The sequence below is a fragment of the Celeribacter indicus genome (assembly GCF_000819565.1).
Taxonomy (GTDB): Bacteria; Pseudomonadota; Alphaproteobacteria; order Rhodobacterales; family Rhodobacteraceae; genus Celeribacter; species Celeribacter indicus.
In genome coordinates this window covers 3,951,209-4,006,405 of record NZ_CP004393.1, presented here as the reverse complement: position 1 = coordinate 4,006,405, position 55,197 = coordinate 3,951,209, and the positions used below count along the sequence as shown (strand labels likewise).

The following is a 55,197-nucleotide window of genomic DNA, read 5'->3' as shown; positions in this document are numbered from 1 at the left end:
CGTCACCGCCGCGACCTCCCGCCCCGCGCGCGTGGTGCCGAAGCGTGTCCTCACGCGGACATCCTCTCGCGCGCGGCGCGGAACCCGGCCAGCAGCATCTCGTCGCGATCGGCCTCGTTCAGCGGCACGAATTGCGCCTCAAGGGCTGCCGCATAGGGCGCGCGGGCGGCTTGCGTGCCGATCAGCGCGACCGGCTGGCCCAGCCAGTAGGCTCGCGTGGCGGCCAGTTCGAGCCCGGTGAGCCAGGCCGTCGCAAGACCTGTCGCCTCGTCCTGCGACATCCGCCGGAGCGCCACCGCCGTGGCGAGCGAGGCAAGCCGCTGGGAGGTGAATTCGGGACGGGACATGCCGTCGCTCACCGCCTCGACGAACCGCTCCGCCTCGCCGGTGCAGCCCTCGGCTCCCGGCAGGACCGCGCAGAGCAGCGCGCCGGTCATCTGCGCGCGGACGGACACGACCTCCCCCGCACTCACATGCGCCCAGAGCGTGCGCATCGGGCCGGGCAGGCAGATCACGCCGTCGAACTTCGGGGACCGGGCGAGAAAGCCGGCGAGGATCACCTCCGCCCCGTCGGTGGTGGTCAGCGGATCCGCCTGCAACAGGCAGGGGATCTGCCGTCCGACCCTCTCCGGCAGGGGCGCGCAGGGCAGGGCGCGCGCGGTGGCGGCATCGACCGTGCCGGCGACCAGATCGGCAAGGCTGTCGTCCAGCCCAACGCTGTGAAGCTCCGCGCCCGTGTCGAGCGACCAGAGCCGGATCCCCGCCCCGTCCCTGTATGCCGCGACGCAATCCTTTGCCACGCCGGCCTCCATCGCTGTCCCTGTCCCCTCCCGGCGGATCGTCAGCTTTTCAATGTCGCCGGATAGCCGGCATCCGCCAGCGCCTTGAGGATCGCCTCGTCTCCGGCCTCGGAGAAGACGTCGATCTCGCGCGAGGCCATGTCGACCTCGATCTCGACCGTGTCGTCCACGGCTTCGAGCGCCTCGGTGATGGCGGTGCGGCAATGGCCGCAGGTCATGTTTGGAACGGCAAATACGGACATGTGTCTGACCTCGTGCAGAATTCGAACCTGGGGCGAGGCATCATGTCACGGAGACACGGCTTGCCAGCGCTTCCTGTGCTTTCTAGGTAAACACAAATTTCCCGATGACCAGAGTGACAAAGATGCACAGCGCCAGATTATCCGTCGAAGGCATGACCTGTGCCTCCTGCGTGGGGCGCGTGGAACGCGCACTCGGCGCCGTGCCCGGCGTGCGCGAGGCGCGGGTCAATCTCGCGACCGAGACTGCTGAGATCCGCTTCGGCGGAGAGACGGGCCTCGGCGATCTCGCCCGTGTCCTGACGGAGGCGGGCTATCCCGCGCGGACGGAGGAACTGGTTTTCGACGTTCAGGGCATGACCTGCGCCTCCTGCGTCGGACGCCTCGAACGGGCGCTTTCGGCGGCGGAGGGCGTGACCGGGGCGGCGGTGAACCTCGCCGGCGAAACGGCGACGGTGCGCTATCTGTCCGGCACGCAGGATGCCGCGAGCCTTGCCAGGGTGATCGCCGCTGCGGGATACGGGGCGCGGGCGCGGCTCGATGCCGATGCCGCGCCCATGGACCGCAAGGCGGACGAGGCGCGGCTCATACGCCGCCGCCTTGTGGTCGCGGCGGCGCTCACCCTGCCGGTCTTCGTCATCGAGATGGGCGGGCATCTGGTCCCGGCGCTGCATCACTGGTGGATGACGCATGTTTCCGCGGACCTCTGGCGCATCGCGCAATGCCTGCTGACGACCCTCGTCCTCGCGGGGCCGGGGCGGCTGTTCTTCGCCAGGGGCATCCCCTCGCTCCTGCATGGCGCGCCCGACATGAACGCGCTCGTCGCGCTCGGGGCGGGGGCGGCGTGGCTCTATTCCACGATCGTCACCTTTGCCCCCGGCCTCGTGCCGCAGGGGGCGCGGGATGTGTATTTCGAGGCCGCCGCCGTGATCGTCACCCTCATCCTGCTGGGCCGCTGGCTCGAGGCGCGGGCAAAGGGGCGCACGGGGGCCGCGATCCGGAAGCTCGCGGGGATGCGGGCCAGCACCGCGCGGGTCGAATGCGACGGCGCCGTGGTCGAGCGTCCGATCGGGGAGGTCGCGGTGGGCGACATGCTGCACCTGCGCCCCGGCGAGCGGATCGCGGTGGACGGCCGGGTGCGCTCCGGCGAGAGCCATGTCGACGAGGCGATGATCTCCGGCGAACCGATCCCGGTGGCGAAGGCCGCGGGCGATCCGGTGATCGCGGGCACGGTGAACGGGGAGGGCAGCCTCACCTATGTCGCCGAGAAGGTGGGCGCCGACACGATGCTCGCGCAGATCATCCGCATGGTCGAGGAGGCGCAGGGGGCGAAACTGCCGATCCAGTCGCTCGTCGACAGGGTGACGATGTATTTCGTGCCCGTGGTGATGGGACTCGCGGCGCTGACCGTGGCAGTCTGGCTGATCTTCGGTCCCGATCCGGTGCTTGCCCATGCGCTCGTCGCCGGCGTGGCGGTGCTGATCATCGCCTGTCCCTGTGCCATGGGTCTCGCGACGCCGACCTCGATCATGGTCGGCACGGGCCGCGCCGCCGAACTCGGTGTGCTGTTTCGCAAGGGCGACGCACTTCAGGCGCTCCAGAGCGTGTCCGTCGTCGCCTTCGACAAGACGGGGACGCTGACCGAGGGCCGGCCGGACGTGACCGGGCTGACCCTGCTCGAGGGCGACGAGACGACGCTGCTCGCCATGGTCGCGGCGGCCGAGGCGACCTCCGAACATCCGATCGCCCGCGCGATCGAGCGCGCGGCCGCGGAGCGGGGGCTGGCGCTTCCGCCGGTGGGGAAATCCCGTGCCATCGCCGGCCACGGGATGAAGGCGGAGGTTGGCGGCCGAATGCTCCATATCGGCAACCTGCGCCTCATGACGCGGGAGAAGATCGACCCGGCCCCCTTCGGGGCGCCGCTCGATGCGCTGGCCGAAAAGGGGCACACGCCGGTGCTCGTGGCGCTCGACGGACGGCCCGCGATGGTGATCGGCATTTCCGATCCCGTCCGCCCCGCAGCGCGGCGCGCGGTCGAGGCGCTGCATGCGCGCGGGGTCCGGGTCGCGATGGTGTCCGGCGACACGCGCAAGGCGGCGGAGGCCATCGCCCGCGATCTCGGCATCGACCATGTCGAGGCGGAGGTCCTGCCGAAGGGCAAGGCGAAGATCGTCGAGGCCCTGAAGGCACAGGGCTCCGTCGCCTTCGTGGGCGACGGGATCAACGACGCGCCCGCCCTTGCCTCCGCCGATGTAGGCGTCGCGGTGGGGACCGGCACGGATGTCGCCATCGAGGCGGCGGATGTGGTGCTCATGGGCGGCGATCCGGCGGCGGTGGTGACCGCCCTCGACCTGAGCCGCAGGACCATGGCGAACATCCGTCAGAACCTGTTCTGGGCCTTCGCCTACAACGCCGCGCTCATCCCGGTGGCGGCGGGCGTGCTCTACCCGGCCTTCGGCGTCCGGCTGTCTCCCATGCTGGGCGCGGCGGCGATGGCGATGTCCTCGGTCTTCGTCGTCTCCAACGCCCTGCGCCTGCGCGGGATGCGCGCCGCGCATTGAGTGGCGCCGCGCCGCTCGCTAGGATCGCCTGCATGAGCACAGATATTCCGATCCGCGACGCCGCGACCGTCATCCTGCTGCGGGACATGCCCGACGGTCCCCGTGTCCTCATGGGCCAGCGTGGCAGGGGCGCCGTCTTCATGCCCGGAAAGTTCGTCTTTCCCGGCGGTGCCGTCGATCTTTCGGACCATGACCGCGATCCGCCGGGGCACCTGTCGCCGGTCTGCGCACGGCGGCTCGCGCTCGAGGCGGACCCGGCGCTGGTCCGGGCCCTGCCCAATGCCGCGCTGCGTGAGCTGCGCGAGGAGACGGGGCTGGTGCTTCCCGATGCGAGCGGGTTGCGCTTCGTCTTTCGCGCGATCACCCCTCCGGGGCGGTCGCGGCGGTTCGATGCGCGCTTCTTCGTCGTCGATGCCGCCGGGCTCGACGGCGATCCCGACGATTTCGGCGCGGCCGAGGACGAGCTGTCGCATCTCCAGTGGGTCACGCTCGCCGATGCACGAAGCTTCGATCTGCCCTTCGTCACGCGGGTGGTGCTGGGGGAGGTCGAGGCCGCGCTCGGCCGCACGGCCCCGCCCGCCCATGTGCCCTTCTACGACAACCGCGCCGCCTTGGGTCAGATCCGCGCCCTGCGCTGATCAGGCCTCGGTGAGTTGGTTCGCATCGACGAGCAGCCGCTTGTGCCGGCGCATCTCGGCAAGGGCGTCGCCGAAGGTGCGGATCCCCCGCTCCTCCGCCATGCGCAGCATCTTGATGAAGACCTCCGCCGTCGCGATCGTGTCGCCCATGGCGGTATGCCGGGCGTCCGGCGGGATCTTCACCCCCAGCCGCGCGGAGATCGCGTCGAGCGTATGCTCCTGCGACTGGCCAAAGACGATGGCCGAAAGCAGCACGGTGTCGAGCACGGGATTGGTGAATTTCGACCCGATCTCCGCCTCGTGACGGCGCAGGAACTCGAGGTCGAAGGGCGCGTTATGGGCGACGAGGACCGCACCGCGCGCGAAGCTGTGGAGCTGGCGCCCGGCCACGCCGATCCGCGGCGCGTCCTTCACCATCTCGTCGGTGATCTGATGTACGGCCGTGGCCGAGGCCGGGATCGGCCGGCCCGGATGGACCAGCCGGTCGAGCCGCTCGTTCTCCACCACCTTGCCGTTCACGATCCGCAGCGCCGCGATCTGGCAGATCTCGTCGCCCTGGGAGGGCAGCAGCCCCGTGGTCTCCGTGTCGAACACGACATAGGTCAGCTCCGAGAGCGGCGTCTCCATCAGCTCGGGCGAGGGCGTGCGGTTCAGCAGGTCGAAATCATAGGTCGCCGCCCGCCGCCCTTCGCCAAGGACGCGGCGCAGGCGGCGCGCCTCCCGGATCGGCAGCTTCAGCACCGCCCGCGACGCGCGGCCGAATTCCGGCCAGACCTCCGTGCCATGGGCATCGAGAATGTCGCGGCCGGTCATGTCCGCAAGGCCGACGTCGAGCGGATCCGCCAGCCAGCTCTCCAGCCGGTCGACGGACAGCGGTTCGCCGCTCCACCCGAGCGCGAGCATCGCGCCGCCGTCCTCTTCGCGCGAGGCGAGGAAGGACAGCGCGCGGCCCCCGTCCTGCGTCACCCGGCGCGCGAGCTGGGCAAGCAGCGTGGTGATCTGCACCGCGTCGAGCGTGAGGGCGATCGGCTCGGTGACATCCGCCGCGATGACGATCCCGTCCTGCGCGAGCTGGGCGGTCAGCGCATCGCAAAGCTCGCTGCCGCGCACCGGCGCCATCGGCCACCAGTCGGCCTTCGCGGATTCGTAGTCCGCATCGAGCGCGGCGATCTCCGAGGTCAGCACCTCCATTTCGCTCACCAGCGCGGCGTCGAGCCGCGCATCGGCCCGCAGCGCCGCGTCGGCGGCCCGCGCGTCGAGCGTGGTGCGCAGCGAGGCGATGGAGGGGCGCAGCCTGTCGAAAAGCCGCTTGAGAAGCTTTTCGCGTTCGGCATGGATGGCGAGATCGTCGGTGACGTCGTCGAGCGTCAGCACGTAGGGCGGCGCGGTATCGCCCTCGCTCGGGGCGTGCATCAGGCGCATGCGCGCCGACAGGATGCGCCCGCCATGGAGGGTGGCGACGGTCAGCGGCACGACATGCCCGTCGTCGCCCTCGCCCGCGCAAAGGCGCTCATAGGCCGACAGAAGGGGGCGCGCGCGCAGGAAATCGAAGACGGAATGATCGAGCCCCGGCGCATGGTCGGCCCCGAGCAGATCCGCCGCCGCCCCGTTGTAGAAGGCGATCTTGTGCCGTCCCGACAGCAGCACGACGCCATGCGGCATTTCGGCGGCGAGCGCGGTGAGCTTTTCCTTTTCCTCGATGAGCCGGGTGGTCTCCTGTGCGACGGCTTCCGCGAGCTTGTTGCGCGTCCGGGCCAGATGTTCCGTCACCGCCCGCGCGGCGGGGGCGAGATCCCCGAGATAGCGCGCGGTGCGTTCGTCGAGCACGTCGTCGACATCGGCATGGGCGCGGGCCAGAAGGCCGCCGGCGAGCCGCTGGATCGGCCGGGCGACATGTTCGTCGAACAGCAGCCAGATCCAGACGACGATGCCGAGGGTGACGAAGACGGCGATGATGCCCGCGAAGAGAAAGCCATCGAGCGCCGCGGGATCGCGCATCCGCGTGAAGCCGAGATAGAGGCCGGTCAGTTCCCCGGCGATGGCCGCCACGGCGAGGAGGGCGAAGAACAGGAAGACGCGCAGGCGCAGCGACCAGTGTTCGATCTTCATGCGGTCCTCCCCGTGACCAGCCGCGCGACGCGGGCCCTCAGATCCTCCGTCGCGAAGGGTTTGGTGATGAAGTCGTCCGCCCCCATCGCGCGCCCCTTGCGCTGCTCGGCCTGCGAGGCGCGTGCGGACATCATCAGGACGGGCGTGTCCGACAACTCGTCCGAGAGGCGCAGCGACTGGCACACCTCGTAGCCGGACGCGCCGGGGAGGGTGACGTCGAGGATGACGAGATCGGGACGCAGGGCGCGGATGTTCGGCAGGGCCTGGGTGCCGTCGGCGACCCGGTGGATCTCGTAGCCGTCCCGTTGCAGCAGGAGTTCGAGGGCGATCGCGATATTGTCCTCATCCTCCACGAGAAGCACGCGCGGGCTGCCGGTCATCTCCTCTCCCTCTCCTCCTTCTGGCCTCTCCGTCCTATCTCAGCCGGTCGCAGGCGGTGCGCAGGACCGGATCGTCTTCGCCGAGATCGTGCCATCGCGCGCTCTCGAGCCGGGCCTCCGGCGTCCCTCCCTCGGCGCCGATCAGGTCGGCACGCCGGCCGAGGAGGCAGTCGAAGGCCGCCGGGACGATCACGCTGTCCTCCCGCCGGGACACGAGGTACATATCGGCGAAGACCGTCGCATCGTCCTGGTCCGCCCGCGTCCGGTCGAGCGCGATGAAGCGCGTGGTGACGGGCGCGACATAGGTCCAGGGCCGCCAGATCTGGCGCTTGTCGATCGTCGTCGCCACGACCTTCTCCGCGCCGAGGCCCTGCTGCGCGCGGTCGAACCACGAATAGTCGGTCCAGATCGAAAAAGCCAGCATGGCCGCGCCGGCCGCCGCCGGCAGCAGCCATTTCGGCAGGGCGCCGGATGTCAGCCTGCCGATCAGCAGGACGATGCCCGCGGCCCCCGCACCGGCGGAAATCGTTGCGATGAATTCGAGGAGCATGGGGATCTGTCCCTTCTGTCAGCTGCGCGCGGCGGAGGCGCCGAGCGAGGATTGCATGGTGCGCACGATCACGAAGGCGTCGCGCAGATGGGACCGCTCGAAGGCGGGCAGGGCGGAGGGGCTCATGAAATTGTCGGGCTTGCGCCCCTCGCGCACCTGCGCGGCCTGATGTTCGAGCCGCACGGTCGCGATCGTGTCATAAGCCGCCAGAAGATCCTTTCCCCCGCTTTCGGAGATGACCCCGGCCTCGATCGCCGCGTCGATCCGCGCGCGGGTGTTCGCCGCCGGGATCCGGCCCTGAAGCGCATAGACCCGGCCCAGGTCGACCACGGGCACGACGCCGTTGTGCTTCATGTCGATCGCGTTGCGATGTTCGCCCGAGCGGATCGTGGCAAAGCCGCGCAGCAGCCCGAGCGGCGGCGTGTGCTTGAGCGAATTGGCGATCATATGCGCGACGAAGATCGAGTTCCGCGAGGCGGCATGAAGGGCCTTGTCCTGCAACGGCGCGAACAGGCGCTCGTCGCCCGCGATCGGACGCAGGTCGTACATGACGGAGGCGAGCATCTGCGCCTCGGTGTCCGGGGCGGCGATCCATTTCTCGAAATAGCCCTCCCACACCGCCTGACGCTGGCACCAGCGTGGCGTCATCGCCATCATCTCGCCGGGGCAATAGACATAGCCGCAGGCATCGAGCCCGTCGCAGACGAAGCGGGCGAGCCTGCGGAAATACGCCATCTCCTCCTCGGTGGCGGCATTGTCCACGATCAGGCAATTGTCCTGGTCGGAGATGCCCGTCTGTTCGCGCCGGCCTTGCGATCCGCAGGCGGCCCAGAGATAGGGCACGGGCGCGGGACCGAATTCCTCCTCCGCGAGTTTCAGAAGGCGGCGCGTCACGATGTCGGCCACATCCGTGACCTTGCGCGTGACCACGTCATGCGCAAGGTGGCTGCCCACGAGCTGCATCAGGAATTCCGGCAGCCGCGCGGTGACGGCGGCCATGTCCGCGATGCTCCTCGCCGTCGAAAGATCGAAGACCATCTGCGTCTGCGACGAGCCGAAAAAGCGGGTGATGTCGGTCTGGGTCACCATGCCGACGAGCTTGCCGCCCTCGACGATGGGCAGGTGGCCGATACGGTTTTCGAGCATGACGTGGATGACATCGGTGCCGAGCGCGCCAGGGTCGAGCGTGATCGGAGCGCGCGCCATGATGGCCGAGACCGCGCAGGACGGATCGCGCCCGTCCGCAAGCACCTTGTTCGTCATGTCGCGCACGGTCACGAGCCCGACGAGCTCTCCGTCCTCCGTCACCGCGACGGAGGACACCCGGTTGTCCCGCATCAGCTTTGCGCATTCCGCGATGGTGAGTCCCGGCGCACAGGTGACGGGCGCATCGGCCATGAGCTCGGCCACATGCTGCGTCATCAGCCCGGCGGAGGATTGCGCCCGCGCCTGTCCGCGGTTGAAATAGCGCGCGAAGGCCGGGATCGTGGCCACCGCCGTCCTGAAGGCATCGGGCGCCAGCACCAGCAGCACGGCCTCCCCCGCCGCCCTGGCCGTCGTCGCCGCGAGCCCGTCGCGCAGCAGCCCGCGCTCGCCGAAATGGTTCGACCGCTGCAACAGCGAGACCTGCGCCCCGCCCGCATCGGTGATCTCCACCGAACCGGACATGACGAGATAGAGGCCCTCGAGCAGTTCGCCATGGGCATAGACGACCTCGCCCCCGGCATAGCGCCGCCCGGAAAAGGACTGCGACAGCTCCAGAAGCTCCTCGCGGGGTAACACGTCGTAGGGATGTGTCGTCTCGAGAAAAGCGATGATCTCGGCAGGGGTGATCACGGTCGCATCGTCCGGCGTGGTGTTTCAGGAAAGGGCGCGGAAGCCATCCGGCCGCCGCGCCCCCGCAGTATGGAGACGGGCCGGTCGCGAGACCAGCCCGAAACCTCTGCTTCAGTGCTCGACGGCGGCTCCGGCTCCGCGCGGGATGCGGATGCTTTCGACCAGCTCCTGGATCTCCGCCGGCGGCTCCTCCGTGGCATTGGAGACCAGATAGGCGACGGCGAAGTTGATCACCGCGCCGACCGCGCCGAAGGAAGTCGACTTGATCGACAGCAGGAGCGGGTCCGCATCGGTGAAGGAGTTGGTGTCCGGAATGAAGAACCAGCCCTTGTGCAGGAAGATGTAGACCACCGTCACGATCAGGCCCGACAGCATGCCCGCGACCGCACCCTTGTTGTTGATGCGCTTCGAGAAGATGCCCATCATGAGCGCCGGGAAGATCGACGCGGCGGCGAGGCCGAAGGCGAGCGCAACGGTCTGCGCCGCAAAGCCCGGCGGGTTGAGGCCGAGGTAGGTGGCGATCACGATCGCCACGGCCATGGAGGCCCGCGCCCAGGTCAATTCGCCCTTCTCTGAGATCTCGGGCTTGATCTGCGACTTGATGAGGTCGTGGGACACGGCCGAGGAAATCGCCATCAGCAGGCCTGCGGCGGTCGAAAGCGCGGCGGCGAGACCGCCGGCGGCGACCAGCGCGATCACCCAGGCGGGAAGCTGCGCGATCTCCGGGTTGGCGAGGGTGATGATGTCGTTGTTGACGGTGAACTCGTTCGTCGCCCCGTCGCCCACATAGTCGATGAGCCCGTCGCCGTTTTTGTCGTCAAAGGACAAAAGCCCCGTCTGCTCCCAGTTCCGCACCCAGTCGGGACGCTGCTCATAGGCGAGCGGGGCCTCGGTGGTGCCGTTCGGATAGACCGTGTCGATCAGGTTGACGCGCGCCATCGCCGCGACGGCCGGAGCCGTGAGGTAGAGGAGCGCGATGAAGACGAGCGCCCAGCCCGCCGAGGACCGCGCATCCGACACTTTCGGCACGGTGAAGAAGCGCACGATCACATGCGGCAGGCCGGCGGTGCCGATCATGAGCGACATGGTGAACAGGAACATGTTCAGCATGGTGTCGCTCTGCTCGGTATAGCTGCTGAAGCCAAGATCCTCGAGCATGCCGTTCAGCGTCGCGAGGATCGGTTCCCCCGTGCCCGTATGATCGGAGAACAGGCCGAGCGGCGGGATCGGGTTGCCGGTCAGTTGCAGGGAGATGAAGATCGCGGGGATCGTGTAGGCGATGATCAGCACGACATATTGCGCGACCTGCGTATAGGTGATGCCCTTCATCCCGCCGATGACGGCGTAGAAGAACACGATGGCCGCACCGATCAGGAGGCCCGTGGTGTTGTCCACTTCGAGAAAGCGGGAGAAGGCCACGCCGACGCCCGTCATCTGCCCGATCACATAGGTGATGGAGGCGATGATGAGACAGATCACGGCCACGGTCCGCGCCGTCTGGCTGTAGAAGCGGTCACCGATGAACTCGGGCACGGTGAACTTGCCGAATTTGCGCAGGTAGGGGGCGAGGAGCATCGCGAGGAGCACGTAGCCCCCGGTCCAGCCCATCAGATAGGCGGAGGTGTCGTACCCGCCGAAGGAGATGATCCCCGCCATGGAGATGAAGGAGGCCGCGGACATCCAGTCCGCGCCGGTGGCCATGCCGTTCAGCACGGGATGAACGCCGCGCCCGGCGGCATAGAATTCCGACGTGGACCCGGCGCGGGCCCAGATCGCGATCCCGATGTAGATCGCGAAGGTCGCGCCCACCACGAGAAGGTTGAGGGTAAACTGATCCATCTGCGTCGTGCTCCCTTATTCGTCCACGCCGTGTTCTTTGTCGAGTTTGTTCATCCGCGCCGCATAGGCGAAGATGAGCACGAGGAACACGAGGATCGAGCCCTGCTGTGCGAACCAGAAGCCGAGATCCGTGCCGCCGATGCCGATGCCCGAAAGCATCGGGCGCAGCAGGATGCCGAAGCCGAAAGAACAGATGAACCAGATCACGAGTGAGATGCCGATGATCCGTTTGTTTGCCGACCAGTAGGCATTGTTGTCTGAAATGTCCGCCATTGTCGCGGTCCTCCCTGTTTGTCCCCGATCCCCCGGACGCGGTTGCGCCGCGCGCGCGGGATCTTCTGATCGCGGTCCCCGCCTCCTCGCGGGAACCGCGGTTCCTCCCCGTCGGGACCGGGCCGGAGCCGCGGCTTTCGGGGGTCCATCGCCCCTCATGTCGTAGGGGCGATGGTGTAGGCTACCACATCTGCGCGGATGTCATGCAGATTTCCGATACATCGAATTTGCAATGAGTTCGTCGACGACGGCCGGGTCTGCGAGGGTGGATGTGTCTCCGAGGGATGTGGTGTCGTTTTCTGCGATCTTGCGCAGGATGCGGCGCATGATCTTTCCGGAGCGGGTCTTGGGCAGGCCGGGGGCCCATTGGATGAAGTCGGGTTTGGCGATGGGGCCGATCTCGGTGCGGACCCATTTCTCGAGCTCGGCGCGCAGGGCGTCGGAGGGTTCGACATCGTTCATCAGCGTGACATAGGCGTAGATGCCCTGGCCCTTGATGTCGTGGGGCATGCCGACGACCGCGGCCTCGGCGACCTTGGCATGGGCGACGAGGGCGCTCTCGACTTCGGCGGTGCCCATGCGGTGGCCGGAGACGTTGATCACGTCGTCGACCCGGCCGGTGATCCAGTAATAGCCGTCGGCATCGCGGCGGCAGCCGTCGCCGGAGAAGTAATAGCCCTTGTATTGCTGGAAATAGGTCTCCTGGAAGCGTTCGTGGTCGCCCCAGACGGTGCGCATCTGGCCGGGCCAGCTGTCGCGGATCGCGAGCACGCCCTCGGTCTCCGTCTCGGTCAGTTCCTCGCCGGTGGCGGGGTCGAGGATCACGGGCTGCACGCCGAAGAAGGGCAGGGTGGCGGAGCCCGGCTTGGTCGGGATCGCGCCGGGCAGGGGGGTCAGGAGATGGCCGCCGGTCTCGGTCTGCCACCAGGTGTCGACGATGGGGCAATTGCCCTTGCCGACGACCTCGTTGTACCAGTTCCAGGCCTCGGGGTTGATCGGTTCACCGACGGTGCCGAGCAGCTTGAGCGAGGAGAGGTCGTAGGTCTCGACCCAGTCGTTGCCCTGGCCCATGAGCGAGCGCAGGGCGGTGGGGGCGGTGTAGAACTGGTTGACCCTGTGCTTCTCGACCACGGCCCAGAAGCGGCCGGCGTCGGGGTAGGTGGGCACGCCCTCGAACATCACGGTGGTGGCGCCGTTGGCGAGCGGGCCGTAGACGATATAGCTGTGGCCGGTGACCCAGCCGACATCGGCGGTGCACCAGAAGATGTCGCCGTCGTGGTAGTCGAAGACGTATTTATGGGTGAGCGCGGCATAGGCGAGGTAGCCGCCGGAGGAATGCACGACGCCCTTCGGCCGGCCGGTGGAGCCGGAGGTATAGAGGATGAAGAGCGGGTCCTCGGCGTTCATCGGCCGCGGCGGGCAGTCGGGGGAGGCGTGTTCCATCAGGTATTTGACATCGACATCGCGGCCCTGCACCCAGGAGATCTGGTCGCCGGTGTGCTTGACGACGAGGCAGCGGACCTTGTCGGAACAGTGCAGCAGGGCGGCATCGGTATTGGCCTTGAGCGGCGTGCGCTTGCCGCCGCGGGGCGCGGTGTCGGCGGTGATGACGAGCTTGGCGCCGCAATCGTTGATGCGGTTGGCGAGCGCATCGGGGGAGAAGCCGGCGAAGACGATGGAATGGATCGCGCCGATGCGGGCGCAGGCGAGCATGGCATAGGCGGCCTCGGGGATCATCGGCAGGTAGATCACCACCCGGTCGCCGCGCATGATGCCCTGGGACAGGAGCACGTTGGCGAAGCGGTTCACCTTGTCGGAGAGCTCCTTGTAGGTGATGTGCTGCGCCGGGGCGTCGGGATCGTCGGGTTCGAAGATGATCGCGGTTTGCAGCGAGCGCCGGGCGAGATGGCGGTCGATGCAGTTGGCGGCGACGTTGAGCACGCCGTCGGCATACCATTTGATATCGACCCGGCCGAAGTCGAAACAGGTCTTCTTCACCTGCGTATAGGGCTCGATCCAGTCCAGCACCTTGCCCTGCTCCGCCCAGAACCCCACAGGATCCTCCACAGACCGCGCATACAGCTCCTCATACCGCGTCCGGTCGATATGGGCGTTGGCGGAGAAGTCCTCCGAAGGACGGGTCATTTGAATGGTGTCGTTCGACATGTCGCCTCCCAGTTCCTGACATGGTGCGGCCAGCTTCCCTCGCTGGCCTCCTCCTCCCTTTCAGCTTTACATGTTTGCATGTGAAAAATCTTCTAACAGGCTGTGCTTCAAGGATTTGTTTGTAAATATCTTGACGATTTTCCCGTGATTCATGTCAAGAAATTTACGGCGTTCATGGAGCCGCACCAGCGCGGATCAGGCGGGTATGACAGGCGGCCCCGTTGCCGCGCCGCGGCGCGACGGCGGGGGCGGCATGTCCGGCTCAGCGCGGTCCGGAGCCGCGCTGAGCCGGGAGTGCCGCCGCAGGTCGCGGAGCCTGCGCCCTGGCCGCAGGGCGCAGGCCCTTCCGTCCGCCGCTTTCCTCCGGCCTCTCCGGATCAGGACGCCCTCCGCTCCGCTTCCGGATCGTCAAGCCGTGACCGGTCCGTCTTCAGCACCGAACTGTCGCGTTCGAGGGAGAGGGCCTGGGCGCGCAGCGATTGCAGGGCCGCCGTCGTCTCTTCGAACATGGCGGCATTCTGCTGCGTGACCTGATCGAGTTGCGCGACGGCGGTGGTGATCTCCGACAGGCCGACCGATTGCTCCGAGGAGGAGGTCGCGATCGAGTTCACGAGGTCGTCGAGGGTGGTGACGAGGGATTCGATCTCCCCGAGTGCCTCGCCCGAAGCGGTCACGAGATCGACGCCGTCGCCGACCTGCGTCTCCGAGGTCTCGATCAGCTTCGCGATCTCGCTGGCGGCTTCCGAGGAACGCTGCGCCAGCGCGCGCACTTCCGAGGCGACCACCGCAAAGCCGCGACCGGATTCGCCGGCGCGCGCCGCTTCGACCCCGGCGTTCAGGGCGAGCAGGTTCGTCTGGAAGGCGATGTCGTCGATGACACTGGTGATCTTCGAGATCTGGGTCGAACTCTGTGCGATATCGGACATCGCCCGGACCGTCTTTTGCACGACTTCCCGGCCGGCGATCGAGCGTTCCTTCGTGCGCGCCACGGCCGTGGCGGCATCCCTGGCATTGTTTGCCGAGCTTTCCACCGTCGCGGCAAGTTCGGTGATCGCCGCCGCGGTCTCCTCGAGCGACGCCGCCTGTTTCTCCGTCCGCTGGCTCAGATCCATGGCGGCGGCGTTGAGATTGTCGGTCTCTCCCATGATCGCCGACGCGCCCTCGACGATCGCCGCCGCGAGTGTCGCCATCGTTTCGATGGCCTCGTTGAAATCGGTCTTGAGCTTCTGGTAGGCGGGCGGGAAGTCCGCCTCGATCGTCGCGGTCAGGTCGCCGCGCGACATGGCGCCGAGGCTTGCGGCCAGGACGTTCACCACATGCTGCTGTTCGCGATGCGCGGCCTCGCGTTCGGCTTCGGTCCGGGCGCGGGCCTCCTCCTGCTGAGCCTGCCGCTCCGCCTGCTCCTGAAGGCGCTGCCTTTCCGCGGTTTCCTCGCGCAGGCGCGCCTGATGTTCGCGTTCCGCGCTTTCCTCTCGCTGCCGGGCGATCTCCATGTCCTTCGCCGCCTGCGCCTTCTCGAGATCCTGCCGTTCGACCAGTGCGGTGCGGAAGATCTCCAGCACACGCGCCATTTCGCCGATCTCGCTGCGGGATGCCGTCAGCGGAATCGGGCTTTGCGTGTCGCCCTCGGACATGGCGGACATGCGGGCCTTCAGCATGCCCAGCGGCTTCGTCACGCTGCGCACGAGCAGCGCGGAGGCCGCGACCAGCAGGGCGAGGCTGGCCCCGAGCAGGGTGTGGCCGAGCAGGCGCATCCGGGCGAGGCCCTCGCGGATGTCCGAGAGATAGGAGCCGGTGCCGACGACCCAGCCCCAGGGCTCGTAGGCCTTCACATAGCTGAATTTCTCTTCCTCCTCCTCACTCCCCGGCTTGGTGGAGTAATAGGTGACGCTGCCGGCGCCCTGGGCGGAGACGATGTCCTGCATCATGCCGAAGATGCTGTCCCCCCGCACGTCCCGATAGTCGCTTTGATCCGTTCCGATCCACTCGGTCCGGACCGGGTGTGCGATGATCGTGTTCTGGCGGTCGAGCACGAAGAAATAGCCGTCCCTGTCATAGTGCATCGCCATGATTGCCTCTTGTGCCAGCGCCTGCGCCTCCTCCCGGCTGAGGAGTCCCGCCGTCACCTTCTCCTCCAGGCTGGAGAATTCGGACATGGCGGTGTCGAGCACATCGCTCAGATGCTGTTCCCTCATGCTGACCGACGCCTTGAAGGACAGGGTGAGGAGCAATTCGGTCAGTACGGCAGTCATGATCACCGCGATGAGCACGATGGCATGAATCCGGACAGAGAGCCTGGCCAGGTGAGCTTTGATCATTGGAGGTCCCCGTTGGGTTGCGAGCTTTGACTGCACCATCCCACGAGAACCTTAACATTTCGTGGAGGGGGCGTGCGCCCATATTTAGTGATATGTATAATATTTGATATTGAGCCTCCCTGACGCTCCTGAGAAAAGGAAGCAACGGAAGCCGACGGTAAAGGCAGAAATATGACAGAGCAGAAACCGACCGCGTCGCGCCGCAGGCCAGGCCGCCCGAAGGAGGGCGTGGAACTTCGTGATGCCATTCTTGACGCCGCGGAGGAGATATTTTCCGACGCCGGATACAGCGGTGCGAAGGTGCGCGACATTTCGGCGGCCGCGGGTGTCAACCAGGCGCTGGTGCGGTATTATTTCGGCGCGAAACAGGATCTGTTCGACGAGGTGGTTCGGCGTCGCGGTGCGGCGATTTCGGGCGCGCGCCATGTCCTTCTCGATCAGCTTCTGGCGGCGGAAGCCAGTCCGACCGTCGAGAAAATCGTGCGCAACTATCTGAAACCACAGTGGGACATGAAATATTCCGGTCCCGGAGGCGCGGCCTTCGTGAGGCTCCAGGCCCGGCTTCATGCGGAACTCGAGGAACATGCTCTGAGGTTGCGCAGCGAGGTCTACGATGCCTCGGTCAAGCGCTATATCGCCGCGCTCTGCGATGTGCTTCCCGACATCCCGAAAGAGGTGATGTCGCTCCGCATGGCCTTCCTGGTCGGCACGTATATGTTCATGCTGAACGACCTCGGGCGGCTCAACGATCTCACGAACGGACAGATCGGGGAGGTTGGAAAGGATGCCATGCTCGATCATCTGACCGCCTTTCTCTCTGCCGGTTTGCGCGCGCCGCTTCCCTGAGGGGACCGGACTGCGCGCAGCGCGCGGGTCGCCGGAAATTATTCAGGCTTGTAATTATACAAAGTTATAATTAATCCTTGAGCCAAGGACGCCTCAAGGATGGGAATCATGAAAAGTTTTCGTATCGGGCAGATCGTGCCCAGCTCCAACGTGACCATGGAGACGGAAATCCCCGCGCTTCTGCGGGCGCGGGAGAGCGTGGCGCCGGAGCGGTTCACGTACCATTCGGCGCGGATGCGGATGAAGCATGTGACGAAGGACGAGCTCGCGAAGATGGACGCCGACAGCGACCGCTGCGCGCTGGAACTGTCCGACGCGAAGGTGGATGTGATGGGCTATGCCTGCCTCGTGGCGATCATGTCCATGGGCAAGGGCTATCACTGCGTCTCGGGGCCGCGCCTCGCCGGTGTGGCGGCCGGGAATGGCGGACCGGCCCCGGTCGTGACCTCCGCGGGTGCGCTGGTCGAGGGGCTCCGTGCGCTCGGCGCAAGGAGGATCGCGCTCGTCGCGCCCTACATGAAGCCGCTGACCGAGATGGTGGTCGACTATATCCGCAACGAGGGCATCGAGGTCAGCGACTACATCGCACTGGAAATCCAGGACAATCTCGACGTGGCGGCGCATGATCCGCTGAAGCTGCCGGAAATCGTCAGGGGGCTGAAAACGGACGATGTGGATGCGGTGGTGCTTTCGGCCTGCGTCCAGATGCCCTCTCTTCCCGCGGTTCCGATGGCCGAGGCGATCACCGGAAAGCCGGTTCTGACGGCGGCCATCGCGACCACCTGGCAGATGCTGAAGGCGCTCGATCTCGACACCCGCGTGCCGGGCGGCGGCACGCTTCTGTCGGGCGCGTATTGAGGGGCGCGGTCATGGGATACGGTTATAACCTCCACGCCAACGGCATCCGCCATCACCTGATCCGCTACGAAGGGCAGGGGCCAAAGCTGCTCCTGATCCCCGGCATCACCTCGCCGGCGATCACATGGGGATTCGTGGCCGAACGTCTGGCGGACGCCTTTGACGTGCATGTGCTCGACGTGCGCGGCCGTGGTCTGAGCGAGACGGGCGATCTCGACTATACGCTCGATGCGATGGCGGCGGATGCGCTGGCGCTCGCGGAGATCATGGGGCAGCCCGTCGTGATGGGACATTCGATGGGCGCACGCACGGCGATCCGCGCGGCGGCGACCGTGACGGACGCGTTCAGGGGCGCGATCCTTGTCGATCCTCCGGTCTCCGGGCCGAACCGCCGTCCCTATCCCTCGGCATGGCCGTGGTACGGGGACTCGATCAGGATGGCCGCCAAGGGATGTTCCGCCGAGGACATGCGCACCTATTGCCCGAGTTGGAGCGAGGAGCAACGCGCGCTCAGGGCCGAGTGGCTTCACACCTGTCACTGGGGCGCGATCCGCACCGCCTATGACGGATTCCACACCGACGACATTCATGCCGATCTGCCGAAGATCGCGATCCCGACCCGGCTCGTGATCGCGGGTGGCGCGCCGGTCATTCAGGACGAAGACGAGGCGGAACTCCGGGAACTCCTGCCCGCGATGGAGGTCCGCACGGTCGAAGGCGCGGGCCACATGATCCCGTGGGACGATATCGAAGGGTTCCTCGCCGCCACCTTGGACTTCAAAGCATAACAGACAGGGAAACGGATATGGATCACGCGAGTTTCACGGAAATCTGCCTGCATCAGCTGAAGATGTCGGGCGTGCAGACGGACGAACGCCTGGTCGTGCTGACGCAGGGCCATGAGCGGCTCGATTACGCGGATGCCTTCATGGCGGCGGGGCGGAGGCTCGGCGCGAACATGTATCACATGCGCCTGCCCGCGCCGCCGGTGGCGGGAGCATGGGCGGTGGGGCAGACCGGACTGGCGGCGATGCCCGACGCGGTCGAGGCGCTGAAGAACTGCGACATGCTGATCGACTGCATCTTTTTGCTGTTCTCGCCGGAACAATTCGCCATCCAGGCGGCGGGCACACGCATCCTGACCGCCGTGGAGCCCCCCGACCTCCTGGCGCGGATGCTGCCGACGCAGGAGATCCGCGAAAAGGTGACGATCGCGGGCGGGATGCTGGCGAACGCGAGGGTGATGCGCATTACCTCGCCGCATGGCACGGACGTCACCTACAAGCTCGACACCTACCCGGCGGTGACGGAATATGCCTGTACCGACGAGCCGGGGCGCTGGGATCACTGGCCGTCGGGGTTCGTGTTCACCGGCGGGGATGACGACGGGGTGGACGGGACCATCGTGGTCGCGCCGGGCGACGTGCTCTTGCCGCAGAACATCTATGTGCGCGACCCGGTCACCTACACGATCGAGAAGGGCTGGATCACCGACATTCGCGGCGGTCTCGATGCGGAGCTGGTCAAATCCTACATGGCCGCCTTCAACGACGAGCGCGGCATGGGGATGAGCCATGTCGGCTGGGGCATGAACCCGAATGCGAAATGGCACAACATGGTGCCGGGGGCCTTCCCCGGCGGCATGGGCATGGAGCCGCGCAGTTTCTACGGCAATGTCATGTTCTCCACGGGGCCGAACAACGAACTGGGAGGACCGAACGACACCGCCTGCCATCTCGATATCCCGATGCGCGGCTGTTCGCTGTTCCTCGACGACGAGGCCATCGTGATCGACGGCGATATCGTGGTGAAAGAGATCCGGATGGAGCGCGCCTGAGGACTCCCCTGCCTCTTGCACTCCCAGGCGGCTCCGATCCTGCCTTGTCGGGGCCGCCGTCAAACCAGAAGGACGAGATCATGTCGCAGGAAGCTACCTATAAGGCCGCGGGATTCGGCGTCTCCGTCCCGCGCGGAACGCGGCCCGGAGTCGTCGTGGTGGATTTCTCCTACGGGTTCACCGATCCGCAATATCCGACCGCCTCGGATGCTGCCGTGCAGATGGCCAACACGAAACGCATCTGCGATCTCGCCCGGTCCAAAGGCTATCCGGTCATTTTCACCACCATCGCCTATCACCCCGGCGAACTGGACAAACTGCCCTGGCTGAAGAAGGCCACCGGCATGCGGGCGCTGATCGACGGCACGCGGCTGGTGGAGATCGACGCCGCGACGGGGATCCGTCCGGAAGATGCCATCGTCACCAAGAAAGGCGCCTCGTCTTTCTTCGGCTCCACGTTGAATGCGCTTTTGACCGGCGCGGGGGTGGACACGGTTGTCGTGACTGGCGCCACCACCTCCGGCTGTGTGCGGGCGACCGTGGTCGATGGGGTGCAATCGGGCTATAACGTGCTCGTGCCGCGGGATTGTTGCGCCGACAGGGCGCAGGCGCCGCATGACGCGAACCTGTACGACATGGCGCAGAAATATGCCGATGTCACCGACAGCGCGGATGTTCTGGACTGGCTGCGAAGCCTCTGAGCTTGCATGCTGGAGGGGGCGGCGAAGACCGCTCCCCGCCCCATGCCACAGGGAGAGAGCGATGTTTTACCGTCCCGAGACCGGCTCCGGCCTGCCGCGCGACCCTTTCGCGGCGATCGTCTCTCCCCGTCCCATTGCCTGGATCTCGACGCGCGGTGCAAACGGGATCACGAACCTGTCGCCCTATTCCTTCTTCAACGCCGTCGCCTATACCCCGCCACAGGTGATGGTCGCCTCCATCGGGAGCAAGCCGGACCGTGCAAGGGGCAAGGACAGCGCGAGCAACATCCTCGAGACCGGCGTGTTCTGCATCAATATCGCCGGGCTCGAGAATCGCGAGGTGCTCAACGCCTCCTCCGCCGGTTATCCGGCCGGGCAGAGCGAAATCGAGACGCTGGGGCTGGCGGTGGCGGAGTGCGAGACCATCGACTGTCCGCGTCTGGCTCAGGCTCCGGCCGCGCTCGAATGCCGCCTGACTCGATCCGTCACGCTCGAGGGAGAGGGGAACCTGATGCTTCTCGGCCGGGTGGAGGGGATCCACCTGCGCGACGATTGCCTGAGCGAGGAGGGGCGGTTCGACGTGCTGCGCTACAAGCCGCTCACCCGCCTCGGCTATCAGGATTTCGCGGTGATAGACAGGCTGTTCCAGATGAAGCGCCCGAAGCTTTGATGCCTCGGCCTCAGGCGAGGAATCCCCCCACGCCGAAGGCGACGGTGGTCTCCAGAAGATCGTCCGTCGCATCCTCCGCCATTGCCAGTTCCTTCAGCCGGTTGGTATCGGAAAAGGCATAGAGATAGGCGCCGACCATGAGCGACATCTTCTGATAGATGCGCCGCTCGGGCTGATCGGGCAGGAGGGCCGAAATCGCCTCGACATAGGCGCGGGTCGAAAGATCGTAGACCTCGCGCCGGAGGGCGTAGGACAGCGGCTCGGGCTCCATGTGAAGCCGGGCGTGCAGCCTCAGAAACGCCCGACCCTGCGCGCTCTTGCGCAGTTTTGAGGAGGGCTCGAGAAAGGCGCGCACCAGCGCCTCGATGCTCACGCCACCCGTTTCACCGAGGTCCGCGAGCCGATCCATCCGCTGTTGCGCGACATCCAGCCCGCGGCGCAGGAACACTTCGCGGAACAGGTTCTCCTTGTTCCTGAAGTAATATGCGGTCATCGCGGAGGTTACGTCCGCTGCATCCGCGACCTGTCGCAGGGTCGTGCCGGAATAACCCTGTTCGGCGAACAGGATCTCCGCCCTGTCGAGGATCAGGTCCGCGAGATTCCTCTGGCCTTCCGGGCGGCCAACACGTCTGGATTTGGCTTTGGTCATGTCAGAGTCGTTATCCCGTCCGTTCGATATCGGCAATGTCGTGCCGCGTTTGTCCAATATTCAGCTCAAAGAGCGATCAACGTCCCATTGCGAATGCCCTTGAAATCAGCGTTCCGCAAATTGCCTGGAGAGAGTCGCATAATCTAACGCGAAAATAAATTAATTACTTGATTAATTAATTGAGGTCTTCCTATGGTCACCTCATAGAAACACAATCAACAGGGAACACCCATGAAACGCTCAATTTCCGGCGGCCTGACTGCGGTTGCCACGTTCTTCCTCATGTCTCCGGCCCTGGCGCAGGATCTTCCCGAAGTGACGCTTCAAGCGGTCGCAGGAAGCCTTGGCGGGGTGCCGATGATGATTATCGAGGGAGAGAATCTCGATGAAAAATATGGCTTCGACGGCACGTTCGAATATCTCCCGCACGAGGGCATCTTTCAGAACTTCCTGATCGGCAATGCCGACGTATCCATGGACAACGACCTTCTCGGCGTCGCCTATGCGCGCGAGGAAGGTTTCGACATCACCTCGTTCTATCCCGTCGGCAACCTCTATCTCGGCATCGTCGTCCCTGGCAGTTCGGATGCGGAGACGCCCGAGGATCTGAAGGGAAAGAAGGTCGGCCATTTCGGTGCCGACAGCGGCACGACCATGTTCATCCGCCTGATCGTCGAGGAAATGTACGGGTTCGACGTGCTCGAGGACTACGAGATGTCGCAGGTCGGTCCGGCGGCGCTCGTTTCGCTTCTGAAAGAGGGCGAGGTGGACGCGATCTTCGACTTCGAAAGCTTTGTGTCGGAGGCCATCGTCGCCACGGACGGGCGCTATCTGCTTCAGGCCTATTCGGATTATTCCGAATTCACCGGCGGCTTCTCTCCGTGGATCACCAATATGGTGGCAAAGGAAGAGTGGCTGAAGGAAAATCCGGAACTCGCCTATGGCGTGCGGGATGCGTATGACGAGGCCATCGCGCTGCTCGACGAGACGAATTACGAAATCCTCCGCAAGCCCTATATCCGCGAGAAACTCGGCATAACCAGCGACGCCGTGCTCGACGCGCTCATCGCCAATGGCGCGGCGCACGACTATTTCACCAATGACTGGTCGGAAGAGAAACGCAGTGCGGCGCTCGATTTTCTCGAGAAGCTGGCCGAGGACGGAGAGGTGCTCCAGAACGTGCCCGATGGCATGATGGTGGCGCTCGAAGACTATGTCGGTCCCCGGTCGTAAGCCACGGGACAACAAACATGACGTCTCTGCAAAAGCAGGTCTGGGCCTATCTGGCCCTCCTGCTCCTCATCCCCGCGTGGTTTCTGGCGCATCAGAACACCACCTTCATCGAGAGTCCGGTCACCGTCGCCAAGGAACTGCCGCATTTCCTCTCCGACCCTGCGACCTGGACCAATATCGGTATCACCTTGGCGCGTGTCGTGCTCGGGCTGCTGCTCGGCGTGGTCGCGGGCTTTGTCGCGGCCTTCGCCATGACCCGCTCGCGTCTGCTCGGCGACGTGCTGAGCTACTATGTCACCGCGGCCCTGCGGACCCCGAGCGCGATCGCGGCCATTCTGGCGCTCGCCATCTTCAAAGGCTCCGAGGCGGGCTATGTGCTCGTCGTGGCGTTCATCACCTTTCCCTACATGGCCGTGGGGCTGCGGGACGGGCTTGCGAGCGCCGACCGCGAACTCGATGAAATGGCGCAGGTCTATCATCTCGGCCTCATCGCCCAGATCCGCCACATCTGGGCGCCCTACGTCGCCCCCTATATCTTTGCGGCGTTGCGCAACGCCCATGCGCTCGCGTGGAAGGTGATCGTCGTCGCGGAGATCTTTGGCGCGGCCAAGACCGGTTTCGGCGCGCAGTTCGAACATGCCTGGGGCTACATGCTGATGACCGAGGTCCATCTGTGGCTGCTCGTGTTCATGGCCATCGTGCTCTTCGCCGAATACGGCCTGATCCGCACTGCGGAAAAATATGTCTTCCGCTGGCGCTGACACGCGCCTCCGTGACACCGCTTCCAAGGAAAAGACCATGATCCAAGCCACCCGCCCCTCCGTCCTCAAGACCGTCGATCTGGGCGTGTCCTATGGCAGCAGCGAAGCTGTCGCCCGACTCGATTTCGACATCAAGCGGGGTGAATTCGTCGCCATCCTCGGCCCCTCGGGCTGTGGCAAATCCTCGATGCTCAACGCGATCTCCGGTCTGCGCGCCCCTTCCCGCGGTCGGGTGCTCGTCGAGGGGGAGGAACTGTTCACACCGCGTTCGAAACCACCGCGTCTGGGCTATGTGTTTCAGTCGCACCGCCTTTTGCCCTGGCGCACTGTGCGCCAGAACCTCGAAATCGCGCTTGCGGCCTCCGAGGTTCCGCGTGACACCTGGGAGGCCCGGATCGACGAAATCCTCTCGACCCTCCATATCTCGCAGTTCAGGGATGCCTGGCCCATGCGCCTTTCGGGAGGTCAGCGGCAACGGGTTTCCATTGCCCGCGCCCTTCTGGTCGATCCGTCCTACATCCTGATGGACGAGCCGCTTTCCACCCTCGACGAGGTGACGGCACGGGCGTTGCGTCAGGAACTCACCGGCATCTGCCAGCGTACCGACGCAACGGTCGTCTTTGTCACCCACTCGATCCGCGAGGCGGTCTATCTCGCCGACCGTATCCTGATCCTGACGCGCGGCCCGGCCCGGATCTTCGAGGACTATTCGGTTCCGCTCGAACGTCCCCGCGATTACGACGACGCGCGGATCGCGGAGGTCGAGGCCGACATCATCCGCCGGGTTCAGGCGCCCTGGGGGCTTGCGGTGAAAGAGGAGAAATCCGTTGCCTGATCTTCCTCTCACCAATGCGATCGGGTTCACCCGAAACCGGGACTGGGTCGCCGCGATCTCCGCCCGCGCGCTCAGCGGCACGATTGCGCTGATCTCGATCCTGTTCATCTGGCATGTCATGTCGATTGCCTTCCGTCCCTGGGTGCCGGCCATCGACGCGACGCTGGTCGCAATGATCGGGGCGTTGCAGAGCCCGGCATTCTGGGGCGATTTCTTCCTCACGCTCGGCCGCGTGCTCGCCTCTTTCGCGGCGGCCTCCGTCGCGGGCGCGATTCTCGGCCTCTTCATCGGCCTGAACGAGAAGGCGGAGGCTTTCTTTCAGCCGCTTCTCGCCCTCGCGCTCGCTGTGCCTGATCCGGTCTACATCATCTTTGCCATCCTGGCGGTCGGCACCGGGGAAACGGCCGGGTTCATCGCCCTGACCGTCGCCGTGGCGCCCTTTGTCACCAATATCGTGCGCTCGAACGTCCATGCCCGCGACAAGAGCCTCGATGAGATGGCGCAGATCTATCACCTGCCGCGCGGGGTGCGACTGCGGAGCGTTCTCGTGCCGCAGCTGATGCCTGCGCTTCTGACCGCGATGCGCTTTTCCTTCGCCCTGTCGTGGAAGCTCGTCGTCGTCGTCGAGGCCATCGGCCAGCCGGACGGGATCGGCGCCTCGATCTTCAACAGCTTCCGGCTGTTGCGGATGCGCGAAGTCGCTGCCGTGGCCATCCTGTTCATCATCGCGATGCAGCTTCTGGAACGCGGCGTGCTCGGGCGGGTGGAAAAGAAACTCCTGCGCTGGCGCGACTGAGCCCCGGCGGAGACGAAAAGAAAGGAAAAACCATGAAGATCGGTATTATCGGCGGTGGCATCGGTGGCACCGCGGCGGCCCATGCTTTGCTCTCGAAAGGTCACGATGTCACCGTTTTCGAACAGGCCCCCGCCTTTGGCGAGGTCGGAGCAGGGGTGCAGATGACCCCGAACGCGGTCAAGGCGGTCAAGGGGCTGGGCCTCTACGACACCCTTCTCGAAAGCGGTTTTTTCCCCAAAGCCATCGTCGGGCGGAACTGGCGCACGGCACGGGAGAATTTCCGCATCGACCTGGGGCAAGAGTTTCAGGCGCATTACGACGCGCCGTATATTCACGTCCACCGCGCGGATCTGCTCGATCTCTTCGCGACGCAGCTCCCGCCAGAGTGCTGCCGCTTCGGAGTGAAATGCACGGGGGTTGAACTGACCGGGCGCGGCGCGCGTGCCAGCTTCGACGACGGCAGCACGTTCGAGGCCGACCTGATCGTGGGTGCGGACGGCGTGCGCTCTGCCGTGCGCGGATCCCTGTTCGGCACCGGCGATCTACGCTGGACCGGGCATCAGTGCTATCGCGCGCTCGTGCCGACGGGCGGGGTCGTCGATCACGTCAATCCCGACAGCACCTTCTGGATGGGGCCGAACGCGCATGTGGTGACCTACTATGTCAAGGGCGGGGAGATGGTGAACATCGTCGCTGTGACCGAGGCCACCGAATGGGTCGATGAAAGCTGGAGCACGCGCGCCTCGCGCGAGGACATGCTCGCCGATTTCGAGGGATGGCACCCGGATCTCGCGAAACTGTTCTCGCAGGTGGAGGAGGTCTACAACTGGGGCCTGTTCGACCGTGATCCGATGGACGGCTGGACAAAGGGCGCGGTGACGCTTCTGGGCGATGCCTGTCACCCGATGCTGCCCTTCCTGTCCCAGGGCGCCGCCATGGCGATCGAGGATGCCTATGTTCTGGGCGAGGCGCTGTCGCTTTCCCGGAACGATCTGGCGGCAGGACTTGCCGCCTACGAGGCGGAGCGGCGTCCGCGCACCTCGAAGGTACAGCTCGAGGCGCGAGAGCGGGGCCGGACCTATCACCTTCCGACCGAGGAGGAGATGGCGGCCCGCGACGCCGAATATGCCCGCCGGGCAAAGGAGGACCCGCGCACCACGGGGATCAACACGGACTGGGTCTACGACTACGATCCGCGCGGTTTCGCCTCCCGCGTCGGCGAGTTGGCCTGAACCGGCCGTCCCGCCCTCCGGAAGCGGGGGGCGGCGTGTCGCACCTCAAGCCCGGTGCCTCCGCAAGCGTCACCGATGTCCCGAAGGAAATCGGACCTGTCTTCTGCGACCTGACGGCCGGCGGTCTCATCCGGCGGTGGGGGAGCCTGAGCCGCGCATACCTATTGGGAGGAGTGCACCTGACACCCCGCCGCGGGACCAATTCTGTCGCGTGTCCACGAAACCGCAGCAGGCCATTCTGTCGTAGCGTCCAGGTCGCGGAGCGCCAATGACCGCTTTCTCGAAGCGGCCATTTTCTGCGCCTCGCGCAAAGGGACGCCTGCGGCCCCGCGGTGAGCCACGGCCCCTCCATCCTCAACGAAATGGAAAGCCATTGTCGAAAATGGAAGCTCTATGTATGGCGTTTCAATGGGAAAATTGGTGGAGCCTAGGGGGATCGAACCCCTGACCTCTTGCATGCCATGCAAGCGCTCTCCCAGCTGAGCTAAGGCCCCGTTCGAACCGGATTTGATGTGATCGTGCCGGTTTCGTCAGAGTGCGGGGGGCGTCTGCCGCCCGCCCGCGCTTCCTATGGTGTCTCGCCTGGCCTTGCAAGCGAAAAAACAGGCCCGGCGAAAATTTTCACCGCGCCTGCCGGTGTCAGCTGTCCTCGTCGTCCGCGGCCACGTCCGCGAGGTCGTCGAGCGAGACGTTGTCGTCATCGTCGTCGTCTTCGAGCAGATCGTCGTCGATATCCATGTCCGCATCGTCGTCGACCAGCAGATCGTCGTCGTCATCGACCAGATCGTCGTCATTCGACGGCGCCTGCTTCTCGGCGATGGCCACGCGCGATTTGTTGTTCACGTCGAAGGTCACGATCTCGCCGGTATAGGGCGACACGATCGGATCGCGGTTCATGTCGTAAAACCGTTTGCCGGTGGTCGGGCAGACGCGCTTTACGCCCCAGTCCTCATTGGGCATGTCAAATCCCTTTCCTCGTAAGATCCATTTGCGGAGACCCGCGCGCCATGCCACATCGCGCGAGGGCTGTCAAAGGCTTTCGCCGTAATTTACGGTGAAGTCGCTGGCAGGATCCTCCGCGTTCCCATATGGGGGATGCGTGGCGGTTTGAAAGGGGGCGAGATGAGCGAAATCATACTTTCCGGCGATCCGCCCGTGACCGTGAGCCTGCGCCGCTCCGCGCGGGCGCGGCGGCTGTCGCTGCGGGTCTCGCGGCTCGACGGGCGCGTGACGCTGTCGCTGCCGCTGCGGCTTGGGGAGCGTGAGGCGCTCGGGTTCCTGCGCGAAAAGGAAAGCTGGATCCGCGACCATGTCGCGGCCTGCGGTCCGGAGAAGCGGGTGGTGCCCGGTGCCGTGCTTCCCTTTCTCGGCCGGCCGACCGAGATCGTGACGGGGCAGGGGCGGGCGGCGCGGCTCTGGCCCGGACGGCTCGAGGTGCCGGGCCGGCCGGAGCAGGCGGGGGCAAAGGTGAAGGCCTTCCTCAGGCTCGAGGCGCAGATGCGGCTGCGGCTGGCCTGCGACCGCTATGCCGCGGCGCTGGGGGTGCCCTACGGGCGCCTGAGCCTGCGCGATCCGCGCTCGCGCTGGGGGTCCTGCACCTCGGAGGGCAATCTCATGTTCTCCTGGCGGCTGGTGATGGCGCCGGAGGCGGTGCTCGACTACGTCGCCGCCCATGAGCTCGCGCATCGGCTGGAGATGAACCATTCGGAACGGTTCTGGGCGCATGTGGCGCGGATCTGTCCCGATCACCGGGCGCATCGGGCCTGGCTGCGCCAGGAGGGCGAGACGCTGCATCGCTGGCAGTTCGGATGATCCGCCTGTCCGATTGACCTTTGCCGTATTCGTGATCACATTGCGCCCATGACACCCCCGACGGCCACGCCCGCCTTCCGCCTTGCAGACAGTCCCAGTGCCGCGCATGAGCGCGTCTATCGCGCGCTGCGCACGCGGATCATGCATGGCGAATTCCGTCCGGGGGAGGCGCTCACCCTGCGCGGGATCGGCAAGATGTTCGATGTCTCGATGACGCCGGCGCGCGAGGCGGTGCGGCGGCTGGTGGCCGACGGCGGGCTCAACCTCTCGGCCTCGGGGCGCGTCACGACGCCGGAGCTGTCGAACGAGCGGATCGAGGAGCTGGCCTCGATCCGGGCGCTGATCGAGCCGGAGCTCGCCTCCCGCGCCCTGCCGCGGGCGCATATGGCGCTGATCGACCGGCTCCAGACGATCAACGGCGCGATTGCGGAGATGGTCGCGAAGCATGACGATGTCGGCTATATCCGCACCAATCTCGAATTCCACCGGACGCTCTATCTGCGGGCGCAGGCGCCGGCGATGCTGGCGCTGACGGAGACGGTCTGGCTTCAGCTCGGGCCGACGATGCGGGCGCTCTATGCCCGGCTCAACCGCACCGAAGTGCCGCATAATCACCGGTTGATCGTCGCCGCGCTCCGCGCCGGGGACGAGCCGGGGCTGCGGCTTGCGGTGCGCTCGGACGTGACCAAGGGGCTGCGGATGCTCGCGGTCTGATCCGGGGGGAAGGCCGCGAAAACAGGGGGACGGGATGAAGCGCACGCTGGAAATGACGGAAATGATGACGCCGGATCTGGCGAATTTCTCGGGCAAGGTGCACGGGGGGGCGCTGTTGCGGCTGCTCGACCTGGTCGCGTTTTCCTGCGCCTCGCGCTATTCCGGGCAATACGCGGTGACCCTGTCGGTCGATCAGGTGACGTTCAAGGAGCCGATCCATGTGGGGGAACTGGTGCATTTCCGGGCGACGGTGAATTACGTCGGGCGCACCTCGATGGAGATCGGGATCCGGGTGGAGGCGGAGGATATCCGGGCCCAGACCGTGCGGCATACGAATTCGTGCTATTTCACCATGGTCGCGGTGGATGACGACGGGAAATCGGCGGAGGTGCCGCGGTTCGATCCGGAGAGCGATCTCGACCGGCAGCGCTGGAACGCGGCGGAGTTGCGCCGGAGGCTGCGCCGGGAGCATGCCGCGCGGATGCAGGCGATTTCCGAGGGACGCTGAGACGAAAAAGGGCGCCCCGGAGGGCGCCCTTTTTCGTCTCATATCAAATGTTATGCGTGGATCGCGCCGTCGCCGCAGGCGAGCGCCGCCTCGCGCACCGCTTCGGAGAAGGTCGGGTGGGCGTGGCAGGTGAGCGCGATGTCCTGCGCCGAGCCGCCATATTCCATCGCGACGCAGATCTCGTGGATCAGATCGCCCGCGCCCGGCCCGATGATGTGGCAGCCAAGGACGCGGTCGGTGTCCTTGTCCACGATCAGCTTCACGAAGCCCTCGCCCTGCTGCACCGCCTTTGCGCGGGCATTGCCCATGAAGGAGAACTTGCCGACCTTGTAGGCGCGGCCTTCCTGCTTGAGCTGGGCCTCGGTCTTGCCGACGGCGGCCACTTCGGGCGTGGTGTAGATCACGCTGGGGATCACGTCGTAATTGACATGGCCGTGCTTGCCGGCAATGACCTCGGCCACCGCCATGCCTTCGTCCTCGGCCTTGTGGGCCAGCATCGGGCCGATGATGGCGTCGCCGATGGCGTAGATGCCCTTCACGCTTGTCGACCAGTGCGCGTCGGTCTTCACCTGGCCGCGTTCGGTCATCTCCACGCCGAGCTCCGCGAGGCCGAGCCCGTCGGTATAGGGCTTGCGGCCCGTCGCCACGAGGACGACATCGGCCTCGAGACTGTGATCGCTGTCGTCCTTGCGGAGCTTGTAGGCCACCTTCGCCTTCGACTTCGACGCGCTCACGCCCTGGACTGCCGCGCCGAGGATGAAGTCGAGCCCCTGTTTGGAAAGGATCTTCTGGAACTGGCGCTGCACTTCCGGGTCCATGCCGGGGGTGACCGCGTCGAGATATTCGACCACGGTCACCTCGGTGCCGAGGCGGGAATAGACCGAGCCGAGCTCCAGCCCGATGACGCCTGCGCCGATGACGACCATCTTCTTCGGCACTTTCGGCAGGTCGAGCGCGCCGGTGGAATCGACCACGACACCGGCCTCGTTGTCCACCTCGATGCCGGGCAGGGCGGAGGGGACGGAGCCCGAGGCGATCACGATGTTCCTGGCCTCATGGACCTCGTCGCCGACCTTGACCTTGCCGGCCGCGGGGATCGAGCCCCAGCCCTTGAGCCAGTCTATCTTGTTCTTCTTGAAGAGGAATTCGATGCCGCCGGTGTTCTGGCCGATGGTCTCCTGCTTGTAGGCTTTCATCTGGTCCCAATCGACGGAGGGGGATTTGCCCTTCAGCCCCATCTTCGCGAAATTGTGCTCGGCCTCGTGCAGGAGGTGGGAGGCATGCAGGAGCGCCTTCGACGGGATGCAGCCGACGTTGAGGCAGGTGCCGCCGAGGGTCTCGCGGCCTTCGACCACGGCGGTCTTGAGGCCGAGCTGCGCGCAGCGGATGGCGCAGACATAGCCGCCGGGGCCAGCGCCGATGATGATCACGTCGTAGGATGCCATGGTCTTCTCCTTGGTCTTTTCCGGTGTCGGACTTCGGTCGGACATGTGTCGGACTTCCGTCGGGCTTCGATATCGGCCGGGGGCGCCCCCGGCCGGTGTGGTTTTCGGGGGGCGCTGCCCCCTCTGGGCCGGAGGCCCATTCACCCCCGAGATATTTTCGAGCAGATGAAGCTCAGGGCGCAAGGGCCGCGATGAAGAGGATGGCCGTGGCGAGCATGGCGAGGATCCAGATGTAGCTGCGCCAGGGTTGCCAGCCGAAGGCATAGGCGGGGATGTAGAGGAGGCGGGCGAGCAGGTAGCCCCAGGCCGCCGCCGCGGTCACCGCGCTCGACTGGTCCGTGACGGCAATCAGGAGCGCCGCGGCGGCGAAGAAGGGGAACATCTGCACATGGTTGTCATAGGCGCGCAGCAGGCGCGCCGTGGTGGGGCGCATCTCGCGCGAGGGAGCGCGGTCGCGCGGGGAGGTCGTGTAGCCCGGCCCGAGATCGGCATTCGCCATGACGGAGGCCACCGCGAATTGCGCGATGTGCATGAGGCCCGCGAGGGCGAGGGCGACGAGTTCGGGGGTCATCAGAAAAAGCTCGCGACGATCATGGCGAAGGTGGCGAGGAAGCCGACGAGGAAGATCATCGAGCGCCAGGGCACCCAGCCGAAGGCGTAGGCGGGCAGGTAGAGCGCGCGGGCGGCGACGTAGATCCAGGCGCAGAGCGCGGTGAACCAGCCGTTCGACTGTGTGAGCTGGACGAGGAGGACGGCGGTGATGAAGAGGCCGGTGTTCTCGACATGGTTCGACAGCGCGCGGCGCAGGCGACCGGTGGTCTGCGACAGCCGGCCGTCGAGATCCTCGCGGGTGCCGGCGTTGCCCTCCCGGCCCACGTCCTTTTCCAGCGCACGCTGGGACCAGAGCACGGCGACGAGATGGACGAAGGCGGTGGCGGCGAGGGCGGCGAGTTCCGGGGTCATCATGGGGTCTCCTGAGACAGGGCGCGAAGATGGGTGAGGAATTCGCGCGTGTGAAACCGTGCCGCGGAGAGCGACAGGAGGGCGAGGACGAGGCCGAAGGCGATCCGTCCGGGTGCCGGGTCCACGGGGAGGAGGGGCAGGGCTGCGGCGAGTTCGGTCAGGCTGGCGACGATCCCGACCCCGGCGAGGCCGCACAGCAGGTCCACCTTGAAGCGGATGTCGTCATAGCGGCGTTCCAGAAGGGGATATCCGCGCACCAGCCGCGCCACCCGCACGAAGGTCGGCACGCCGTCCTCGAGCCGCGATCTCAGGAGGAGAAAGGCGCTTTGGCCCAGGACGGAGGCGACCTGACCAATGAGGAAGAAGAAGAGCACGGCGGCCAGCGTCTGCGAGGGGTTGATGTCGATCTCCCCGAAGTTCCAGTCCGGGTCGCCATGGGCGGCAAGCGCGGCGACGGAGGGGGCGAGGAAGAGCAGGAGGGCTCCGAGCGCGATCGGCTGAAAGAGTCTTTCAACGAACTGGTTGATCGCGCCCGGAAACATCGTGGTTACAGATCCATCAGCAGCCGGCGCGGATCCTCCAGCGCTTCCTTGACGCGCACGAGGAAGGTCACGGCGCCCTTGCCGTCGACGATGCGGTGGTCGTAGGAGAGCGCGAGATACATCATCGGGCGGATTTCCACCTTGCCGTTGATGGCCATCGGGCGGTCCTGGATCTTGTGCATGCCGAGGATGCCCGATTGCGGGGGGTTCAGGATCGGCGAGGACATCAGCGAGCCGTAGACGCCGCCGTTCGAGATCGTGAAGGTACCGCCCTGCATCTCCGCCATGGAGAGCTTGCCGTCGCGGGCGCGGCGGCCCTTCTCGGCGACCGCCTTCTCGATCTCGGCGAAGGACATGCTGTCGGCGTCGCGGATCACCGGGACGACGAGGCCCTGCGGCGTGCCGGCGGCGATGCCCATGTGGACATAGTTCTTGTAGACGACGTCGGTGCCGTCGATCTCCGCGTTGACCTCGGGCACTTCCTTGAGCGCGTGGCAGCAGGCCTTGGTGAAGAAGGACATGAAGCCGAGGCGCACGCCGTGCTTCTTCTCGAAGAGATCCTTGTATTCGTTGCGGAGCGCCATCACCTCGGTCATGTCCACCTCGTTATAGGTGGTGAGCATGGCGGCTGTGTTCTGGCTTTCCTTGAGGCGGCGCGCGATGGTCTGGCGCAGCTTCGTCATCTTCACGCGCTCCTCGCGGGCGGCGTCATCAGCCGGAACCGGTGCGCGCGGGGCCTGAGCCGCGGCGGGGGCCGGCTGGGCGGCGGGCCGGCTCAGCGCGTTCAGCACGTCTTCCTTCATGATGCGGCCGTCCTTGCCGGTGCCGGTGACCTGCGCCGGATCGAGCCCCTTTTCCGCCATCAGCTTGGTGGCGGAGGGCGCGTTTTCCACGTCCTTGCCACCCGCGGGTTTCGGCGGTTCGGCGGCGGCGGGCGCCGTGGCGGGGGCGGCGGCGACGCTGTCGCCGGTGGAGAGTTCGGCGAGTTTGCCCCCCGCGGCGACGGTGTCGCCCTCATTGGCGACGATGGCGGACAGCGTGCCGGCGGCGGGGGCGGGCACCTCGACGGAGACCTTGTCGGTCTCGAGTTCGCAAAGCATCTCGTCGGCGGCGACGGTGTCGCCCACCTTCTTGAACCAGGTGGCGACGGTCGCCTCGGTCACGGATTCCCCGAGCGTCGGCACCATGACGTCCAGCGTCTGCGCGGTGTCGGTGGCGCGGCCGGTGACGGCGGGCGTGTCCTCGGCAAGCTCGGCATGGGCGCGCGGCTTCGTCTCCTCGGGGCCGGCGTTGCCTTCCTCCGCGATGGTGGCGAGCAGGGCGTCGACCCCGACCGTGTCGCCCTCCGCGGCGACGATCTCGCCCAGGGTGCCGGCGGCGGGGGAGGGGACCTCGACGGTCACCTTGTCGGTCTCGAGCTCGCAGAGCATCTCGTCGACGGCCACGGTCTCGCCCGGTTTCTTGAACCAGGTGGCGACGGTGGCTTCGGTCACGGATTCGCCGAGGGTGGGGACGCGGACTTCAACAGACATGTATTTACCCTTCGATGTTCAGCGCATCGTTCACGAGCGCTTGCTGTTGTGCTTTGTGCGAGGAGGCCAGACCCGTGGCGGGCGAGGCGGAGGCGGAGCGGCCGGCATAGACCGGGCGCGTGTGTTTCGCGCCGATGCGGGTCAGCACCCATTCGATGTTCGGCTCGACGAAGGTCCAGGCGCCCTGGTTCTTCGGTTCTTCCTGGCACCAGACGATCTCCGCGGATTTGAAGCGTTCGAGCTCCTTGACCATGGAGAGCGCGGGGAAGGGGTAGAACTGTTCGAGGCGCAGGATGTAGGTGTCGTCCTTGCCGGCGGCGTCGCGCGCCTCGAGCAGGTCGTAATAGACCTTGCCCGAGCAGATCACCACGCGTTCGATGTCCTTGTCGGCCTTGAGCTTCAGCTCCGACTTGCCGGTGCCCATGTTGGCGTCGGCATCGTCCCAGAGGACGCGGTGGAAGGAGGAGCCCTCGAGGAAGTCGGCAGCCGTGGAGGTCGCGAGCTTGTGGCGCAGGAGCGATTTCGGCGTCATCAGCACCAGCGGCTTGCGGAAGGAGCGGTGCAGTTGCCGGCGCAGGATGTGGAAGTAGTTCGCGGGCGTCGTGCAGTTCGCGACGATCCAGTTGTCCTCGGCGGACATCTGGAGGAAGCGTTCGAGGCGCGCGGAGGAGTGTTCGGGGCCCTGGCCCTCGAACCCGTGCGGCAGGAGCATCACGAGGCCCGACATGCGCAGCCACTTGCGTTCGCCCGAGGAGATGAACTGGTCGAACATGATCTGCGCGCCGTTGGCGAAATCGCCGAACTGGGCTTCCCACATCACGAGCGCGTTGGGTTCGGCCAGCGAATAGCCGTATTCGAAGCCGAGCACGGCATATTCGGAGAGCATCGAGTCGATGACCTCGTAATGCGCCTGGCCGTCGCGAACGTGGTTGAGCGGGTAGTAGCGCTCCTCGGTCTTCTGGTCGATGAGGGCGGAATGCCGCTGGGAGAAGGTGCCGCGGGTGCTGTCCTGGCCGGAGAGGCGGACGGGATAGCCCTCGGTCAGCAGGGAGCCGAAGGCCAGGGCCTCGCCCGTCGCCCAGTCGAAGCCTTCGCCGGTCTCGAACATCTGCGCCTTGGCCTCGAGCTGCCGGGCCACGGTCTTGTGGATGTTGAACGCCTCGGGATAGCTCGTGAGCGCGCGTCCGACGGCGGCCATGGTCTCTCCGGAGATGGCGGTCTGGCCGCGCTGGTATTCCTCGCCCTCGCGGTCGAGATGCGACCAGCGGCCGTCGAGCCAGTCGGCCTTGTTCGGCTTGAAGGTCTTGCCGGCCTCGAACTCGTCGTTGAGCTGGGCCTGGAAGGCGGCCTTCATGTCCTCGATCTCGCCTTCGGGGATGAGGCCGTCGGCGACGAGGCGTTCGGTGTAGAGCTGGAGCGTGGTCTTGTGCCGCTTGATGTTGGTATACATCGCCGGGTTGGTGAACATCGGCTCGTCGCCTTCGTTGTGACCGAAGCGGCGGTAGCAGAAGATGTCGATCACCACGTCCTTGTGGAATTTCTGGCGGAATTCGGTCGCGACCTTGGCGGCGTGGACCACGGCCTCCGGGTCGTCGCCGTTCACATGGAAGATCGGCGCCTCGACCATCAGCGCGATGTCGGTCGGGTAGGGCGAGGAGCGCGAGAAATGCGGCGCGGTGGTAAAGCCGATCTGGTTGTTCACGACGATATGGATCGTGCCGCCGGTGCGGTGGCCGCGCAGGCCGGAGAGGCCGAAGCATTCGGCCACGATGCCCTGGCCGGCGAAGGCGGCGTCGCCGTGCAGCAGCACGGGGATGACGGTGTTCCGCTCCTTGTCGTTATACTGGTCGGTCTTGGCGCGGGCCTTGCCGAGCACGACGGGGTTCACCGCCTCGAGATGCGAGGGGTTCGCGGTCAGCGACAGGTGCACCTTGTTGCCGTCGAATTCACGGTCGGAGGAGGCGCCGAGGTGGTATTTCACGTCGCCCGAGCCGTCCACGTCCTCGGGCTTGAACGAGCCGCCCTGGAATTCGTTGAAGATCGCGCGATAGGGTTTGCTCATCACGTTGGCGAGCACGGAGAGGCGGCCGCGGTGCGGCATGCCGATCACGACTTCCTTGGCGCCGAGATTGCCGCCGCGCTTGATGATCTGTTCCATGGCGGGGATCAGCGCCTCGCCGCCGTCGAGGCCGAAGCGCTTGGTGCCCATGTATTTCACATGGAGGAACTTCTCGAAGCCTTCCGCCTCGACCAGCTTGTTGAGGATGGCGCGGCGGCCTTCCTTGGTGAAGGCGATCTCCTTGCCGTAGCCCTCGATCCGCTCCTTCAGCCAGCCGGCCTCCTCGGGGTTCGAGATGTGCATGTATTGCAGCGCGAATGTGCCGCAATAGGTGCGTTTGAGCACGTCGAGGATCTGGCGCATGGAGGCATGGGCGAGGCCCAGGACATTGTCGATGAAGATCGGCCGGTCCATGTCGGCCTCGGTGAAGCCGTAGGATTTCGGATCGAGCTCCGGGTGCGGGTCCTGGTCGCGCATCTTCAGCGGGTCGAGATCGGCGATGAGATGGCCGCGGATCCGGTAGGCGCGGATGATCATGATCGCGCGGATGCTGTCGAGCACGGCGCGCTTGACCTGGTCCTCGGTGACGGCGACGCCCTGTTCGGCGGCCTTCTCCCGGATCTTGTCGGCGGCCTTGCCGGCGGCGGCGACGGGTTCGGCCCACTGGCCGTCGAGGGCATGGGTCAGATCGTCGTTCGGCACGGGCGGCCAGTCCGGGCGCGCCCAGGACGGCCCAGCCGCCTCGGCGGTGACATCGGAGGCCGCGTCACCCAGCGACTGAAAGAACTCGGCCCAGGAGGCGTCCACGGAGGAGGGATCCTGTGTGTACCGCGCGTAGACCTGTTCGAGGTATTCCGCGTTGTGCCCCTGCATGAAGGAGGAGGCGTGGAAGATGTCGTTGGGGCTCTGGTCGTTCATCGTCTTGACCTTGTCTGAGGTGCGTTTCCGTTTTCCGGCCGGCACGCGTCGCCTGATGTGGATATGCCTGCGTCCCATTAACACGGGGCGCAGGCGGATGTGTCAAATCGCGTCGCGGTGAGCGATCAGCCCTTGGCGATCGCCTCCTTCACGGCCTCGCCGAGGGTGGCGGGGCTGTCGGCAACGACGATACCGGCGGATTTCATCGCCTCGATCTTGCTTTCCGCGTCGCCCTTGCCGCCGGCGACGATCGCGCCCGCGTGGCCCATGCGGCGGCCCGGAGGGGCGGTGCGCCCGGCGATGAAGCCGGCGACCGGCTTCCAGCGGCCTTTCTTCTTCTGTTCGGCGAGGAATTCGGCGGCTTCCTCCTCGGCGGTGCCGCCGATTTCGCCGATCATGATCATCGAGGTGGTTTCCGGGTCGTCGAGGAACATGTCGAGCACTTCGATATGCTCGGTGCCCTTGATCGGGTCGCCGCCGATGCCGACCGCGGTGGACTGGCCGAGGCCGAGGTCGGAGGTCTGCTTCACGGCCTCATAGGTGAGCGTGCCGGAGCGGGAGACGACGCCGACCGAGCCGCGCTTGTGGATGTGACCCGGCATGATGCCGATCTTGCAGGCGTCGGGCGTGATGACACCGGGGCAGTTCGGGCCGATCAGGCGGGACTTGCTGTTGATCAGCGCGCGCTTCACCTTCATCATGTCGAGGACGGGAATGCCCTCGGTGATGCAGATGATGAGCTCCATCTCCGCGTCGATCGCCTCGAGGATCGAGTCGGCCGCGAAGGGCGGCGGCACGTAGATCACGGAGGCATTGGCCTCGGTCTTTGCCCTGGCTTCGTGCACGGAGTTGAACACCGGCAGGTCGAGATGGGTCGTGCCGCCCTTGCCCGGCGTCACGCCGCCGACCATCTTCGTGCCGTAGGCGATGGCCTGTTCGGAGTGGAAGGTGCCCTGCGAGCCGGTGAAGCCCTGACAGATGACCTTGGTGTTTTCATCAACGAGAATTGCCATGTCTGTTAGCCCTTCACTGCTTTCACGATTTTCTGGGCGCCGTCCTTGAGATCGTCGGCCGCGATCACGTTCAGACCGGAGTTCTGGATGATCTCCTTGCCGAGCTCGACGTTGGTGCCTTCGAGGCGCACCACGAGCGGAACCTTGAGGCCCACCTCCTTCACCGCCGCGATCACGCCCTCGGCGATGATGTCGCAGCGCATGATGCCGCCGAAGATGTTCACGAGGATGCCTTTGACGTTCTCGTCGGAGGTGATGATCTTGAAGGCTTCTGTCACCTTCTCCTTGGTCGCACCGCCGCCCACGTCGAGGAAGTTGGCCGGTTCGGCGCCGTAGAGCTTGATGATGTCCATCGTGGCCATGGCGAGGCCCGCGCCGTTCACCATGCAGCCGATCTCACCGTCGAGCGCGATGTAGTTCAGGTCGTGCTGGGAGGCGGCGAGCTCCTTGGAGTCCTCCTCGGTCTCGTCGCGCAGGCCGACGATGTCGGGATGACGGTAGAGCGCGTTGCCGTCGAAGCCGGCCTTGCAGTCGAGGCATTTCAGGTCGCCCGTATCGGTGACGATCAGCGGGTTGATCTCGAGCATCTCCATGTCCTTCTCGACGAAGAGACGGTAGAGGTTGGAGATGAGCTGCACGCATTGCTTGACCTGCTTGCCGCTCAGGCCGAGGGAGAAGGCGACGCGGCGGCCGTGGAAGCCCTGGAGGCTGGTGGCGGGGTCGATCGAGAAGGAGAGGATCTTCTCCGGCGTGTTCGCGGCGACCTCCTCGATGTCCATGCCGCCCTCGGTGGAGGCGACGATGGAGACGCGGGAGGACTGGCGGTCGACGAGCAGGGCGAGGTAGAGTTCACGCTCGATATCGGAGCCGTCCTCGATATAGATGCGGTTCACCTGTTTGCCGGCGGGGCCGGTCTGATGGGTGACGAGCGTGTGGCCGAGCATGGCCTGGGCTTGCTGCGCGGCTTCCTCGACGGATTTGGCGAGGCGCACGCCGCCCTTTTCGCCGGCGCCGGCTTCCTTGAACTTGCCCTTGCCGCGGCCGCCGGCGTGGATCTGGGCCTTCACCACCCAGAGCGGGCCGTCGAGCTCTCCGGCCGCCGTTTTCGCATCGGTCGCGTTGAGAACGACACGACCGTCGGAAACCGGTGCGCCGTATTCCTTGAGAAGGGCTTTCGCCTGATACTCGTGGATGTTCATAAGAGATACCTCTCCCTGGTTCTATCGCGGTTCACATGACACAGGGCAGCGGCCGGAAAAAAGGGATTTCAGCGGGCTGAGCGGGAATTGGCGCATGTTTCGGGGATTTGTGATCACACGCGCGATTGCTGTGATCACAAATTTTCTAGGGGCCGCAACGCGCCGAATCAAATGGAGATTCATGTCGGGACCGGCGGGGCGGAGGCGCGCGCTCGCAGGCGGGGGACGCCGGCGGGGCGGGCGATGGCGAGGCCGGGGCGGCATCTGTTTCCGGGCGGCTCCGGCCCCGTCACATGTCAAACCCGGCCGTCCTGAAGAGCGCCGCCTCGCGGTGGCGCAGGAGGGCATCGAAGCCGGTGCGGCCGAGGTCGAGGCCGTCGCAGTCGCGGGGACGGAACGGCGCCGTGTCGAGCACGCCGAGGGCATCCAGCATTGCCGCCTGCCGCGCGTCGAGCTGCTGCACGCCGCGGACCAGGGCCATGACCTCTTCGGGCTGGCCGGCATGGGAGCGGACGAAGCGGTATTGCCTCTCGCGCGCCGCGCCGATCTGGCGTTTGGGCCCGGAATAATTCTCGAATGCCTTGCGCAGCAGCTTCAGCGCATAATGGAGCGGCGTGAGCCCGTCGAAATGGAGGAGCATCCGCCCCGGTGCGCGGGCGAGATCCGGCGTGATCCGGTCGGGGCCGGGCAGCTTCGGATGGTGCACGCCCATCTCCCAGTCGTGGCCGGTCGGGACGATGGTCTTGCCGACGCGATGGCCGGTGAGGCCATGGGCGAGGTATCGGGCGAAGTCCCCGTAGACGGCCGCGGCGTCGGCGTCCGGGAAGTCGACGGGGGTGCGGAAGGCGCCCCCGAACAGGTGCATGCCGGGATCGCCGGCGAGATAGACGCGCTCGCGGTTGCGCAGGACCAGGCCCTTCGAGCGGTCGGCGGAGGCGAGGGCGGCGGAGAGGGCGGCCCGGTCGGAGACGAATTCGTCGGCATCGCAATGCAGCAGCCAGTCGCAGGAGGTCTGCCGGTAGATGCGGGTGGAGACGAAGCGTTGGCGCCCGGTGTGGCGTTCGGGGCGGCGGCCGCGGTTGGTGGCGTCCCAGAAGGCCTGGTCGAGCACGGTGAGGCGGCAACCGGACAGGCCCGAGAGCAGGCGGTCGGCCTCGGGGTCGGGACGGTCGAGGAAGAGATGGACCTCGGAGGCGCCGAGGGCGAGATGATGGCGGGCGAAGGCGGCGACGAGCGGGGCGGGTTCGTCGACCAGCGCCACGACGGCCCATGTGGGGGAAGATGTCATGTCGGTGCTTTCGGGGGTCGCCAAAGGAAAACCCCGCGCTCCGGGCGGGCGCGGGGTCGTTTTCAGCACATGCCGGGACGATCAGGCGAGGTTGCTGTCGATGCCCTTGCAGGCCTCGACGAGGCCCTTCACCGCGTCCACGGATTTGTCGAACATCGCCTGCTCTTCCTTGTTGAGCTTGATGTCGACGATCTTCTCGATGCCGCCGGCGCCGATCACGGTCGGGACGCCGACATACATGCCGTTCACGCCGATTTCGCCGTCGCACCAGGCGGCGCAGGGCAGCACGCGCTTCTGGTCCTTGAGATAGGCCTCGGCCATCTCGATGGCGGAGGTCGCCGGGGCGTAGAAGGCGGAGCCGGTCTTCAGCAGGCCGACGATCTCGGCGCCGCCGTCACGGGTGCGCTGCACGATCGCGTCGAGCTTGTCCTGGGTGGTCCAGCCCATGTCCACGAGATCCGGGAGGGGGATGCCGCCGACGGTGGAGTAGCGCACGGAGGGCACCATCGTGTCGCCGTGGCCGCCGAGCACGAAGGCGGTGACGTCCTTCATCGACACGCCGAATTCCACGGAGAGGAAGTGGCGGAAGCGCGCGGAGTCGAGCACGCCGGCCATGCCGACGACCTTGTTCGTGGGGAGGCCGGAATATTGCTGGAGCGCCCAGACCATCGCGTCGAGCGGGTTGGTGATGCAGATCACGAAGGCGTTCGGGGCGTGCGCCTTGATGCCTTCGCCGACGGATTTCATGACCTTGAGGTTGATGCCGAGGAGATCGTCGCGGGACATGCCGGGCTTGCGCGGCACGCCGGCGGTGACGATGCAGACATCCGCGCCCGCGATGTCGGCGTAATCGTTCGTGCCCTTGAGCGTGGCGTCGAAGCCCTCGGACGGACCGGATTCGGCGATATCGAGCGCCTTGCCCTGCGGGGTGCCTTCCGCGATGTCGAAGAGGACGACATCGCCGAGTTCCTTGATGGCTGCGAGGTGGGCGAGCGTGCCGCCGATTTGACCTGCGCCGATGAGGGCAATCTTGGGTCGGGCCATGGATCAGTCTCCAAACAGTTGGTGAGATTGGCGCATGGGTAGCCCTTAAGGCGCGTTCACGCAAGGCTGCGCTGCGGCATGCCGGTTGGTTTCCGCCCGCGTTAGCGTTAAACCGGCCGGGAAGCTGCCGAAATTCTCGCATGCAAGTGCATACCGAAGGGGCGTCCGCGATGTTGCTGGATCTGGAATTCTACCTGTTCGCCGTTCCCGCCGTCATTTTCGCCGGCATGTCCAAGGGCGGGTTCGGGTCGGCGGCGGCCTTTGCGGCGACGCCGTTCCTCGCGCTGATTCTGACGCCGGGACAGGCGGTCGGGCTGATGCTGCCGCTGCTGATGGTGATGGATGTGACCGCGCTGCGCATGTTCTGGCGCAAGTGGGACACCCGGATCGCGCTCGTGCTGATCGCGGGGGCGGTGCCCGGCATCCTTTTCGGCACGCTGCTCTACGGCATGGCCGATCCGCGGGTATTCAAGGCGCTGATCGGTGCGGTCGCGCTGGGTTTCGTGGGCTGGCAGCTTGCGCGGGCGCGGGGCTGGATCCGTCCGGCGCGGCGCGCGCTCGGGCGCGGGGCGGGGATCTTCTGGGGCGCGGTGACCGGGTTCACGAGCTTCATCAGCCATGCCGGAGGGCCGCCGGCCGCCGTCTACATGCTGTCGCAGAAGATGGACAAGACGACCTATCAGGCGACGAGCGTGCTGGTGTTCTGGGCGGTGAACCTGATGAAGGTGGTGCCCTACAGCTTTGTCGGGATCTTCAGCCGGGAGAGCCTGGTGGCCGATCTGACCCTCGTGCCTGCGGCGGTGGTGGGTGTTCTCGCCGGAGCCTGGCTGCACCACCGGATCCCGGAGCGCGCCTTCTTCGCGCTTGCTTATGTCTTCCTTGTGATCACGGGGACGAAGCTCATCTTCGACGCGCTGACCGGATAGGCAGGGCGGCGGGGTTTCTGCGCTGCGGAAATTTTTCCTTGCGATTTGGTGCGTTTCTGTGGCCTCTTGCGCAACAATATTGCGGAGGAAAAAGAATCATGACCGGTATCGCGACCCGCCCCTATCGCTCGGCCCTCTATATTCCCGGATCGAAGGAGCGCGCGCTCGAAAAGGCGAGGGGGCTGGCCTGCGACGCCATTCTCTTCGACCTCGAGGACGCGGTGGCCCCCGACGAGAAGGTCGGGGCGCGCGGGGTGCTGAAGGGGGTGCTGGCGGCGGGCGGCTACGGCAACCGGGCAAAGATCGTGCGGGTGAACGGGTTCGACACGCCATGGGGCCGCGACGACGTGGCGGCCTTTGCCGGAACCGCGATCGACGGCATCCTCCTGCCGAAGGTGGAGAGCGCGGCGATGGTGGAAGAGCTGGCGCAGGCCATTCCCGAGGTGCCGCTCTGGGCGATGATGGAGACGCCGAAGGGCATGTTGAACGCTGCGGAGATCGCGGCGCATCCGCGCATGGCGGGCTTCGTGATGGGGACGAACGATCTGGCGAAGGAGCTGAACACGCGCTTCCGGGCGGACCGGCTGCCGATGATGGGCGGGCTGCACCTGTGCCTGATCGCGGCGCGGGCTCATGGCATTGTCGCGATCGACGGGGTCTATAACGCCTTTAAGGACGAGGAGGGGCTGCGCGCGGAATGCGAGCAGGGGCGGGACATGGGGTTCGACGGCAAGAGCCTCATTCACCCCGCGCAGCTTGAAACCGCGAATGCGGCCTTTGCGCCGACCGAGGCGGAAATCGCGCTCGCGCAGCGGCAGATCGCCGCCTTCGAGGAGGCCGAACGCGCCGGGCAGGGGGTTGCGGTCGTGGATGGTAAAATCGTCGAGAACCTGCATATCGTGACGGCGCGGGCGACGCTCGCGAAACACGACGCCATTCAGGCCATGGGGTGACGGCGGCGCAGGTATGCGTGCGCGCGCGCCCCGTGGAAAGGAGACAGCCATGCCTATTCTCATTCTCGGGGTTCTCATCTGGGCGGGGGCGCATCTGTTCGCGCGGCTCGCCCCGGCATCGCGCGAGCGGCTGGGCCGCAGGGGGAAGGGCGCCGTTGCGCTCGCCCTGCTCCTCGCCGTCGTGCTGATGGTGGTCGGGTTCCGGGCGAGCCCGCTCCTGCCGGTCTGGGAGCCGCCCGCTTTCCTGCGCCATCTCAACAACCTGATGGTGCTGGTCGCGATCTACATGATGAGCCCGGCTCCGGCGAAGGGCGTGGTGCTGAACCGGCTGCGCCACCCGATGCTTCTGGGCTTCGCGCTCTGGGCGCTGGCGCATCTGCTGGTGAACGGCGATCTGGCCTCCATCGTCCTGTTCGGCGGGCTGCTCCTCTGGGCGCTCGTGGAGATCGCCGCGATCGACCGCGCCGAACCGCAGTGGGCGGGGCGGCCGCGCGGCACATTCGGCAAGGACGCGATGTTCCTTGTCGCCTCGATCGTCCTCTACGGGGTGATCGGGGTGGTTCATGGCTGGGTCGGGCCCTCGCCCTTCCCGATGTAAGGAGATGCGGATGAAAGCCTACAGGCTGCTCACCGAAGACGACACCTCGGCCTTTTGCCACAAGGTGACGGAGGCGCTGAACAAGGGCTGGGAGCTCCACGGATCGCCCAGCTACGCCTATGACCACGGCACGGGAAAGATGCGCTGTGCGCAGGCAGTGATCAAGGAGGCGGAGGGGGAGTATTCGCCCGACGTCAAGTTGGGAGGGCTGTGAGGTGAAGACCAATCCGGGGCATTTCTTCGAGGATTACAGCATCGGGCAGCGGATCGACCATGCGGTGCCGCGCACCGTCACCACCGGCGAACGAGCGCTGTATCACGCGCTCTATCCCGCCCGCCATGCGCTTTTCAGCTCGGACGAGTTCGCGGAACGGTGCGGCTTCGACCAGTCGCCGCTCGACGAGCTGATCGCCTTCCATGTCGTCTTCGGCAAGTCGGTCCCGGATATCTCGCTCAACGCCGTCGCCAATCTCGGCTATGCCGAGGGGCGGTGGCTGAAACCCGTCTGGCCGGGCGACACCCTGCGTGCGGTGTCCGAGGTGATCGGGCTGAAGCAGAATTCGAACGGCAGGTCCGGCGTCGTCTATGTGCGCACGACCGGGTTCAACCAGTGGGACGAGCCGGTGCTCGACTATGTGCGCTGGGTCATGGTGCGCAAGCGCGATCCCGAGGCGCCCGCGCCGGAGACGGTCATTCCCGATCTCAAGGGCGCCCTCGATGCGGCGGATCTGGTGGTCCCCGAGGGGCTCGATTTCCTGCAATACGATTTCGGGCTCGCTGGCGAGGCGCATCGCTTCGGCGATTACGGGATCGGGGAGAAGATCGACCATGTGGACGGGGTGACCATCGAGGACGCCGAGCACATGATGGCGACCCGGCTCTGGCAGAACACCGCGAAAGTGCATTTCGACGCGACGCATCGCGAGGACGGCAGGCGTCTGATCTATGGCGGGCATGTGATCTCGCTCGCCCGTGCGCTGTCCTTCAACGGGCTCGCCAATGCGCAGATGATCGTCGGGCTGAACGGCGGAGCACATGCCAATCCCTGTTTCGCCGGCGACACGGTGCGGGCCTGGAGCGAGGTGCTCGACAAGGCGGAGACGCCGGCACCCGGCGTGGGGGCGGTGCGGCTGCGTCTCGTGGCCTACAGGCATGGGGCGCCGGAGTTCGCCCTGAGGACGGAGGAGGGGAAATATCACCCCGACGTGCTGCTCGATCTCGATTACTGGGCGCTGATGCCGGTCTGAGTGCGGCCGGCGCCGGATTTGTGATCGCAGGGGCTGGCCGCGTGCCTCCGGCGCGGCCGGTTTCATCGGGGGGACGGGATTCGGATCCCTGAAAAACCTAGAAAAAAACTCGGAAAAGGCTGGTCTGCGATTTATGTGATCACACGATAAATCTTGTGATCACATATGGAGGCGAGAGTGGCGTAAATCGGTCAAATCCGGCGGATTTAGCGCTCACAGGTGGTGACTCGGTCGCAGAAAGGTTTATAGGAAAGCCAAATCGCAACCCGCATCACTCGTGAAAGGACATCGAGCATGGCTGATGTGAATCGCGGCAACAGACCGCTGTCCCCCTTTATGATCGGGCCGTATTACCGGCCGCAGATGACCTCGATCTCCTCGATCATGGTGCGGATCACCGGAATCGCATCGCTGGGGACGGTCTTCCTCGTCGTCTGGTGGCTGCTGGCCGCGGCGACGTCCGAGAGCGCCTTCGGCTTCATCGACGGGCTGCTGCGCAGCTGGTTCGGCGACCTGGTGCTGTTCCTCGCATCCTGGGCGCTCTGGTATCACATGTTCGGCCGCCTGCGCCATGTGATCTGGGATTTCGGCTATATGCTCGACGTTCCGCGCTCCGAGAAGATGGGGTGGGGCATGTTCATCGGGGCCACCGTGCTGGCCGTCGTCACGGCCGTCGTGGTGTAAGGGAGGCAGACATGAATTTTCTCACCGATCGCAAAGGCGCAACCGGGCTCGGCTCCGGACGGAGCGGAACGGATTTCCACTGGAAGATCCTCGTCACCTCGGTCCTTCTGGTCGTGCTCGTGCCGCTTGCCGTCTTCACCTTCGGCGCGGGCCTCGGCGGCACGCGGGAGGAGGTGCTCGCCTATTTCAGCCATCCGTTCGTCGTGATCGTCATGGCGCTGGCGCTGGTCGTCGGCATCTCCCATTTCCTGATGGAGGCCATCGACGCCATCGAGGATTACATCGGCGGAATTCCCCGCAAGCTGACGCTGATCGCCGCGAACGCGTTCGCCTATACGCTGATGGCCACTGGCCTCTTCGCTCTCTTGAAACTCGCTCTTCAGTGACGCGCGGCAAGGACTAAAGACAATGACAGCAGCATACGAATACGAAACGCACGAATATGACGTGGTTGTGGTCGGTGCGGGCGGCTCCGGTCTGCGCGCCACCCTCGGCATGGCCGAGCAGGGCCTGCGCACCGCGTGCGTGACGAAGGTGTTCCCGACGCGCTCTCACACGGTGGCCGCGCAGGGCGGCATCGCCGCCTCGCTGTCCAACATGGGGCCGGACAACTGGCAATGGCACATGTACGACACGGTGAAGGGCTCCGACTGGCTCGGCGACACCGACGCGATGGAATACCTTGCCCGCGAAGCGCCCAAGGCCGTCTACGAGCTCGAGCATTACGGTGTGCCGTTTTCGCGTACCGAAGAAGGCAAGATCTACCAGCGCCCCTTCGGCGGCCACACCACCGAATTCGGTGAAGGCCCGCCGGTGCAGCGCACCTGCGCCGCCGCCGACCGCACCGGCCACGCGATCCTGCACACGCTCTACGGCCAGTCGGTGAAGAACAACGCCGAATTCTACATCGAATATTTCGCGATCGACCTGATCATGTCCGAGGACGGGCAATGTCAGGGCGTGGTCTGCTGGAAGCTCGACGACGGCACCTTCCACGTCTTCAACGCCAAGATGGTCGTGCTGGCCACCGGCGGCTATGGCCGTGCCTATTTCTCCGCGACCTCGGCGCATACCTGCACCGGCGACGGTGGCGGCATGGTGGCGCGCGCGGGTCTGGCGCTTCAGGACATGGAATTCGTGCAGTTCCACCCGACCGGCATCTATGGCTCCGGCTGCCTGATCACCGAGGGCGCGCGCGGCGAGGGTGGTTATCTCACCAACTCCGAGGGCGAGCGGTTCATGGAACGCTACGCGCCGACCTACAAGGACCTCGCGCCGCGGGATTATGTGTCCCGCTCGATGACGATGGAGATCCGCGAGGGCCGCGGCGTGGGCGAGCACAAGGACCACATCTTCCTCAACCTCAGCCACCTTCCGGCGGAGGCGCTGGCCGAACGCCTTCCGGGCATTTCCGAGAGCGCGAAGATCTTTGCCGGCGTGGACGTGACCAAGGAGCCGATCCCCGTCCTGCCGACCGTGCATTACAACATGGGCGGCATTCCGACGAACTATCACGGCGAGGTGCTGAACCCGACGGCGGACAACCCGACCGCCGTGGTGCCGGGGCTGATGGCGGTGGGCGAGGCGGGCTGTGCCTCCGTGCACGGGGCGAACCGCCTCGGGTCCAACTCGCTGATCGACCTCGTCGTCTTCGGCCGGGCCGCCGCGATCCGCGCGGGCCAGGTCGTCGACAAGGCCGCGCCGAACCCGGAGCTGAACCGCGCCTCCGTGGACAAGGCCTTTGCCCGGTTCGACAGCCTGCGCCACGCCAATGGCGGCACGCCGACCGCCGAGCTGCGCCTCGAGATGCAGCGCACGATGCAGGCCGACGCCGCCGTGTTCCGCACCGACAAGACGCTGAAGGAAGGCGTGGAGAAGATGACCTCCGTTGCCGCGAAGCTCGACGACCTGCATGTCACCGATCGCACGCTGGTGTGGAACTCCGACCTGATGGAGACGCTCGAGCTCACGAACCTCATGCCGAACGCGCTTGCGACGATCGTCGGCGCCGAGGCGCGCAAGGAGAGCCGCGGGGCGCATGCCCACGAGGATTACCCCGAGCGCGACGACAAGAACTGGCGTATCCACACGATTGCCCGCGTGGACGGCAACAGCGTCGAACTGAGCTATCGCCCGATCATCGAGGCGCCGCTGACCACCGAAGCGGAAGGCGGCATCAGCCTCAAGAAGATCGCGCCGAAAGCGCGGACGTTCTGATCCAGCGACCTGCATGGCCGCTCTCCGGGCGGCCATCTCCTGTAACCGGACACGATCCATGACCCTGAAACTTTTCTGGTGGAATGAGCAGCCGAACTTCGGAGATCGCATCTCCGGGGATATCGTTGCCCATGTTTCCGGCCAGGAGGTGGAGTGGGCTCCCCCGCGGGCTGCGGCGCTGATCTCCACGGGCAGCATCATGTCTGCGGCGCGGCGCAGTTTCAAAAGCGGTCGCGCCGACCGGCCGTGGATATGGGGAACGGGGGCGATGAAGCCGCTGCCCGCCGATTTCGTGGATCACGTTCGCATTGCGGCTCTGCGTGGCCCCGTCACCCGCGAGCTTTTGGGTGCTGAGACCGAGATCTTCGGCGATCCGGGGCTCCTGATGCCCTTCGTTCTGGGCGAAAGGATCGCGCAGGAGGACAAGATCGGCATCGTTCCTCACCAGTCTCGGGTGGAGGAGATCACCGAATTGCTGCGGGGAAGCCGGCAGGACCTCGTGGTGATTGATCCCCGTGCGGAAAATCATCTCGATGTCGTGCGGGAGATTGCCTCCTGCAAGGCGATCTTCTCGTCGAGCTTGCACGGGCTGATCATCGCGGATGCCTTCGGGGTGCCGAATGTCTGGCTCGACCCGGCGGGAAATCATCCCTTTGCGCGGCTGAAATTCTACGATTACGCCGCGGGGATCGGGCGGGCTTTGCCCTTGCCGGTGCCGCTCTCCGCGATTGGCGCCGTGCTGGAGGCGGGCGTTCCCGGAATTTCCTACGCGGAAGGGATACGTGCCGCACAACATCGGTTGTTCGACAGTTTCCCGACAGAACTCAAAACCGCGAACGCGCCCAAGGTTCCGGCCGCGTTCGAGATGGAGGTGGCGGTATGATCCTGCGTCACATCCCGGATAAGGCGGAGGCGGGCACCGGGGAACCGGTGCATGTCTCTCTCGACCGGAAATCACACAACGCCCCCAGGGGCATCATAAACGGAAGACCCGCACGCGGGCCCAAACACGAGAGGCCGGCCCCGCGCCGCAAGGAGGACTGACATGGTTCAATTCAACCTTCCCAAAAATTCGCGGATCGTGACCGGCAAGACCTGGCCGAAGCCCGAGGGCGCGACCAATCTGCGCAAGTTCCAGATCTATCGCTTCAATCCCGAGGACGACAGGAATCCGAGTGTCGACACCTATTTCGTCGATATGGACAAATGCGGTCCGATGGTTCTCGACGCGCTGATCAAGATCAAGAACGAGATCGACCCGACGCTGACCTTCCGCCGGTCCTGCCGCGAGGGGATCTGTGGCTCCTGCGCGATGAACATCGACGGGATCAATACGCTGGCGTGCATCTACGGGCTCGACGAGATCCGGGGCGACGTGAAGATCTACCCGCTGCCGCACATGCCGGTGGTGAAGGACCTGATCCCGGACCTGACGCATTTCTATGCGCAGCATGCCTCGATCATGCCCTGGCTCGAGACCAAGACCAACCGTCCCGAGAAGGAATGGCGCCAGTCGATCGAAGACCGCAAGAAGCTCGACGGTCTCTATGAATGCGTGATGTGCGCTTCCTGTTCGACGGCCTGCCCGTCCTACTGGTGGAACGGCGACAAGTACCTCGGCCCGGCTGCGCTCCTGCACGCCTATCGCTGGATCATCGACTCGCGCGACGAGGCGACGGGCGAGCGGCTCGACCAGCTCGAGGATCCGTTCAAGCTCTATCGCTGCCACACGATCATGAACTGCGCGAAGACCTGCCCGAAGGGTCTCAACCCGGCCGCGGCCATCGCGCATATCAAGAAGATGATGCTCGAACGCGCGCACTGAGCCGCGCCGTCCCTGCGCACGATCCGAAGACCCCGCCCTCCGGCGGGGTTTTCTTTTGCGGGGACTTCCCCTTGCGCCCGGCGGCGGAACGGAACATCGTCCGGAAAAACTTCCAGAGGCTGTAGTCATGCGCAAATCCATTGGTGCCCGTTTCCTGATCGTCGCCCTGCTGACGCTTCTCATGTTCATTCCGCTGTTCTTCGTCTCCGACATCGTGCAGAGCCGGAAGACCTATTCCCAGAGCACGCTCCGGGAGGTCGGGCAGGAATGGGGCGGAGAGCAGGTGATCGCCGGCCCCCTGCTCGTCGTGCCGGTCGAGGAGACGGTGGAGCGGACCGAGAGCGAGCCGGTGGTCGACCCGGAGACGGGCGAGGTGGTGATGAATGCCGACGGAACGCCGCGCGCGCGGCAGGTGACGCGGCGCGTGACCGTGCCCCGTGCGCCGATCCATGTCTACCCGCGCCGCTTCGACGTGGAGGTGGACACGGAGACCGAGGTGCGCAAGCGCGGGATCTTCACCGTGCCGGTCTATCGTGCGGCGCTCGTCATGCAGTTCGACTTTCCGACCGAGGAGATCGCGGCGCAGGCGCAGGGCGAGGAGGCGATCCTCTGGGATCAGGCACGGCTCGTGCTTTCGCTGTCGTCGAACGCGGCGCTGCGCGGCGAGGCGGTGCTGACGGTCGACGGGACCGAGGAGCCGCTCGAACCCATCGCCTCCGCGGACCGTGCGGCGGGGATCATGGCGAGCCTCGGCGACCCGCGTGCGCGGGGGGACTACCGCCTCGCGCTCACGCTCAACGGCGCGCAGTCCTTCCAGATCGCGCCGGTGGGGCGGCAGACCTCGGTGACGCTCACCTCCGACTGGCCGCATCCGAGCTTCGGCGGGGCCTTTCTGCCGGATGGGTCCGAGATCACGGAGGAGGGCTTTTCCGCCACCTGGACGATCCCGCATCTCGCGCGGACGCTGCCGCAGATCACGCGGGAGGACTACACCGACGCGCTGCGGTATGGCATGGCCTTCGGCGTGGACCTGATCGAGCCGAACGATTTCTATCAGAAGTCCTTCCGCGCGGCGAATTACTCGATCCTCTTCATCGCGCTCACTTTCCTCACCGTGCTGCTGGTGGAACGCGGGACGGAACGCCCGGCGCATCCGGTGCAATACATCCTCATCGGGCTGGCGCAGTCGATCTTCGTCCTGCTGATGGTCGCCTATTCCGAACAGATCGGATTTGCCGCCGCCTATGGCGTGGCGGCGGGGGCGACGATCCTGCTCCTGACCTTCTTCGGCTGGGTGGGGCTGAAGCTCGGGAAGCGGACCGCGGTGCTCGCGCTGATGCTCGTCGTGCTTTACGGGGTGCTCTACCTGATCCTGCAATCGGCGGATTACGCGCTTCTGGCCGGGGCGAGCCTTGCCTTCGTCGCGCTCGCGGCGACGATGTATTTCACCCGCAACGAGGACTGGTACGGGCCGGAGGGCACGACCTTCTGGGGCCGGACGAAGCGGGAGAAACCCGCGCCCGCCGCCGGTCCGCCGCAGAAGTAACCCAAGCGTGACCGCGCCGCCGTTCCCCCCGGCGGCGCTTTGCGCTAGGGCAGGGATATGCTGGTTCTGCTTCCCCTCATCGTGATCGCTGTCTATCTCGGCCTCTACCTGATGCGCAGCGGGCGCACCGCCGATTGCCGCTGGCGCCAGACGGGGCGCGATGCGGAGGGGATCGACTGGGCCTGTCCGGTCTGCGGCGGGTCGACGCGCACGGAAAAGGGCGAGCCGCGTTTCTGTGCGGCAAAGCCAGCACCCTGAAATCCGGCGGTTTTTCTGCGTTGCAGCGAGGGCATGGCGACTATGCGCCGAAAGGGGGCTGTGCCCGCGGGGTTTGCATCCTAAGTCCGGGGTCAAGGGAGGGCCGAAAGACCCCGAACGGAGATGAGACGATGACCCTGCACGATGCCGCCCTGACCAAGGATGCCGAGAAAGCCGCGATCAAGGTTGCCGACTGGCTCGAATATTACGCCCCGGCCACGCCGGCGGTGAAGGTGAGCGAAGAGATCGCCCCGCGCAAGCTCGCGGCCCTCGAACAGATGTACGCCTATTACGAGGCCTGATCCCAGGCGCTCGTCCGGTTGAAAAGCCCCGCGCTCCGACGAGAGGCGGGGCTTTCGCATGTCAGCAGTAGCGTTCCACGCCGAAAAGCTGCGTGTCCGAATAGCGGTCGCCTGCCGCCCAGCCCGCGGGCAGGATCTGTTCGATCTCCCAGAGATCGTCCTCCGACAGACCGATCTCCGCGGCCTGCGCCCAGTCCGCAAGGTGTTCCGCGGTACGGGTGCCGGGGATCGGGATCAGGTGGTCGCCCTGGTGCAGCACCCAGGCGATCGCGAGGGCCGGAGGCGTGACGCCCTTGTCTTCGGCGAAGCGGCGGAAGGCGCGGATATAGTCCATGTTCTCCGACCAGTTCGGCTCCAGGAAGCGGGGGTTCTGCTTGCGGAAATCGTGGCTCCCGAAACTCTGCGGATCGAGATCGCCCACACCCAGGGCGCCGCGCCCGATGGGGGAGAAGGGGATGAAGGCGATGCCGAGGTCCTCGCAGGTCTGGATCACCCCGAGTTCGGGCAGCCGCGTCCAGAGCGAATATTCGTTCTGCACCGCGGTGAGGGGCACGACCCTGTGTGCCCGCCGGATCGTGGAGGGCGCGACCTCCGACAGTCCCCAGGCGTCGATCAGCCCTTCCTCGATGAGCCGGCCCATGGTTTCGGCGACCTCCTCGACGGGGCGTTTCTCCTCGCGGCGGTGGATGTAGTAGAGTTCCACCTTGTCCCGGTTCAGCTTCTGAAGCGAGCTTTCGAGTTCGGCGCGGATATAGTCCGCATCGTTCGAGTAGTGGCGCGGCGGGCCGGGGATGATCCCGGCCTTCGTGGCCAGTGTGATCCTGGCGCCGGTCTGTTTCAGATACTGCCCGACGATCCGTTCTGCCCGGCCCATGCCGTAGATATTCGCCGTGTCCCAGAAGTCGATCCCGGCGGCCGCGACGGCGGCGAGCGTTTCGAGGCTGGTATCGTCGTCGGCGGGACCGAAGAACCCGCCGAAGCTCATGCTTCCGAAGCCGATGGCAGAGACCGTCGGACCCTCCGCACCGAGGCGGCGTTTGGGCATCGTCATGAAAAATCCTTTGTTGCGCGTCGTGAAAGACGGTTCACCGGCTCCAGAGCACCTCTGCCTCGCGGGTGGACCGGTCCACAGAGTAACGTGTTTCGCCGGAGGGGCAACAGCGTGGATCGTCATCCTTGAGCGTGGTCATGGTCAATTCGATGCGCTCCGGGAAAAACGCCGTGTCCCGCGGCTGGTGGCCGAACACGCCGGACACCGGGCCGAGATAGGCAAGCGAGACCGGCTCCTGCATCACGCTGAAATGGCCGACCGCGATGGAGGTCGATCCGGCCGAGCCCTCGATCCATTCATAGACAACGCCGAGCGCCTCGGTCGCCTGGGCCGGGTCGGCGTGGTTCGGCAGGAAGAAGGATGCCTCCACATGTTCGGGTTTTCCCGCGAGGTCGGAAAAGAGGGCGGGGTCGAGATTGGGCCAGTCCTGCGCGGCCAGCGGCAGGGGCAGCGCAAGGGGCAGGGCGAGAGAGAGGAGGCTGAACAGGGCGCGCATGGATCACTCTTCACGATGGGCTGTGCCCCGAAAGAGTGACCCGTCGCGCGATTCCGATCAAGCCTCAGGCAAAGGCCGCCTCGAGCGCGATCTCGACCATGTCGCCGAAGCTGCGTTCGCGGTCGTCCGACGGCAGGGCCTCATGGGTGAGCAGGTGATCGGAGACGGTCATGATGCCGAGCGCGCGGACGCCGTGGCGGGCTGCGAGGTTGTAGAGCTCGGCAGTCTCCATCTCCACCCCGAGGATGCCGTGCCGCACCATGATCTCGTTGAGGTCCGGGCGTTCGTCGTAGAAGACGTCCGAGGAATAGATTCCGCCGACATGGACGCCGACCTCGCGCCTGCGCGCGGCGGCCACCGCGGCCTCCAGAAGCCCGTAATCGGCGCAGGGCGCGAAGTTCAGCTCGCGGAAGATGCCGCGGGAGGGGGTCGAGAGCGTGGTGGCGGTCATGGCGATGACGATGTCCCGCAGCCTGATCCGCTCCTGCATGGCGCCGGCGGAGCCGATGCGGATCAGCGTCCTGGCGCCATATTCGGTGATGAGCTCGTTGGCGTAGATCGACAGGGAGGGCATGCCCATGCCGGAGCCGTGGATGGTGACACGGTTGCCCTTCCACAGGCCGGTATAGCCGTACATGCCCCGCACCTCGTTCACCAGCCGGGCCTCCTCGAGAAAGGTCTCGGCCGCCCATTTCGCGCGCCGCGGATCGCCGGGCAGGAGGACGGTTTCGGCGATGTCGCCTTTGGCGGCGGAGATATGGGGCGTCGGCATGTCGGCTTTCCTGCGATTGCGGTTGGAGTGCCAGCCTAGCCGCTCGGGCGGAAAGGGCAAGATCGCGGGCCGCGACGTCACCGCAGGATGCGGAAGCCTGTGTCGTCGGGTGCCTGCGCGGAGGTGACGCGCACATCGCTGACCGCCGCCGCGCCGGGGCCGTCCCAGAAGGCGGTGCACATCTCCTCGACCGCTGCGTCCGGGCCGGAGACGAGCGCCGTGACGGATCCGTCCTCCTCGTTGCGGACCCAGCCGGAGAGGTCGAGCGCATCGGCGCGCGCCTTGGTCCAGGCGCGGTAGGCGACGCCCTGGACGCGGCCGGTGATGCGGATGTGACGCGAAAGCTGTGCCATGGCGATCAAGCTATGGCGCCGGGGCCGTGCGTCAACGTCATTCGGCGGCCTTCGAGGCCGGGTCGACGAGGCCGACGATGTCGAACATGATGCGGTTCAGTTCGAAATCCTTGGGCGTGTAGACGCGCGCAACGCCCATGGCGCGCAGGCGCGTGGCGTCCTCCTCGGGAATGATGCCGCCGACGATCACCGGGACATGGCCGAGCCCTGCCGCGCGCATCCGCTCGATGAGATCCGCGATGAGCGGCAGGTGCGAGCCCGACAGGATCGACAGGCCCACGACATGCGCCGCGTCACGTCCCGCCGCTTCGACGATCTCGGCGGGGGTGAGGCGGATGCCCTCGTAGGTGATGTCCATGCCGACATCGCGGGCGCGCGCGGCGATCTGTTCGGCGCCGTTCGAGTGGCCGTCGAGGCCGGGCTTGCCCACGAGGAACTTGAGCCTGCGCCCGAGGGCGGCAGACACGCGCGCCACCTCGTCGCGGATCCCGTCGAGCCCTTCGGTGCGGTTCGACGGGTTCGCGGAGACGCCGGTGGGCCCGCGATACTGGCCGAAGACCGCGCGGACCACGTCGCCCCATTCGCCGGTGGTCGCGCCGGCCTTCGCCGCCTCGATGGAGGCGGGCATGATGTTGGTGCCGTCCTGTGCCGCCTGACGCAGCCGTGCCAGAGCGGCCTTCACCGCCGCCTCGTCGCGCTCCGTGCGCCACGCGTTCAGCCGCCCGATCTGGTCGGCTTCGGCCTCCGGATCGGCCTTCATGATCGCGCCTTCGCCGGTGGTGAGCGGGGAAGGCTCTCCGACGGT

Annotated in this window: 57 protein-coding genes and 1 tRNA gene (2 of these 58 only partly in view); 29 read left to right on the top strand and 29 right to left on the bottom strand. The window is 66.0% G+C overall.

The features are described 5' to 3' along the window. The 3 genes in view from P73_RS19710 to P73_RS19700 are tightly spaced (at most 41 nt apart) and all read right to left on the bottom strand, a layout consistent with a single transcriptional unit that may run on beyond the window. Positions 1-54 carry the 5' portion of an aldose epimerase family protein gene (locus P73_RS19710; RefSeq protein ID WP_043870915.1) on the bottom strand. 942 nt of this gene lie to the left of the window's left edge, so 54 of the gene's 996 nt are visible here — the first part of the coding sequence; the start codon lies at positions 52-54; its stop codon lies off the left edge, out of view. After that, complete coding sequence (locus P73_RS24590) at positions 51-800, bottom strand: 2-dehydro-3-deoxygalactonokinase (RefSeq protein ID WP_158401961.1); 750 nt, start codon at positions 798-800, stop codon at positions 51-53. Before P73_RS24590 ends, P73_RS19710 begins: the two co-directional genes overlap by 4 nt. Before the next feature lie 41 nt (positions 801-841). Continuing rightward, positions 842-1,042, bottom strand: coding sequence for a heavy-metal-associated domain-containing protein (locus tag P73_RS19700; protein WP_043870914.1), 201 nt, complete (start codon positions 1,040-1,042; stop codon positions 842-844). A 104-nt stretch (positions 1,043-1,146) separates the two neighbouring features. On the opposite strand from P73_RS19700, the gene P73_RS19695 reads away from it, so the two are divergent. Then, positions 1,147-3,600, top strand: coding sequence for a heavy metal translocating P-type ATPase (locus P73_RS19695; protein ID WP_043870913.1), 2,454 nt, complete (start codon positions 1,147-1,149; stop codon positions 3,598-3,600). Positions 3,601-3,632: 32 nt separating this feature from the next. Then, positions 3,633-4,238 (top strand): NUDIX hydrolase, encoded by a 606-nt coding sequence (locus P73_RS19690; protein WP_043870912.1) that lies wholly within the window; start codon positions 3,633-3,635, stop codon positions 4,236-4,238. On the opposite strand, the gene P73_RS19685 is transcribed toward P73_RS19690, so the two are convergent. The 8 genes from P73_RS19685 to P73_RS19650 form a co-directional block, all read right to left on the bottom strand. Continuing rightward, positions 4,239-6,347 (bottom strand): 3'-5' exonuclease, encoded by a 2,109-nt coding sequence (locus P73_RS19685; RefSeq protein ID WP_043870911.1) that lies wholly within the window; start codon positions 6,345-6,347, stop codon positions 4,239-4,241. Continuing rightward, the gene (locus P73_RS19680) at positions 6,344-6,727 is read right to left on the bottom strand and encodes a response regulator transcription factor (protein WP_043870910.1); all 384 of its coding nucleotides are present in this window, start codon (positions 6,725-6,727) and stop codon (positions 6,344-6,346) included. Before P73_RS19680 ends, P73_RS19685 begins: the two co-directional genes overlap by 4 nt. 34 nt (positions 6,728-6,761) lie before the next feature. Then, positions 6,762-7,277, bottom strand: a complete 516-nt coding sequence (locus P73_RS19675; protein WP_043870909.1) for a hypothetical protein — start codon at positions 7,275-7,277, stop codon at positions 6,762-6,764. 18 nt (positions 7,278-7,295) lie between these two features. Further along, on the bottom strand, positions 7,296-9,113 hold the full coding sequence (locus P73_RS19670) for a putative nucleotidyltransferase substrate binding domain-containing protein (protein ID WP_043870908.1): 1,818 nt from the start codon (positions 9,111-9,113) through the stop codon (positions 7,296-7,298). Positions 9,114-9,224: 111 nt separating this feature from the next. Further along, a complete protein-coding gene (locus tag P73_RS19665) occupies positions 9,225-10,952 on the bottom strand; it encodes a sodium:solute symporter family protein (protein WP_043870907.1) in 1,728 nt (575 codons plus the stop codon). 15 nt (positions 10,953-10,967) lie between these two features. Beyond that, complete coding sequence (locus P73_RS19660) at positions 10,968-11,225, bottom strand: DUF4212 domain-containing protein (RefSeq protein ID WP_043870906.1); 258 nt, start codon at positions 11,223-11,225, stop codon at positions 10,968-10,970. Between the two features lie 201 nt (positions 11,226-11,426). Beyond that, complete coding sequence (gene acs, locus P73_RS19655) at positions 11,427-13,370, bottom strand: acetate--CoA ligase (RefSeq protein WP_420836142.1); 1,944 nt, start codon at positions 13,368-13,370, stop codon at positions 11,427-11,429. A gap of 398 nt (positions 13,371-13,768) precedes the next feature. After that, positions 13,769-15,709, bottom strand: a complete 1,941-nt coding sequence (locus P73_RS19650) for a methyl-accepting chemotaxis protein (RefSeq protein ID WP_043870904.1) — start codon at positions 15,707-15,709, stop codon at positions 13,769-13,771. 171 nt (positions 15,710-15,880) lie between these two features. Here P73_RS19650 and P73_RS19645 point away from each other — a divergent pair, with 171 nt between their 5' ends. The 6 genes from P73_RS19645 to P73_RS19620 all read left to right on the top strand — a co-directional run bounded on the left by P73_RS19645 (position 15,881) and on the right by P73_RS19620 (position 20,621). After that, entirely contained in the window at positions 15,881-16,555 is a 675-nt protein-coding gene (locus tag P73_RS19645) for a TetR/AcrR family transcriptional regulator (protein WP_043870903.1), read from the top strand. Between the two features lie 108 nt (positions 16,556-16,663). After that, entirely contained in the window at positions 16,664-17,413 is a 750-nt protein-coding gene (locus P73_RS19640; protein WP_043871978.1) for an aspartate racemase/maleate isomerase family protein, read from the top strand. Between the two features lie 11 nt (positions 17,414-17,424). Beyond that, positions 17,425-18,201, top strand: coding sequence for an alpha/beta fold hydrolase (locus P73_RS19635; RefSeq protein WP_139267165.1), 777 nt, complete (start codon positions 17,425-17,427; stop codon positions 18,199-18,201). Between the two features lie 17 nt (positions 18,202-18,218). Beyond that, positions 18,219-19,250 carry a 2,5-dihydroxypyridine 5,6-dioxygenase NicX family protein gene (locus tag P73_RS19630; protein ID WP_043870901.1) on the top strand — a complete coding sequence of 344 codons (1,032 nt, stop codon included), beginning with the start codon at positions 18,219-18,221 and terminating at the stop codon, positions 19,248-19,250. A gap of 80 nt (positions 19,251-19,330) precedes the next feature. Then, on the top strand, positions 19,331-19,951 hold the full coding sequence (locus tag P73_RS19625) for an isochorismatase family protein (protein ID WP_043870900.1): 621 nt from the start codon (positions 19,331-19,333) through the stop codon (positions 19,949-19,951). A 61-nt stretch (positions 19,952-20,012) separates the two neighbouring features. Next, positions 20,013-20,621 carry a flavin reductase family protein gene (locus P73_RS19620; RefSeq protein WP_043870899.1) on the top strand — a complete coding sequence of 203 codons (609 nt, stop codon included), beginning with the start codon at positions 20,013-20,015 and terminating at the stop codon, positions 20,619-20,621. Positions 20,622-20,631: 10 nt separating this feature from the next. Here the strand turns inward: P73_RS19620 and P73_RS19615 are convergent, their stop codons facing one another. Then, the gene (locus P73_RS19615; RefSeq protein ID WP_043870898.1) at positions 20,632-21,270 is read right to left on the bottom strand and encodes a TetR/AcrR family transcriptional regulator; all 639 of its coding nucleotides are present in this window, start codon (positions 21,268-21,270) and stop codon (positions 20,632-20,634) included. A 231-nt stretch (positions 21,271-21,501) separates the two neighbouring features. Here P73_RS19615 and P73_RS19610 point away from each other — a divergent pair, with 231 nt between their 5' ends. From P73_RS19610 to P73_RS19590, 5 genes are read left to right on the top strand one after another with little or no spacing between them, the layout of a single operon-like run. Further along, a complete protein-coding gene (locus P73_RS19610; protein WP_043870897.1) occupies positions 21,502-22,503 on the top strand; it encodes an ABC transporter substrate-binding protein in 1,002 nt (333 codons plus the stop codon). A gap of 17 nt (positions 22,504-22,520) precedes the next feature. After that, on the top strand, positions 22,521-23,264 hold the full coding sequence (locus tag P73_RS19605; RefSeq protein ID WP_043870896.1) for an ABC transporter permease: 744 nt from the start codon (positions 22,521-22,523) through the stop codon (positions 23,262-23,264). A 37-nt stretch (positions 23,265-23,301) separates the two neighbouring features. Then, positions 23,302-24,099, top strand: a complete 798-nt coding sequence (locus P73_RS19600) for an ABC transporter ATP-binding protein (protein WP_052453431.1) — start codon at positions 23,302-23,304, stop codon at positions 24,097-24,099. Then, positions 24,092-24,895, top strand: a complete 804-nt coding sequence (locus tag P73_RS19595; RefSeq protein WP_052453430.1) for an ABC transporter permease — start codon at positions 24,092-24,094, stop codon at positions 24,893-24,895. The genes P73_RS19600 and P73_RS19595 overlap by 8 nt, the downstream gene beginning before the upstream one ends. A gap of 32 nt (positions 24,896-24,927) precedes the next feature. Beyond that, positions 24,928-26,127, top strand: coding sequence for an FAD-dependent monooxygenase (locus P73_RS19590; RefSeq protein WP_043870895.1), 1,200 nt, complete (start codon positions 24,928-24,930; stop codon positions 26,125-26,127). 418 nt (positions 26,128-26,545) lie between these two features. Here the strand turns inward: P73_RS19590 and P73_RS19585 are convergent. Both P73_RS19585 and P73_RS19580 read right to left on the bottom strand, forming a co-directional pair. Then, positions 26,546-26,621 (bottom strand) — tRNA-Ala (locus tag P73_RS19585). 145 nt (positions 26,622-26,766) lie between these two features. Continuing rightward, on the bottom strand, positions 26,767-27,087 hold the full coding sequence (locus P73_RS19580) for an FYDLN acid domain-containing protein (protein ID WP_043870894.1): 321 nt from the start codon (positions 27,085-27,087) through the stop codon (positions 26,767-26,769). Positions 27,088-27,249: 162 nt separating this feature from the next. Here P73_RS19580 and P73_RS19575 point away from each other — a divergent pair, with 162 nt between their 5' ends. From P73_RS19575 to P73_RS19565, 3 genes are read left to right on the top strand one after another with little or no spacing between them, the layout of a single operon-like run. Continuing rightward, a complete protein-coding gene (locus P73_RS19575; RefSeq protein ID WP_043871975.1) occupies positions 27,250-27,939 on the top strand; it encodes a M48 family metallopeptidase in 690 nt (229 codons plus the stop codon). 48 nt (positions 27,940-27,987) lie between these two features. Next, the gene (locus P73_RS19570; protein ID WP_043870893.1) at positions 27,988-28,653 is read left to right on the top strand and encodes a GntR family transcriptional regulator; all 666 of its coding nucleotides are present in this window, start codon (positions 27,988-27,990) and stop codon (positions 28,651-28,653) included. A 34-nt stretch (positions 28,654-28,687) separates the two neighbouring features. Then, positions 28,688-29,161, top strand: a complete 474-nt coding sequence (locus P73_RS19565) for an acyl-CoA thioesterase (RefSeq protein ID WP_043870892.1) — start codon at positions 28,688-28,690, stop codon at positions 29,159-29,161. Positions 29,162-29,211: 50 nt separating this feature from the next. On the opposite strand, the gene lpdA is transcribed toward P73_RS19565, so the two are convergent. The 10 genes from lpdA to mdh all read right to left on the bottom strand — a co-directional run bounded on the left by lpdA (position 29,212) and on the right by mdh (position 41,164). Further along, complete coding sequence (gene lpdA / locus P73_RS19560) at positions 29,212-30,606, bottom strand: dihydrolipoyl dehydrogenase (RefSeq protein WP_043871974.1); 1,395 nt, start codon at positions 30,604-30,606, stop codon at positions 29,212-29,214. 172 nt (positions 30,607-30,778) lie between these two features. Further along, positions 30,779-31,177, bottom strand: a complete 399-nt coding sequence (locus P73_RS19555; protein ID WP_043870891.1) for an MAPEG family protein — start codon at positions 31,175-31,177, stop codon at positions 30,779-30,781. Then, complete coding sequence (locus P73_RS19550; RefSeq protein ID WP_338032852.1) at positions 31,177-31,572, bottom strand: MAPEG family protein; 396 nt, start codon at positions 31,570-31,572, stop codon at positions 31,177-31,179. The genes P73_RS19555 and P73_RS19550 overlap by 1 nt, the downstream gene beginning before the upstream one ends. After that, positions 31,569-32,111: a hypothetical protein gene (locus tag P73_RS24585; protein ID WP_052453429.1), complete on the bottom strand. Its 543-nt coding sequence runs from the start codon at positions 32,109-32,111 to the stop codon at positions 31,569-31,571. Before P73_RS24585 ends, P73_RS19550 begins: the two co-directional genes overlap by 4 nt. A gap of 5 nt (positions 32,112-32,116) precedes the next feature. Further along, complete coding sequence (gene odhB / locus P73_RS19535) at positions 32,117-33,643, bottom strand: 2-oxoglutarate dehydrogenase complex dihydrolipoyllysine-residue succinyltransferase (protein WP_043870888.1); 1,527 nt, start codon at positions 33,641-33,643, stop codon at positions 32,117-32,119. A 4-nt stretch (positions 33,644-33,647) separates the two neighbouring features. After that, complete coding sequence (locus tag P73_RS19530; protein ID WP_043870887.1) at positions 33,648-36,620, bottom strand: 2-oxoglutarate dehydrogenase E1 component; 2,973 nt, start codon at positions 36,618-36,620, stop codon at positions 33,648-33,650. 125 nt (positions 36,621-36,745) lie between these two features. Continuing rightward, positions 36,746-37,633, bottom strand: coding sequence for a succinate--CoA ligase subunit alpha (sucD, locus tag P73_RS19525; protein WP_043870886.1), 888 nt, complete (start codon positions 37,631-37,633; stop codon positions 36,746-36,748). Between the two features lie 5 nt (positions 37,634-37,638). After that, on the bottom strand, positions 37,639-38,832 hold the full coding sequence (gene sucC, locus P73_RS19520; RefSeq protein WP_043870885.1) for an ADP-forming succinate--CoA ligase subunit beta: 1,194 nt from the start codon (positions 38,830-38,832) through the stop codon (positions 37,639-37,641). Positions 38,833-39,121: 289 nt separating this feature from the next. Continuing rightward, positions 39,122-40,120, bottom strand: coding sequence for a glycosyltransferase family 2 protein (locus tag P73_RS24580; RefSeq protein ID WP_083373479.1), 999 nt, complete (start codon positions 40,118-40,120; stop codon positions 39,122-39,124). 81 nt (positions 40,121-40,201) lie between these two features. After that, complete coding sequence (gene mdh / locus P73_RS19510) at positions 40,202-41,164, bottom strand: malate dehydrogenase (RefSeq protein WP_043870884.1); 963 nt, start codon at positions 41,162-41,164, stop codon at positions 40,202-40,204. A gap of 170 nt (positions 41,165-41,334) precedes the next feature. On the opposite strand from mdh, the gene P73_RS19505 reads away from it, so the two are divergent. From P73_RS19505 to P73_RS26040, 13 genes are all read left to right on the top strand, one after another. Beyond that, complete coding sequence (locus P73_RS19505) at positions 41,335-42,090, top strand: sulfite exporter TauE/SafE family protein (protein WP_043870883.1); 756 nt, start codon at positions 41,335-41,337, stop codon at positions 42,088-42,090. 98 nt (positions 42,091-42,188) lie between these two features. Further along, the gene (locus P73_RS19500; RefSeq protein ID WP_043870882.1) at positions 42,189-43,043 is read left to right on the top strand and encodes an HpcH/HpaI aldolase/citrate lyase family protein; all 855 of its coding nucleotides are present in this window, start codon (positions 42,189-42,191) and stop codon (positions 43,041-43,043) included. 49 nt (positions 43,044-43,092) lie between these two features. Further along, a complete protein-coding gene (locus P73_RS19495; protein WP_043870881.1) occupies positions 43,093-43,641 on the top strand; it encodes an NnrU family protein in 549 nt (182 codons plus the stop codon). Between the two features lie 10 nt (positions 43,642-43,651). After that, positions 43,652-43,855, top strand: a complete 204-nt coding sequence (locus P73_RS19490) for a DUF1737 domain-containing protein (protein ID WP_043870880.1) — start codon at positions 43,652-43,654, stop codon at positions 43,853-43,855. A 1-nt stretch (position 43,856) separates the two neighbouring features. Beyond that, a complete protein-coding gene (locus P73_RS19485) occupies positions 43,857-44,888 on the top strand; it encodes a MaoC family dehydratase (RefSeq protein ID WP_043870879.1) in 1,032 nt (343 codons plus the stop codon). A 294-nt stretch (positions 44,889-45,182) separates the two neighbouring features. Beyond that, positions 45,183-45,572 carry a succinate dehydrogenase, cytochrome b556 subunit gene (gene sdhC / locus P73_RS19480; RefSeq protein WP_043870878.1) on the top strand — a complete coding sequence of 130 codons (390 nt, stop codon included), beginning with the start codon at positions 45,183-45,185 and terminating at the stop codon, positions 45,570-45,572. Between the two features lie 11 nt (positions 45,573-45,583). Beyond that, positions 45,584-45,958 carry a succinate dehydrogenase, hydrophobic membrane anchor protein gene (locus P73_RS19475; protein ID WP_043870877.1) on the top strand — a complete coding sequence of 125 codons (375 nt, stop codon included), beginning with the start codon at positions 45,584-45,586 and terminating at the stop codon, positions 45,956-45,958. Positions 45,959-45,980: 22 nt separating this feature from the next. Then, on the top strand, positions 45,981-47,789 hold the full coding sequence (gene sdhA / locus P73_RS19470; RefSeq protein WP_043870876.1) for a succinate dehydrogenase flavoprotein subunit: 1,809 nt from the start codon (positions 45,981-45,983) through the stop codon (positions 47,787-47,789). A gap of 58 nt (positions 47,790-47,847) precedes the next feature. After that, a complete protein-coding gene (locus P73_RS19465) occupies positions 47,848-48,672 on the top strand; it encodes a polysaccharide pyruvyl transferase family protein (protein ID WP_052453427.1) in 825 nt (274 codons plus the stop codon). 162 nt (positions 48,673-48,834) lie between these two features. Then, the gene (locus P73_RS19460; RefSeq protein WP_043870875.1) at positions 48,835-49,614 is read left to right on the top strand and encodes a succinate dehydrogenase iron-sulfur subunit; all 780 of its coding nucleotides are present in this window, start codon (positions 48,835-48,837) and stop codon (positions 49,612-49,614) included. Positions 49,615-49,741: 127 nt separating this feature from the next. After that, positions 49,742-51,160: a cell envelope integrity protein CreD gene (gene creD, locus P73_RS19455; RefSeq protein ID WP_074743281.1), complete on the top strand. Its 1,419-nt coding sequence runs from the start codon at positions 49,742-49,744 to the stop codon at positions 51,158-51,160. 57 nt (positions 51,161-51,217) lie between these two features. After that, positions 51,218-51,418, top strand: a complete 201-nt coding sequence (locus P73_RS19450; RefSeq protein ID WP_043870874.1) for a hypothetical protein — start codon at positions 51,218-51,220, stop codon at positions 51,416-51,418. A gap of 131 nt (positions 51,419-51,549) precedes the next feature. Next, positions 51,550-51,720 (top strand): hypothetical protein, encoded by a 171-nt coding sequence (locus P73_RS26040; RefSeq protein WP_158401960.1) that lies wholly within the window; start codon positions 51,550-51,552, stop codon positions 51,718-51,720. A gap of 61 nt (positions 51,721-51,781) precedes the next feature. Here the strand turns inward: P73_RS26040 and P73_RS19445 are convergent, their stop codons facing one another. The 5 genes from P73_RS19445 to P73_RS19425 all read right to left on the bottom strand — a co-directional run. Next, positions 51,782-52,771, bottom strand: coding sequence for an aldo/keto reductase (locus P73_RS19445; protein ID WP_245629200.1), 990 nt, complete (start codon positions 52,769-52,771; stop codon positions 51,782-51,784). Positions 52,772-52,805: 34 nt separating this feature from the next. Next, positions 52,806-53,267, bottom strand: a complete 462-nt coding sequence (locus P73_RS19440) for a hypothetical protein (RefSeq protein WP_043870873.1) — start codon at positions 53,265-53,267, stop codon at positions 52,806-52,808. A gap of 64 nt (positions 53,268-53,331) precedes the next feature. After that, the gene (gene deoD, locus P73_RS19435) at positions 53,332-54,039 is read right to left on the bottom strand and encodes a purine-nucleoside phosphorylase (RefSeq protein WP_043870872.1); all 708 of its coding nucleotides are present in this window, start codon (positions 54,037-54,039) and stop codon (positions 53,332-53,334) included. A gap of 77 nt (positions 54,040-54,116) precedes the next feature. Then, positions 54,117-54,392, bottom strand: coding sequence for an acylphosphatase (locus P73_RS19430; protein WP_052453600.1), 276 nt, complete (start codon positions 54,390-54,392; stop codon positions 54,117-54,119). A 37-nt stretch (positions 54,393-54,429) separates the two neighbouring features. Then, a protein-coding gene (locus P73_RS19425) for a protein meaA (RefSeq protein WP_043870870.1) crosses the window boundary here: on the bottom strand, positions 54,430-55,197 show its 3' end. The gene runs 1,212 nt beyond the window's last position; 768 of the gene's 1,980 nt are visible here — the last part of the coding sequence; its start codon lies beyond the right edge, outside the window; the stop codon is at positions 54,430-54,432.

What these genes read in the sequence shown, in the direction of transcription:
- P73_RS19700 (WP_043870914.1), bottom strand. Translation starts at nt 1,042, where the DNA reads ATGTCCGTATTTGCCGTTCCAAACATGACCTGCGGCCATTGCCGCACC.
- P73_RS19695 (WP_043870913.1), top strand. Translation starts at nt 1,147, where the DNA reads ATGACCAGAGTGACAAAGATGCACAGCGCCAGATTATCCGTCGAAGGC.
- P73_RS19690 (WP_043870912.1), top strand. Translation starts at nt 3,633, where the DNA reads ATGAGCACAGATATTCCGATCCGCGACGCCGCGACCGTCATCCTGCTG.
- P73_RS19685 (WP_043870911.1), bottom strand. Translation starts at nt 6,347, where the DNA reads ATGAAGATCGAACACTGGTCGCTGCGCCTGCGCGTCTTCCTGTTCTTC.
- P73_RS19680 (WP_043870910.1), bottom strand. Translation starts at nt 6,727, where the DNA reads ATGACCGGCAGCCCGCGCGTGCTTCTCGTGGAGGATGAGGACAATATC.
- P73_RS19675 (WP_043870909.1), bottom strand. Translation starts at nt 7,277, where the DNA reads ATGCTCCTCGAATTCATCGCAACGATTTCCGCCGGTGCGGGGGCCGCG.
- P73_RS19665 (WP_043870907.1), bottom strand. Translation starts at nt 10,952, where the DNA reads ATGGATCAGTTTACCCTCAACCTTCTCGTGGTGGGCGCGACCTTCGCG.
- P73_RS19660 (WP_043870906.1), bottom strand. Translation starts at nt 11,225, where the DNA reads ATGGCGGACATTTCAGACAACAATGCCTACTGGTCGGCAAACAAACGG.
- acs (WP_420836142.1), bottom strand. Translation starts at nt 13,370, where the DNA reads ATGACCCGTCCTTCGGAGGACTTCTCCGCCAACGCCCATATCGACCGG.
- P73_RS19650 (WP_043870904.1), bottom strand. Translation starts at nt 15,709, where the DNA reads ATGATCAAAGCTCACCTGGCCAGGCTCTCTGTCCGGATTCATGCCATC.
- P73_RS19645 (WP_043870903.1), top strand. Translation starts at nt 15,881, where the DNA reads ATGACAGAGCAGAAACCGACCGCGTCGCGCCGCAGGCCAGGCCGCCCG.
- P73_RS19640 (WP_043871978.1), top strand. Translation starts at nt 16,664, where the DNA reads ATGAAAAGTTTTCGTATCGGGCAGATCGTGCCCAGCTCCAACGTGACC.
- P73_RS19635 (WP_139267165.1), top strand. Translation starts at nt 17,425, where the DNA reads ATGGGATACGGTTATAACCTCCACGCCAACGGCATCCGCCATCACCTG.
- P73_RS19630 (WP_043870901.1), top strand. Translation starts at nt 18,219, where the DNA reads ATGGATCACGCGAGTTTCACGGAAATCTGCCTGCATCAGCTGAAGATG.
- P73_RS19625 (WP_043870900.1), top strand. Translation starts at nt 19,331, where the DNA reads ATGTCGCAGGAAGCTACCTATAAGGCCGCGGGATTCGGCGTCTCCGTC.
- P73_RS19620 (WP_043870899.1), top strand. Translation starts at nt 20,013, where the DNA reads ATGTTTTACCGTCCCGAGACCGGCTCCGGCCTGCCGCGCGACCCTTTC.
- P73_RS19615 (WP_043870898.1), bottom strand. Translation starts at nt 21,270, where the DNA reads ATGACCAAAGCCAAATCCAGACGTGTTGGCCGCCCGGAAGGCCAGAGG.
- P73_RS19610 (WP_043870897.1), top strand. Translation starts at nt 21,502, where the DNA reads ATGAAACGCTCAATTTCCGGCGGCCTGACTGCGGTTGCCACGTTCTTC.
- P73_RS19605 (WP_043870896.1), top strand. Translation starts at nt 22,521, where the DNA reads ATGACGTCTCTGCAAAAGCAGGTCTGGGCCTATCTGGCCCTCCTGCTC.
- P73_RS19600 (WP_052453431.1), top strand. Translation starts at nt 23,302, where the DNA reads ATGATCCAAGCCACCCGCCCCTCCGTCCTCAAGACCGTCGATCTGGGC.
- P73_RS19590 (WP_043870895.1), top strand. Translation starts at nt 24,928, where the DNA reads ATGAAGATCGGTATTATCGGCGGTGGCATCGGTGGCACCGCGGCGGCC.
- P73_RS19580 (WP_043870894.1), bottom strand. Translation starts at nt 27,087, where the DNA reads ATGCCCAATGAGGACTGGGGCGTAAAGCGCGTCTGCCCGACCACCGGC.
- P73_RS19575 (WP_043871975.1), top strand. Translation starts at nt 27,250, where the DNA reads ATGAGCGAAATCATACTTTCCGGCGATCCGCCCGTGACCGTGAGCCTG.
- P73_RS19570 (WP_043870893.1), top strand. Translation starts at nt 27,988, where the DNA reads ATGACACCCCCGACGGCCACGCCCGCCTTCCGCCTTGCAGACAGTCCC.
- P73_RS19565 (WP_043870892.1), top strand. Translation starts at nt 28,688, where the DNA reads ATGAAGCGCACGCTGGAAATGACGGAAATGATGACGCCGGATCTGGCG.
- lpdA (WP_043871974.1), bottom strand. Translation starts at nt 30,606, where the DNA reads ATGGCATCCTACGACGTGATCATCATCGGCGCTGGCCCCGGCGGCTAT.
- P73_RS19555 (WP_043870891.1), bottom strand. Translation starts at nt 31,177, where the DNA reads ATGACCCCCGAACTCGTCGCCCTCGCCCTCGCGGGCCTCATGCACATC.
- P73_RS19550 (WP_338032852.1), bottom strand. Translation starts at nt 31,572, where the DNA reads ATGATGACCCCGGAACTCGCCGCCCTCGCCGCCACCGCCTTCGTCCAT.
- P73_RS24585 (WP_052453429.1), bottom strand. Translation starts at nt 32,111, where the DNA reads ATGTTTCCGGGCGCGATCAACCAGTTCGTTGAAAGACTCTTTCAGCCG.
- odhB (WP_043870888.1), bottom strand. Translation starts at nt 33,643, where the DNA reads ATGTCTGTTGAAGTCCGCGTCCCCACCCTCGGCGAATCCGTGACCGAA.
- P73_RS19530 (WP_043870887.1), bottom strand. Translation starts at nt 36,620, where the DNA reads ATGAACGACCAGAGCCCCAACGACATCTTCCACGCCTCCTCCTTCATG.
- sucD (WP_043870886.1), bottom strand. Translation starts at nt 37,633, where the DNA reads ATGGCAATTCTCGTTGATGAAAACACCAAGGTCATCTGTCAGGGCTTC.
- sucC (WP_043870885.1), bottom strand. Translation starts at nt 38,832, where the DNA reads ATGAACATCCACGAGTATCAGGCGAAAGCCCTTCTCAAGGAATACGGC.
- P73_RS24580 (WP_083373479.1), bottom strand. Translation starts at nt 40,120, where the DNA reads ATGACATCTTCCCCCACATGGGCCGTCGTGGCGCTGGTCGACGAACCC.
- mdh (WP_043870884.1), bottom strand. Translation starts at nt 41,164, where the DNA reads ATGGCCCGACCCAAGATTGCCCTCATCGGCGCAGGTCAAATCGGCGGC.
- P73_RS19505 (WP_043870883.1), top strand. Translation starts at nt 41,335, where the DNA reads ATGTTGCTGGATCTGGAATTCTACCTGTTCGCCGTTCCCGCCGTCATT.
- P73_RS19500 (WP_043870882.1), top strand. Translation starts at nt 42,189, where the DNA reads ATGACCGGTATCGCGACCCGCCCCTATCGCTCGGCCCTCTATATTCCC.
- P73_RS19495 (WP_043870881.1), top strand. Translation starts at nt 43,093, where the DNA reads ATGCCTATTCTCATTCTCGGGGTTCTCATCTGGGCGGGGGCGCATCTG.
- P73_RS19490 (WP_043870880.1), top strand. Translation starts at nt 43,652, where the DNA reads ATGAAAGCCTACAGGCTGCTCACCGAAGACGACACCTCGGCCTTTTGC.
- sdhC (WP_043870878.1), top strand. Translation starts at nt 45,183, where the DNA reads ATGGCTGATGTGAATCGCGGCAACAGACCGCTGTCCCCCTTTATGATC.
- P73_RS19475 (WP_043870877.1), top strand. Translation starts at nt 45,584, where the DNA reads ATGAATTTTCTCACCGATCGCAAAGGCGCAACCGGGCTCGGCTCCGGA.
- sdhA (WP_043870876.1), top strand. Translation starts at nt 45,981, where the DNA reads ATGACAGCAGCATACGAATACGAAACGCACGAATATGACGTGGTTGTG.
- P73_RS19465 (WP_052453427.1), top strand. Translation starts at nt 47,848, where the DNA reads ATGACCCTGAAACTTTTCTGGTGGAATGAGCAGCCGAACTTCGGAGAT.
- P73_RS19460 (WP_043870875.1), top strand. Translation starts at nt 48,835, where the DNA reads ATGGTTCAATTCAACCTTCCCAAAAATTCGCGGATCGTGACCGGCAAG.
- creD (WP_074743281.1), top strand. Translation starts at nt 49,742, where the DNA reads ATGCGCAAATCCATTGGTGCCCGTTTCCTGATCGTCGCCCTGCTGACG.
- P73_RS19450 (WP_043870874.1), top strand. Translation starts at nt 51,218, where the DNA reads ATGCTGGTTCTGCTTCCCCTCATCGTGATCGCTGTCTATCTCGGCCTC.
- P73_RS26040 (WP_158401960.1), top strand. Translation starts at nt 51,550, where the DNA reads ATGACCCTGCACGATGCCGCCCTGACCAAGGATGCCGAGAAAGCCGCG.
- P73_RS19445 (WP_245629200.1), bottom strand. Translation starts at nt 52,771, where the DNA reads ATGACGATGCCCAAACGCCGCCTCGGTGCGGAGGGTCCGACGGTCTCT.
- P73_RS19440 (WP_043870873.1), bottom strand. Translation starts at nt 53,267, where the DNA reads ATGCGCGCCCTGTTCAGCCTCCTCTCTCTCGCCCTGCCCCTTGCGCTG.
- deoD (WP_043870872.1), bottom strand. Translation starts at nt 54,039, where the DNA reads ATGCCGACGCCCCATATCTCCGCCGCCAAAGGCGACATCGCCGAAACC.
- P73_RS19430 (WP_052453600.1), bottom strand. Translation starts at nt 54,392, where the DNA reads ATGGCACAGCTTTCGCGTCACATCCGCATCACCGGCCGCGTCCAGGGC.